Origin of the sequence: Pedobacter sp. ISL-64 (assembly GCF_018613605.1) — a bacterium.
Lineage (GTDB): Bacteria > Bacteroidota > Bacteroidia > Sphingobacteriales > Sphingobacteriaceae > Pedobacter.
Map to the genome: position 1 here is coordinate 57,672 of NZ_JAGGPU010000009.1, position 57,671 is coordinate 115,342.

General features: G+C 38.5%; 48 protein-coding genes and 1 tRNA gene (2 of these 49 cut by a window edge). 18 read left to right on the top strand and 31 right to left on the bottom strand.

Annotation, left to right across the window (positions count from 1 at the left end; all coding sequences use genetic code 11):
* Both J7E57_RS13550 and J7E57_RS13555 read left to right on the top strand, forming a co-directional pair.
* Nucleotides 1-846 carry the 3' portion of a DNA polymerase beta superfamily protein gene (locus J7E57_RS13550; RefSeq protein WP_215124958.1) on the top strand. The gene continues 216 nt to the left of window position 1, outside the view, so only the last 846 of its 1,062 coding nucleotides appear in the window; the start codon falls outside the window, past its left edge; it ends in the stop codon at nt 844-846.
* An 11-nt stretch (nt 847-857) separates the two neighbouring features.
* Nucleotides 858-2,282: an RtcB family protein gene (locus J7E57_RS13555; protein WP_215124957.1), complete on the top strand. Its 1,425-nt coding sequence runs from the start codon at nt 858-860 to the stop codon at nt 2,280-2,282.
* Nucleotides 2,283-2,664: 382 nt separating this feature from the next.
* Here J7E57_RS13555 and J7E57_RS13560 read toward each other — a convergent pair whose 3' ends face one another.
* From J7E57_RS13560 to J7E57_RS13625, 14 genes are all read right to left on the bottom strand, one after another.
* Nucleotides 2,665-3,918, bottom strand: a complete 1,254-nt coding sequence (locus tag J7E57_RS13560; RefSeq protein WP_215124956.1) for a pyridoxal phosphate-dependent aminotransferase — start codon at nt 3,916-3,918, stop codon at nt 2,665-2,667.
* 28 nt (nt 3,919-3,946) lie between these two features.
* Complete coding sequence (gene argH, locus J7E57_RS13565) at nt 3,947-5,278, bottom strand: argininosuccinate lyase (protein WP_215124955.1); 1,332 nt, start codon at nt 5,276-5,278, stop codon at nt 3,947-3,949.
* A 238-nt stretch (nt 5,279-5,516) separates the two neighbouring features.
* Complete coding sequence (locus tag J7E57_RS13570) at nt 5,517-5,774, bottom strand: DUF5615 family PIN-like protein (RefSeq protein WP_215124954.1); 258 nt, start codon at nt 5,772-5,774, stop codon at nt 5,517-5,519.
* Entirely contained in the window at nt 5,774-5,995 is a 222-nt protein-coding gene (locus J7E57_RS13575) for a DUF433 domain-containing protein (protein WP_116248819.1), read from the bottom strand. The genes J7E57_RS13570 and J7E57_RS13575 overlap by 1 nt, the downstream gene beginning before the upstream one ends.
* 61 nt (nt 5,996-6,056) lie before the next feature.
* Nucleotides 6,057-7,124 (bottom strand): M20 family metallo-hydrolase, encoded by a 1,068-nt coding sequence (locus J7E57_RS13580; RefSeq protein WP_215124953.1) that lies wholly within the window; start codon nt 7,122-7,124, stop codon nt 6,057-6,059.
* Nucleotides 7,125-7,243: 119 nt separating this feature from the next.
* Nucleotides 7,244-8,056: a pyrroline-5-carboxylate reductase gene (gene proC / locus J7E57_RS13585; protein WP_215124952.1), complete on the bottom strand. Its 813-nt coding sequence runs from the start codon at nt 8,054-8,056 to the stop codon at nt 7,244-7,246.
* 284 nt (nt 8,057-8,340) lie between these two features.
* A complete protein-coding gene (gene argB / locus J7E57_RS13590; protein WP_215124951.1) occupies nt 8,341-9,171 on the bottom strand; it encodes an acetylglutamate kinase in 831 nt (276 codons plus the stop codon).
* A 104-nt stretch (nt 9,172-9,275) separates the two neighbouring features.
* Nucleotides 9,276-10,247, bottom strand: a complete 972-nt coding sequence (locus J7E57_RS13595; RefSeq protein WP_215124950.1) for an acetylornithine carbamoyltransferase — start codon at nt 10,245-10,247, stop codon at nt 9,276-9,278.
* 114 nt (nt 10,248-10,361) lie between these two features.
* Nucleotides 10,362-11,492 carry an aspartate aminotransferase family protein gene (locus J7E57_RS13600; protein ID WP_215124949.1) on the bottom strand — a complete coding sequence of 377 codons (1,131 nt, stop codon included), beginning with the start codon at nt 11,490-11,492 and terminating at the stop codon, nt 10,362-10,364.
* A gap of 31 nt (nt 11,493-11,523) precedes the next feature.
* On the bottom strand, nt 11,524-11,895 hold the full coding sequence (locus tag J7E57_RS13605; RefSeq protein WP_215124948.1) for a four helix bundle protein: 372 nt from the start codon (nt 11,893-11,895) through the stop codon (nt 11,524-11,526).
* Nucleotides 11,896-11,936: 41 nt separating this feature from the next.
* A complete protein-coding gene (gene argC, locus J7E57_RS13610) occupies nt 11,937-12,920 on the bottom strand; it encodes an N-acetyl-gamma-glutamyl-phosphate reductase (protein ID WP_215124947.1) in 984 nt (327 codons plus the stop codon).
* A gap of 2 nt (nt 12,921-12,922) precedes the next feature.
* Nucleotides 12,923-13,393 carry a GNAT family N-acetyltransferase gene (locus J7E57_RS13615; protein WP_317196550.1) on the bottom strand — a complete coding sequence of 157 codons (471 nt, stop codon included), beginning with the start codon at nt 13,391-13,393 and terminating at the stop codon, nt 12,923-12,925.
* A gap of 66 nt (nt 13,394-13,459) precedes the next feature.
* Entirely contained in the window at nt 13,460-14,647 is a 1,188-nt protein-coding gene (gene argG, locus J7E57_RS13620; protein WP_215124946.1) for an argininosuccinate synthase, read from the bottom strand.
* Between the two features lies 1 nt (nt 14,648).
* Nucleotides 14,649-15,347, bottom strand: a complete 699-nt coding sequence (locus tag J7E57_RS13625) for an N-acetyltransferase (RefSeq protein WP_057931816.1) — start codon at nt 15,345-15,347, stop codon at nt 14,649-14,651.
* Between the two features lie 581 nt (nt 15,348-15,928).
* Here J7E57_RS13625 and J7E57_RS13630 point away from each other — a divergent pair.
* Nucleotides 15,929-16,630, top strand: coding sequence for a DUF4397 domain-containing protein (locus tag J7E57_RS13630; RefSeq protein WP_215124945.1), 702 nt, complete (start codon nt 15,929-15,931; stop codon nt 16,628-16,630).
* Nucleotides 16,631-16,748: 118 nt separating this feature from the next.
* Here J7E57_RS13630 and J7E57_RS13635 read toward each other — a convergent pair whose 3' ends face one another.
* Genes J7E57_RS13635 through J7E57_RS13650 form a run of 4 tightly spaced genes read right to left on the bottom strand, consistent with a single transcriptional unit; the run spans nt 16,749 to nt 23,169 of the window.
* Nucleotides 16,749-17,732, bottom strand: a complete 984-nt coding sequence (locus J7E57_RS13635; RefSeq protein ID WP_215124944.1) for a DUF5007 domain-containing protein — start codon at nt 17,730-17,732, stop codon at nt 16,749-16,751.
* Nucleotides 17,733-17,750: 18 nt separating this feature from the next.
* Nucleotides 17,751-18,437, bottom strand: coding sequence for a hypothetical protein (locus J7E57_RS13640; protein WP_215124943.1), 687 nt, complete (start codon nt 18,435-18,437; stop codon nt 17,751-17,753).
* A gap of 27 nt (nt 18,438-18,464) precedes the next feature.
* Nucleotides 18,465-19,979: a RagB/SusD family nutrient uptake outer membrane protein gene (locus J7E57_RS13645; protein WP_215124942.1), complete on the bottom strand. Its 1,515-nt coding sequence runs from the start codon at nt 19,977-19,979 to the stop codon at nt 18,465-18,467.
* 10 nt (nt 19,980-19,989) lie between these two features.
* Nucleotides 19,990-23,169, bottom strand: a complete 3,180-nt coding sequence (locus tag J7E57_RS13650; RefSeq protein WP_215124941.1) for a SusC/RagA family TonB-linked outer membrane protein — start codon at nt 23,167-23,169, stop codon at nt 19,990-19,992.
* A 462-nt stretch (nt 23,170-23,631) separates the two neighbouring features.
* On the opposite strand from J7E57_RS13650, the gene J7E57_RS13655 reads away from it, so the two are divergent.
* The 7 genes from J7E57_RS13655 (at nt 23,632) to J7E57_RS13685 (ending at nt 34,991) form a co-directional block, all read left to right on the top strand.
* On the top strand, nt 23,632-26,070 hold the full coding sequence (locus tag J7E57_RS13655; protein WP_215124940.1) for a TonB-dependent receptor: 2,439 nt from the start codon (nt 23,632-23,634) through the stop codon (nt 26,068-26,070).
* A 66-nt stretch (nt 26,071-26,136) separates the two neighbouring features.
* Nucleotides 26,137-26,847, top strand: coding sequence for a DUF4198 domain-containing protein (locus J7E57_RS13660; RefSeq protein ID WP_215124939.1), 711 nt, complete (start codon nt 26,137-26,139; stop codon nt 26,845-26,847).
* Nucleotides 26,848-26,924: 77 nt separating this feature from the next.
* Nucleotides 26,925-28,130 carry a PepSY-associated TM helix domain-containing protein gene (locus J7E57_RS13665; RefSeq protein WP_215124938.1) on the top strand — a complete coding sequence of 402 codons (1,206 nt, stop codon included), beginning with the start codon at nt 26,925-26,927 and terminating at the stop codon, nt 28,128-28,130.
* Nucleotides 28,131-28,153: 23 nt separating this feature from the next.
* On the top strand, nt 28,154-29,098 hold the full coding sequence (locus tag J7E57_RS13670) for a DUF6607 family protein (RefSeq protein ID WP_215124937.1): 945 nt from the start codon (nt 28,154-28,156) through the stop codon (nt 29,096-29,098).
* Nucleotides 29,099-29,560: 462 nt separating this feature from the next.
* Entirely contained in the window at nt 29,561-30,700 is a 1,140-nt protein-coding gene (locus tag J7E57_RS13675) for a M28 family metallopeptidase (protein WP_215124936.1), read from the top strand.
* 156 nt (nt 30,701-30,856) lie between these two features.
* Nucleotides 30,857-31,933: a DUF5694 domain-containing protein gene (locus tag J7E57_RS13680; RefSeq protein WP_215124935.1), complete on the top strand. Its 1,077-nt coding sequence runs from the start codon at nt 30,857-30,859 to the stop codon at nt 31,931-31,933.
* 283 nt (nt 31,934-32,216) lie between these two features.
* Nucleotides 32,217-34,991 carry an outer membrane beta-barrel protein gene (locus tag J7E57_RS13685; protein ID WP_215124934.1) on the top strand — a complete coding sequence of 925 codons (2,775 nt, stop codon included), beginning with the start codon at nt 32,217-32,219 and terminating at the stop codon, nt 34,989-34,991.
* Between the two features lie 260 nt (nt 34,992-35,251).
* Here the strand turns inward: J7E57_RS13685 and J7E57_RS13690 are convergent, their stop codons facing one another.
* The 4 genes from J7E57_RS13690 to J7E57_RS13705 all read right to left on the bottom strand — a co-directional run bounded on the left by J7E57_RS13690 (nt 35,252) and on the right by J7E57_RS13705 (nt 38,912).
* On the bottom strand, nt 35,252-36,256 hold the full coding sequence (locus J7E57_RS13690; RefSeq protein WP_215124933.1) for an LLM class flavin-dependent oxidoreductase: 1,005 nt from the start codon (nt 36,254-36,256) through the stop codon (nt 35,252-35,254).
* A gap of 70 nt (nt 36,257-36,326) precedes the next feature.
* Nucleotides 36,327-37,013, bottom strand: a complete 687-nt coding sequence (locus tag J7E57_RS13695) for a class I SAM-dependent methyltransferase (protein WP_215124932.1) — start codon at nt 37,011-37,013, stop codon at nt 36,327-36,329.
* 209 nt (nt 37,014-37,222) lie between these two features.
* The gene (locus tag J7E57_RS13700) at nt 37,223-38,623 is read right to left on the bottom strand and encodes an MBL fold metallo-hydrolase RNA specificity domain-containing protein (RefSeq protein ID WP_215124931.1); all 1,401 of its coding nucleotides are present in this window, start codon (nt 38,621-38,623) and stop codon (nt 37,223-37,225) included.
* Nucleotides 38,624-38,684: 61 nt separating this feature from the next.
* Complete coding sequence (locus tag J7E57_RS13705; RefSeq protein ID WP_215124930.1) at nt 38,685-38,912, bottom strand: YtxH domain-containing protein; 228 nt, start codon at nt 38,910-38,912, stop codon at nt 38,685-38,687.
* 76 nt (nt 38,913-38,988) lie between these two features.
* Here J7E57_RS13705 and J7E57_RS13710 point away from each other — a divergent pair, with 76 nt between their 5' ends.
* Nucleotides 38,989-39,612 carry an HAD family hydrolase gene (locus J7E57_RS13710; protein WP_215124929.1) on the top strand — a complete coding sequence of 208 codons (624 nt, stop codon included), beginning with the start codon at nt 38,989-38,991 and terminating at the stop codon, nt 39,610-39,612.
* Nucleotides 39,613-40,364: 752 nt separating this feature from the next.
* Here J7E57_RS13710 and J7E57_RS13715 read toward each other — a convergent pair.
* On the bottom strand, nt 40,365-42,035 hold the full coding sequence (locus J7E57_RS13715; protein WP_215124928.1) for a DUF6600 domain-containing protein: 1,671 nt from the start codon (nt 42,033-42,035) through the stop codon (nt 40,365-40,367).
* A 279-nt stretch (nt 42,036-42,314) separates the two neighbouring features.
* Here J7E57_RS13715 and J7E57_RS13720 point away from each other — a divergent pair, with 279 nt between their 5' ends.
* Nucleotides 42,315-43,016 (top strand): SAM-dependent methyltransferase, encoded by a 702-nt coding sequence (locus J7E57_RS13720; RefSeq protein WP_029274984.1) that lies wholly within the window; start codon nt 42,315-42,317, stop codon nt 43,014-43,016.
* 212 nt (nt 43,017-43,228) lie between these two features.
* Entirely contained in the window at nt 43,229-43,408 is a 180-nt protein-coding gene (locus tag J7E57_RS13725) for a hypothetical protein (RefSeq protein WP_057931837.1), read from the top strand.
* Nucleotides 43,409-43,497: 89 nt separating this feature from the next.
* Here the strand turns inward: J7E57_RS13725 and J7E57_RS13730 are convergent, their stop codons facing one another.
* On the bottom strand, nt 43,498-44,022 hold the full coding sequence (locus J7E57_RS13730; RefSeq protein WP_051691638.1) for a DinB family protein: 525 nt from the start codon (nt 44,020-44,022) through the stop codon (nt 43,498-43,500).
* A gap of 141 nt (nt 44,023-44,163) precedes the next feature.
* Nucleotides 44,164-44,481 carry a hypothetical protein gene (locus tag J7E57_RS13735; protein ID WP_029274987.1) on the bottom strand — a complete coding sequence of 106 codons (318 nt, stop codon included), beginning with the start codon at nt 44,479-44,481 and terminating at the stop codon, nt 44,164-44,166.
* 308 nt (nt 44,482-44,789) lie between these two features.
* Between J7E57_RS13735 and J7E57_RS13740 the strand changes: the two genes are divergently transcribed.
* The gene (locus J7E57_RS13740; protein WP_215124927.1) at nt 44,790-45,548 is read left to right on the top strand and encodes a M57 family metalloprotease; all 759 of its coding nucleotides are present in this window, start codon (nt 44,790-44,792) and stop codon (nt 45,546-45,548) included.
* A gap of 87 nt (nt 45,549-45,635) precedes the next feature.
* Here the strand turns inward: J7E57_RS13740 and J7E57_RS13745 are convergent, their stop codons facing one another.
* The 3 genes from J7E57_RS13745 to ppsA form a co-directional block, all read right to left on the bottom strand.
* Nucleotides 45,636-46,307, bottom strand: a complete 672-nt coding sequence (locus J7E57_RS13745; RefSeq protein WP_215124926.1) for an NAD-dependent epimerase/dehydratase family protein — start codon at nt 46,305-46,307, stop codon at nt 45,636-45,638.
* Nucleotides 46,308-46,409: 102 nt separating this feature from the next.
* Nucleotides 46,410-48,542 (bottom strand): S9 family peptidase, encoded by a 2,133-nt coding sequence (locus tag J7E57_RS13750; RefSeq protein ID WP_251029915.1) that lies wholly within the window; start codon nt 48,540-48,542, stop codon nt 46,410-46,412.
* Between the two features lie 294 nt (nt 48,543-48,836).
* Nucleotides 48,837-51,452, bottom strand: a complete 2,616-nt coding sequence (ppsA, locus tag J7E57_RS13755) for a phosphoenolpyruvate synthase (RefSeq protein WP_215124925.1) — start codon at nt 51,450-51,452, stop codon at nt 48,837-48,839.
* 374 nt (nt 51,453-51,826) lie between these two features.
* Here ppsA and J7E57_RS13760 point away from each other — a divergent pair, with 374 nt between their 5' ends.
* The 3 genes from J7E57_RS13760 to J7E57_RS13770 all read left to right on the top strand — a co-directional run bounded on the left by J7E57_RS13760 (nt 51,827) and on the right by J7E57_RS13770 (nt 55,188).
* Nucleotides 51,827-52,630, top strand: a complete 804-nt coding sequence (locus J7E57_RS13760; RefSeq protein WP_215124924.1) for an SDR family oxidoreductase — start codon at nt 51,827-51,829, stop codon at nt 52,628-52,630.
* A gap of 62 nt (nt 52,631-52,692) precedes the next feature.
* Nucleotides 52,693-53,601, top strand: coding sequence for a helix-turn-helix domain-containing protein (locus tag J7E57_RS13765; protein WP_215124923.1), 909 nt, complete (start codon nt 52,693-52,695; stop codon nt 53,599-53,601).
* 216 nt (nt 53,602-53,817) lie between these two features.
* Entirely contained in the window at nt 53,818-55,188 is a 1,371-nt protein-coding gene (locus J7E57_RS13770) for a helix-turn-helix transcriptional regulator (protein WP_215124922.1), read from the top strand.
* 115 nt (nt 55,189-55,303) lie between these two features.
* Here J7E57_RS13770 and J7E57_RS13775 read toward each other — a convergent pair.
* From J7E57_RS13775 to J7E57_RS13785, 3 genes are all read right to left on the bottom strand, one after another.
* Nucleotides 55,304-55,388: transfer RNA gene (locus J7E57_RS13775), tRNA-Ser, on the bottom strand.
* Between the two features lie 88 nt (nt 55,389-55,476).
* Entirely contained in the window at nt 55,477-56,907 is a 1,431-nt protein-coding gene (pyk, locus tag J7E57_RS13780; protein ID WP_215124921.1) for a pyruvate kinase, read from the bottom strand.
* A gap of 148 nt (nt 56,908-57,055) precedes the next feature.
* A complete protein-coding gene (locus tag J7E57_RS13785; RefSeq protein ID WP_215124920.1) occupies nt 57,056-57,475 on the bottom strand; it encodes an IPExxxVDY family protein in 420 nt (139 codons plus the stop codon).
* A 158-nt stretch (nt 57,476-57,633) separates the two neighbouring features.
* Here J7E57_RS13785 and J7E57_RS13790 point away from each other — a divergent pair, with 158 nt between their 5' ends.
* Nucleotides 57,634-57,671: the start of an acyl carrier protein gene (locus tag J7E57_RS13790; RefSeq protein WP_008508386.1), read on the top strand. The gene runs 199 nt beyond the window's last position; the window shows 38 of its 237 coding nt (coding positions 1-38); it begins with the start codon at nt 57,634-57,636; the stop codon falls past the right edge of the window.

Genomic DNA, 57,671 nt, shown 5'->3' on the forward strand with positions numbered 1-57,671 from the left:
CTGATTAAGAACAACCCCAATATTGTCGAAATTTTAGCTACTCCGGAAGACTGTATCTTATATAAGCACCCAATAATGGACAAGCTTAGAATCGAGATGGTTTTATCAAAGTTATGTAAGGATACTTTTGGTGGCTATGCTTTAACCCAGATTAGAAAAGCAAAGGGATTAAACAAAAAAATATTAAACCCAATGCCTAAAACCCGGAAAACGGTATTAGACTTTTGTTTCATCACAGTAAACTATTCATCTGTAAAAGCGAAAACCTGGCTTACAAAAAATGGCATTTCGAAAGCTGATTGTGGATTGTCCAAAATCCCTAATGCTAAAGATCTGTATGCTTTGTTTCATGATGCAGAGAAGAAATTGAATTATAAAGGGATTGCGAACAAGGAAGCGGCAAATGAGGTTTCGGTCTCGTCAATACCTGCAGGAGAACAAGAAATTGCCTATTTATTTTTTAACAAGGATAGCTATTCATCTTATTGCAAGGAGTATAATGAATATTGGGAATGGGTAGAAAAACGAAATGAAGACAGGTACAGCTTAAATAAAAGCCATGGCAAAGATTACGATGCCAAAAACATGATGCATACCATTAGGCTTTTGCAAGTAGCTCTTGAGATTGTACGCGATGGAGAACTAAATGTAAAAAGACAAAATCGCGATGAGTTGCTTTTAATAAAAAGAGGAGAACTTGATTACGATGAAGTATTAAAAATGGCAGAAAAACTAATGCTACTAATAGAACAAGAAACAACAAAAAGTAAGCTTCAGGATAAACCAGATGCTAAGTTAATTGAGATGTTACTTGTTGAGATGAGAACTGAGCTATATGCCAATTAAAAGATTAAACAATGAACAACAACATAACAGGTAATAACCTTATAGAAATAGGTTATTCCGAAGGAAAAATAGTAGGCTTGGCTTTAGATATCCTGAAAGAAAATTTTGCGGATATTGAAGAAAAAGAATTATTAGCCTTATTTAAAAAAGTAAAAGAATACCCGGAAAGTTTTTTGGATGACAAGGTATTAAATGTATTGGCAACTGCTGTGATCGAGGAAGCCAATCCAAAATCAGATGGGACCATTGAACTAATCAGCAATGCTAAAGATTATTCAATTTTCGGTGCCGATTATATAGAAGAAGGTGCCCGAAACCAAATGGATATCGCCATGAAACTGCCAGTTTCGGTAGCTGGGGCATTAATGCCTGATGCCCACCAAGGGTATGGCTTGCCGATTGGTGGTGTTTTAGCGACAAGAAATGCAATTATTCCTTATGGTGTAGGTGTAGATATCGGTTGCCGAATGGCGTTGAGCATTTTCGATATTCCGGAGAAACATTATTTCGGGAAAGATGCAATGTACAAACGCGAATTAATTGCTTTCACCAAATTTGGCGCAGGTCAGAATTTTAAAGGTAATGAAAGGGCTGATCATGATGTTTTAGAAAACGAGGCTTTCAACGCTACTCCTTTTCTTAAAAATTTACACGGAAAGGCTTGGGCACAACTGGGTACTTCGGGTGGTGGAAATCACTTTGTAGAATGGGGAATTATCGATTTTGCGGAGCGTGATGAAATTTTGAATATCGATAAAGGCCGTTACGTAGCATTATTGACCCATTCCGGTTCCCGTGGTTTTGGCGCAACAATCGCTGGTCATTATACCAAACTGGCTAAAGATATCTGCAAGCTTCCTAAAGAGGCGGCAAACCTGGCTTATTTGGATCTAAATTCTGCCGAAGGACAAGAGTATTGGATTGCCATGAACTTAGCTGGTGATTATGCTTCTGCCTGTCACGAAGTAATTCATAAAAGATTAACCAAGGCAATTGGCGCTAAAGTTTTGGCCAAGGTAGAAAACCACCATAATTTTGCATGGAAAGAAATGCTTGATGGAGAAGAAGTAATTGTCCACCGAAAAGGTGCTACACCAGCAGGGAAAGGTGTGATGGGGATTATTCCAGGAAGCATGACCGCACCAGGATTTTTAGTTAGGGGAAAAGGCGAAATGAATGCAATCAATTCAGCATCTCATGGTGCGGGTAGACAAATGAGCCGAACAAAAGCGATTCAATCGATTACCAAATCGGATATGAAAGCGATTTTGAAAGATCATAACGTTACCTTAATCGGAGCAGGTTTAGATGAGGCGCCAATGGCCTATAAAGACATCAACAAAGTGATGGCAGCACAAACTGAACTGGTTGATGTAGTGGCCAAATTTGAACCAAAGATGGTGAGAATGGCTGATGATGGAAGTCGTGAGGATTAGTTTGGAGGTGGAAGTTATTAGTTTGGAGTCAGAATAGTACCCCATAGAAAAGTCGTCATCTCCTAAAGCCCTACCTGTACCGATTTTTCATTGGTAGCGAAATGGAGAGATCTATGATAGATTTCTCGACTGCGTTACACTCCGCTCGAAATGACGATCAAATTCAGAAAAAACCCTCTTCAAAATTAATTGAAGTGGGTTTTTTATAATACATTTTACAGAAACCGATTAGCACAACCTTAAGTTAAATAAACCTGATTGAAGTGGAAACAAAAAGCTTTTTCAGCTTTTGTTGGAACAAAAAGCAGGACTACAATAACCGATTAGCACAACAATTGCTTTCCAAAAAAAGCTTTTATATTGCGCTGTAAGCTATAAATAATTATTTCAACTTACTCAAAGCCATTTTGATCCTTGGTAACATATCTTTAATATCCTGCAGGGTACAAGCACCAACCGAAGCCCTGAACCAAGGCATACTGTCTTCATTTCCAAAAGCAGAGAACGGAACCAAAGCTGCTCCGGCTTCTTTGATCAGATAGAAATTCACATCTGCACTGTCTTTTAAAAGCTGCCCGTCTTCAGTAGTTTTCCCGATATAATCGATTTTGATTGTTAAATAAATTGCACCCATGGGCTCAACAGCATCAACATTAAAACCCTCAGTTTTTAATTCGTTAAATCCATTGTAAAGTGCGTTTAAGCTATCTTGAATTTGACCTTTAAAACTGGTTAAGAAAGTATCAACCTGTGCTTTATCGTTAAAATAATTAGACATAGCCACTTGCTCTGCTTTTGGCGCCCAGGCACCCATATGACCGACCAAAGCTTTCATTCTATTGATAATATCCTCCGGACCAAAACCCCATCCTACACGTACACCAGTTGCCGCCAAACATTTCGAACTACCATCAACAAAAACCGTAAACGGACGCATTGCAGGGCGCAAAGAAACTGGATTTACATGTTCTTTTCCGAAAGTTAAAAGCGAATAAATCTGATCATACATCATGTATAACGGTTTTTCATCAGCTCCACGAGATGCATTTTCTTCTAAAACAGCATCACAGATTTCAGCTAAGGAATCGGCATCGAACATGGTTCCTGTTGGGTTTAATGGCGAACACAGCGCCAATAAGGTTGCCCCTTTTAAATGTGGTTTTAATTGCGCTGCAGTTGGCATAAAATTATGCGCAGCATCGGTTTCTACCGCAATTGTTTTTGCCGAAGTTAAGTGAGAATAGTGGTTGTTGTTCCAAGATGGCGCAGGAAAAACCACGGTATCTCCTGGATCAATCAACGCCAGATAAGTGGCATAAATTAAAGGACGCGAACCACCAGAAACTAAAATGCTGTTGGTGTTGTATTCTAACCCAAATCTATCCTTTAACAATTCTGAAACCGTTTCGCGTAAAGGTAAAACACCATCAGCTGGCGGGTAGTTGGTTTGGTTGGCGTTGTATGCCTCTACAATTCCGGCCTTTAATTCGGTTGGGATTGGGTAAATGTTTGCGTCAAAATCGCCTATGGTTAAATTAGCGATCGAAGCACCTTTGCGCTTCATTTCGTTAACTTCATTACCGATTTTTATAATTTCTGAGCCGATTAATGAACTGGCCAATACTGAAACTTTCATATACTATTATTTATTATCGCCGTTATATTTAGCGAATTAAATCTTCTATTGCTTTATTCACTTTTCCGAAACCAAATTGAGACAATACCCCTTGCATTGCCGAAGTGATCTGCTCGTTGCACAGGTTGCCGATACTTCCTTCGTGTGTATGATGTATTTGGCCAGAAGGTGCAAAAGTACCATTTTCTATCTGTTCGCCAACAATTTTATAAGCCTCTCTAAATGGGACTCCCTGCAGAGCCAGATCATTCACCACTTCAACGCTAAACAGGTAATCATATTTTTTATCTTTCAAAATATCATCCTTTATCGTGATGTTCTGGAACATAAAAGTAGCGATCTCTAAACATTCGTTTAAAGAAGTAATTGCCGGAAATAGATTTTCTTTCAGCAATTGTAAATCGCGGTGATAGCCTGATGGCAAATTGGTAATCATCATGGCAATTTCATTCGGCAAAGCCTGAATTTTATTGCAACGCGAACGGATCAGCTCAAAAACATCAGGGTTTTTCTTGTGTGGCATAATACTCGAACCTGTGGTGAGCTCTGCCGGGAAACTAATGAATCCGAAATTCTGATTAATGAATAAACACACATCCATAGCCATTTTAGCTAAAGTTGCTGCAACAGCACTCATTGCCTGTGCTAAAATCCTTTCTGTTTTGCCACGTCCCATCTGCGCATAAACCACATTATAGTTTAAACTTTCAAAACCCAACAACTCAGTAGTTAAGGTTCTATTTAACGGGAATGAAGAGCCATAACCTGCGGCAGAGCCTAAAGGATTTTTATTACAGATTTTCCACGCAGCCAGCATTAGCTCCATATCATCTGCCAAACTTTCGGCATAAGCACCAAACCATAGGCCAAAAGACGATGGCATGGCAATCTGCAAATGCGTATAACCTGGCATTAATTTATCTTTGTGTGTATTGCTCAGCTCAATTAGCTCATTAAACAAGGTTGAGGTTTGGCCAACCATATCTTCGATGCAAGCCCTAAAGAACAGTTTCAAATCAACCAGCACCTGATCGTTACGCGATCGGCCACTATGGATTTTTTTACCTGCTTCGCCAATACGCTGTGTGAGCAGCCACTCCACCTGTGAGTGCACATCTTCTACACTGTCTTCGATGGTGAAATTTCCAGCTTCAATTTCAGCATAAATATTTTTCAATTCTTGTTGAACCGTTTTCAGTTCTTCAGCTGTTAGCAAATTAATGGTTTCTAACATTTGGGTATGCGCCAAAGAGCCCAATACATCAAACTTTGCCATTTGCAGATCCAGTTCGCGGTCTTTACCAACCGTAAAACGCTCTACAAACTGATTTACATCTATATTTTTTTGCCAGATTTTCATTATAATCTTATTTTTAAACGCTAATAAAGCTTGCTACGCAAGTTTCATATCTCATCTTCGTCATTGCGAGGCACGAAGCAATCCTTTTTATTTAGTAAATAATGTCACATTCGCGAGTTACAGCAGCATTAAGACCGTTTTCTTGCTTAAAATGCCAATTATGTTATTGTATTTCCAAACAAGAAAATTCATCTTGTTTGATAAACTCATTTATTAGTTCTTTTTTCTCTATTAAAACTTAAGCAATTCCTGATGTTGTATTGTTTCCAAAACGTAACCAGATTATTTTTGGCGGATGGCCATATAGATTTGAAAATTCATAGAAATCTGCATCGAAAGTAACTACAATAAGATTATTTTGTCCTGCAAATGTCCAGATTTCCTTATCCGTTTTGTTTTCTAACTTTAACCTTCGTATTTGGGTACAAGCTGAGAAATCGGCCTCTAAAAGTTTTATGATTCTATGAGAAATATTTTGGTCAAATAGAAGTTTCACTAGGCTACTCTTATTTTATGCTCTCTATCTGCTGAATAAGCAAGACAGGATAAGATCTCTTCTTCAGTAATTTCAGGAAAATCTGTCAATATACTTTGCATAGTCATCCCATTTGCTAGCCATCCCAAAACATCATACACAGCGATTCTGGTTCCTTTTATGCAGGGCTTACCAAAACGTTTGTTAGCGTCAATTTCTATGAAATTAGAATAAGTTTTCATAACGTAAAGATAAACAATATTATAAGAATTTTGATTTGCCCATTTTTGCAGAATTCTATTTTTATCCTTGTATAACCGGTTTCAACATGTTTACATATCCCTCAACTCCTTCGGCTACTTCTCTAACATACAAAAACTCATCAGCCATGTGCGAGCGACCAGAAAAACCCGGACCACATTTTACTGATGGGATATCTAACAATGCCTGATCGGAAGTAGTAGGCGAACCATAAGTAGTTTTTCCAAGGGCAACACCAGCCTGAACAACCGGATGGTTTTTATCAATCGACGATGGTTTTAAGCGGATAGACCGTGGGGTAACATCACAATCAACATTTGCCCTGATAATCTCTAAAACCTCTTCATTAGTGTAAGCATCAGTTACACGAACGTCAACCGTAAAATTACAATTTGCAGGTACAACATTGTGCTGCGAACCTGCGTTGATAATCGTAACCGTCATTTTTAATGGCCCGAAAACCTCCGATACTTTTGGAAACTGATAGTTCCTAAACCATTCGATATCTTTTAATGCTTTGTAAATGGCATTCTCTCCCTCTTCACGAGCAGCATGACCAGCTTTACCATGCGATACACAATCCAACACCAACAAGCCACGTTCAGCAATAGCTAAATTCATTTCTGTAGGCTCTCCTACGATACCAAACTCCAGTTTGCCCAAATCAGGAAGAACCAGTTCTAATCCATTATTACCAGAAATTTCTTCCTCGGCAGTCGCTGCCAAACAGATATTGTATTTTAAATTTTCCTGCTCGTAATAATATAAAAAGGTTCCGATTAGCGACACTAAACAACCACCGGCATCATTACTGCCTAAACCAAACAGTTTATCACCTTCAATTGCAGCATCATAAGGGTCGCGGGTGTAACCTGAATTAGGCTTTACCGTATCATGATGTGAATTCAACAAAAGTGTTGGCTTAGCAGGATCAAAATGTTTGTTGTAAGCCCAAACGTTATTCATTTTACGCTGAGTCTTAACCCCTCTCTCCTCCAAAAACTGCGCAATTAAATTCGCCGTCCGATCTTCTTCTTTACTAAAAGACTGGATGCGGATTAACTGTCGCAATAAATCCAGGCTTTCTTTTTGTATATTTTCTAGTAACATAGTATCAAGTAATTAGTATTGAGTATCAAGACTAAACCCGTCTTTAAACTTTCTACCTTTTATTTTGGCTTTCAGTTTTATGTTTGCAATTAAGACTTTATGTCCTAAACCCTACACCTCTAACCTTCTTTGGTATACAGATTCCCTGCTTTTAAAGCAGAAAGTTTAATACCTTTTATCAATGATGAGCTAAAACCGTTATGTTCCATTTCATTTAAACCTGCTATGGTACAGCCTTTCGGCGAAGTTACCTTATCTATTTCTGATTCTGGGTGTGTTCCATGTAATAAAAGCAAATCGGCCGCTCCTTTAGCCGTTTGAACGGCCATTTTTAAAGCTTCATCAGCATGAAAACCGATTTCTACCCCACCTTGCGATGCAGCCCTGATTGCCCTTAAAAAGAACGCAATTCCGCAGGCACAAAGCGCTGTTGCTGAAGTCATTAAATCTTCATTAATTTTCACAACAGAACCAACCGTTTCGAACATTTTGGTCACACTTGCAATATTTGCTGCTGATGCATTATCGCTGGCCATGCAAGTCATCGATTGACCAATAGCAATCGCCGTATTTGGCATTACCCTGATTACCTCAACATCGTCACCTAATTTTTCCCTAACCGCAGCACAGCTCACGCCAGAAATTACCGAAATAACCAAATGTTTGGCCGGAACAATTGAATTTTGAATTTCATCTAAAACCGTATTTAATTGTTGTGGCAGAACAGCCAAAATCACAACATCAGCATCAACTACAGCCTGTTTATTGTTATTGCTTACATTAAAACCGGCTTCGGCGAATGATTTTAAATGATCAATATTTCTACGGGTAAGCGTAATGTCGCCTGCTTGAGCAAAATCGGCCTTTACCAAACCTTTCGCTAAAGATAAACCGATATTTCCGCTACCAATTATGGCTATTTTTTTTGTCATGTGGTTCGTTTGTTATTCCTTTCGGATTGGTTACATAGATTTATATTTTTGTTGGAAAAGCAGGTTCAGTAATTCTATTGATGTTCAGTCCTGCTATCCACTTCAATCTTTTTTTACTTCAGCCATTCCCTCCATTTATCGTCATTGCGAGGAGGAACGACGTGGCAATCTTTCTCATTTTGAGCACAAAAAGTATTTCCGTTTCTATCAGGTTTAGTAGGCAAAAGCAGGAATTCTTCGGTTTCTCGCCTACCTTTCGCCTTCAACGTTCCTACCCCCCACCTTTACTTCAGCATTTTAGTACCAAAAGTTCCCTCGGCAAGTTCAGCGAGCTCATCGGCTTTGCCGATATAAACTGCAAAAACTCCTTTTTTAATCGCTTCAAAGGCATTGTGCATTTTAGGGATCATTCCACCTTGCACAGTTCCATCGGCTTTTAAACCTTCAAACTCATCAGCTTTGATTTCTCTTACAACAGAAGAATCATCATTAACGTCCCTAAGTACTCCTTTTTTCTCAAAGCAATATACCAAACGGGTTTCATATAAACTTGACATAGCAACAGCAACAGAAGAAGCTATGGTATCAGCATTGGTATTTAGAAGCTGAGTATCACCATCATGTGTAATGGCACATAAAACCGGAACAAAGCCAGCATTTAATAAAGTGCCTAAAGTATTCGCTGAAACAGAGTTTTCATCTAAATCGCCCACAAAGCCATAATCAATAACTGCACCTGCCATAGGGCCGGCCTCTGCACCATAAGTTTTGGTACTAACAGGCCTTTTTTTCGCTTTAATGATATTACCATCTGCGCCGGTTAAACCAATCGCATTACTTCCTTTGGCCTGTAGTTGGGCAACCATATTTTTATTGATCAGTCCGGCGTAAACCATCGTTACAATACGCAGGGTTTCGATATCGGTAATTCTTCTACCCTCAACCATTTTGGCTTCAATGCCCAACGATTCGCCCAGTTCAGTTGCAATTTTACCCCCGCCGTGCACCAGGATCTTATCTCCTGGCAATGCAGTAAAATCCAATAAAAACTGGTGTAAGTTTTCGGAGTTATCGATTACGTTTCCGCCGATTTTTATGATAGTGAGTTGTTTCATAATTTATTCTTACCGTGGTTCGTGTCTCCACGAACCACATTAATAGTTTTGTTTCACCATATTAATAATTTCGGTTCGTGAAGACACGAGCCGAGGCATATGATTTACAATTCCTCCAACATCGCTTTAATTACCGCCTGCGCCGCCCATAAACGGTTTCCGGCCTCGTGAATAACCAATGAATTTGGTCCATCCAAAATCTCTGATGATAATTCCAGATCGCGGCGTACAGGTAAGCAATGCATCACTTTAGCATCGTTTGTGAATGTTAATTTCTCATTATTCATCATCCAGCCATCAGGATAAGTTAACACTTTTCCATACTCTTTATAACTACTCCAGTTCTTCACATATACATAATCAGCACCGGCCAAAGCTTCTTCTAAATTATACTGAATATCGGCATTAGGCGTAAAATCTTCCGAAAGCTCGTAACCCTCTGGTTGCGCAATAGTAAAATCGATCATTCCTTCTGCCTGAGCTTTGCACATCCACTCTGCAAAAGAATTTGGTACTGCCTGGGGCAAAGCCTTTACATGAGGCGCCCAAGCCAAAACTACCTTTGGTTTGCGCCCATCAGGTTTCTTTGTCCAGGTTTCGTGAATGGTAATGATATCGGCAAAGCTTTGTAAAGGGTGACGTGTTGCGCTCTCTAAACTCACTACAGGTACAGCACAATATTTCACAAATTTATTGAAGAAATCTTCGCTATAATCTTCCTCACGGTTATTCAGTTTTGGAAAAGAACGCAAGCCCAAAATATCGCAATATTGGCCCATTACGGCAGCAGCTTCGCGGATATGTTCAACTGTCGAGCCATTCATCACTACACCATCCTGTGTTTCTAAAGCCCAACCTTCTTTATCCAGATTCATCACCATTACATTCATACCTAAGTTTAAGGCCGCTTTTTGGGTACTTAACCGGGTACGTAAACTTGGATTCATAAAAACTAAACCTAAGGTTTTGTTCTTACCTAAATCTTGGTGCGCATAAGGATTCGCCTTTAACGCTAGCGCATCATTTACAAACTGTTTGATGCTTGGAACATCGTGTACGGAAGTGAAAAGTTTCATTTTTAATATAAATTAATTTATCCCGATCCGTCACCCTGAATTTATTTCAGGGTCTTTTCTACAAAATAGATGCTGAAATAAATTCAGCATGACGATCGACCAAATACACAGTATTTATTTTACCAATTGTTTAAACGCCGCCAAAAACTCGTCAGCATGTGCTTTTGTTAAATTTAAGGCTGGCAACAAACGGATCACATTCGGTTTTGCCTCACCAGTAAAAATATGGTGTGTAAACAATAATTCTTTTTTAACATGCGCCAGTTCGGCAGGTAGCTCAATACCGATCATTAATCCACGGCCACGTACTTCTACCACCTGCTCAAATTTTTTCAATTCGGTAATTAAGTAACTTCCTACTTCTTCTGCATTTTTCATCAGGTTTTCCTGTTGCATCACTTCTAAAACAGCTAAAGCCGCGGCACAAGCTAAATGGTTGCCACCGAAAGTTGTACCTAACTCTCCATGCCAAGGTTTAAATTTGGGCGCTATAGAGATTCCCGCTACCGGAAAGCCATTACCCATTCCTTTTGCCATGGTATAAACATCTGCTTCAACCCCAGCGTAATCGTGTGAGTAAAACGATCCTGTACGTCCGTAACCGCATTGTACACTGTCGGCAATATAAACCGCATTATATTCATCGCAAAGTGCACGGATTTTCTGCAAGAAACTTTTCGAGGCTTCTTTAATGCCGCCTACACCTTGAATACCTTCAATAATAACAGCCGAAATTTCATTGCCCTGTACTTTAAAAGTTTCTTCTAAAGCAACCTCATTATTGAAAGGCAAAAAGATTACATTTTCGGTCTGATTAACCGGTGCTACAATTTTAGGATTATCGGTTACGGCAACAGCCAAAGATGTACGTCCGTGGAAAGCACCTGTAAAAGCGATTACCTTTTTTCTTCCGTTGTAAAATGAAGCCAATTTTAAAGCATTTTCATTTGCCTCAGCTCCAGAATTACATAAAAAGAGCTGAAAGTCTTTTTTACCAGAAACGGTTCCCAATAATTCTGCAAGCTGAACCTGCAAAGGAATTTTTACTGAATTTGAATAAAAACCAACTTTATTTAATTGATCGGTTAAGCGGTTTACATAATGTGGGTTGGTATGCCCGATTGAAATTACAGCATGACCGCCATATAAATCTAAATATTGCTGATCATTAGCATCCCAAACATTACTGCCTGCCGCTTTTGTTATTTCTATATCGTTAAGTGGGTAAACGTCGAATAGTTGCATTTTTTGAGGTATAAGGTTTGAGGTGTAGGGTTTAAGGTTTTTTCCCTCCACTTCTCAAAAATTTTAAAAATGAAATTAGCATTGCCCTAACTTCGTTAATTGATTGGTTCACTTTTAGATAATCATCTTCGCTTATATACTTTAATTCAGAAGCACATAAACAACAATAATCTATCTCGTTGGCAGAGCCTAAAGCATTATCAAGAAAATGCGCAGAATCTTTATCTGTAAATCTTCCACATCCTTCAACAATATTCAAGGGTATAGATAAGGAAGCCCGAGTAAGTTGTGAGGTCAATTCAAATCTCTCCTCTTTTGGAAATTGAGTTGCAATATTCTTTTTGATGAACATATTCAATTCATGTGCCTTTTTCCAAACGTCAAGTTTTTTGTAATCTCTCATTATTTTACCTTACGCCTTAAACCCTACACCCTTTACCTTCATTAAAAATTAGCTGCTTTTAACTTAAGTCCTGCTGTTTCATCCAAGCCGAACATTAAATTCATATTCTGAACCGCTTGTCCGCTGGCACCTTTTAACAGGTTATCAATAATACTGATGATAAATAATTTACCACCGTGTTTTTCTATATGTACCAATGCCTTGTTGGTGTTCACAACCTGTTTTAAATCGATGTTTTTCCGGCTTACATGCGTAAAAGGATGAGCACTATAATATGCTTCGTAAATATTTTGCGCCTCTTCTAAACTCAAATCACTTTCCAGGTACATGGCAGCTAAAATACCTCTTGTAAATGCACCACGCTGTGGGATAAAACTTAAAGTTTCAGAAAGTGATGGTTGCAACTGCAACAAACTCTCGCTAATCTCGTTCAAATGCTGGTGTTCAAACGCCTTATATATGGAAAGATTGTTGTTTCTCCAGCTGAAGTGCGAAGTGGCAGCTAAACTCTGTCCTGCACCGGTTGATCCCGTAGTTGCATTAATATGAACTTCATTCTTGATCAAACCTTTCGATGCCAAAGGCAACAAACCTAATTGAATACAAGTTGCAAAACAACCAGGGTTTGCAATATTTTTAGCTGTTTTAATTTTATCGCGGTTTAGCTCGGGTAATCCGTAAACAAAGTCTTTGGTCGAAAAGTTAGCATTTGCATGCAACCTGAAATCCTGCGACAAATCGATAATTTTAATGTTATCGCTAATTGGATTAGCGGCTAAAAACTTCTTCGCATCGCCATGGCCAATACAAAGGAAAAGCACGTCAATATCCTGTGGAATATCGCTCACAAACTTTAGATCTGTATCGCCTATTAAATCAGTGTGTACATCAGAAATTAAGTTTCCGGCATTACTTGTACTGTTTACAAAAGCAATTTCAACATTTGGGTGGTTAACCAAAATGCGTAACATTTCGCCTCCAGTGTAACCCGCACCACCAATTATTCCTGCTTTAATTTTATTCATCTCTATGCGTTTAGTGCTATTTTATAAAGAAAAAATTCTGAATCATTTTCTTGCTTAACAAATCCTATACTTTCGTACAGATGCTGGGCAGTATAGTTATCAACCGCTGTTTCCAGCTGTACAAATGTAGCTCCCTGAGTTTTGGCAAAACCCATGGCTGCTTTAATTAATTTTTCTCCAATGCCCTGCTTACGGTAATTTTCATCAACATATAAATCGTTCAAAATCCAGTTTTTAGTTAATCTTACCGACGAATATTTCGGGTATAGCTGTGTAAAACCTATCGCTTGTTGTGTATTACTATCAGTAGCAACAAAAATGATAGACTCATTATGCTGTAATCTTTCATCTAGAAAAGCCTTAGCCATTCCGATATCAGAAAACTGATTGTAGAATATGCGATACTGATTAAGCAGACCAACTACTAGGTTGGTTTCTGTTAAATCTATCTGTTTGATTCTTATATTACTCACAATTTAAAGATTTAAGGTAGAGGGTTTGAGTGTAAGGTTTGCACTAATCCACCTATGCCTTTTACCTTATGCCTCGTTGTTCACCTTATGCCAGATCATCACCTGGTTACCAAATATTTTAGAGAAACCTTTAACGTCTTCTCCGCTCCAGGCGTTATTCATTTCGCCATAGCTGCCAAATTTATTACTCATTAAATCATGGTTTGATTCAATTCCGATAACCTGGAAACGATACGGTAACAACTCTACAAATACTTTACCGCTCACAAATTTTTGCGTATCGGCTAAAAAAGCCTCAATATTCCGCATAACTGGATCGTGGAACTGACCTTCGTGCAACCAGTTACCATAGAAAGATGATAATTGTTCTTTCCAGCTTAACTGCCATTTCGTTAAGGTGTGTTTTTCTAGCGTATGGTGTGCTTTGATAATGATAATGGGGCCAGCTGCCTCAAAACCTACGCGACCTTTAATACCAATAATGGTATCACCGACGTGGATATCTCTACCGATACCAAAAGGCTGAGCGATTGCCTGTAATTTTTGGATTGCCCTAACAGGTGCTAATTTTTCACCATCAATAGCAACCAGTTCACCTTTTTCGAAGGTTAACTCTACTCTACGCGATTCTGTTTCCGAAACCTGGGTTGGCCAGGCGCTTTCTGGTAAGGTTTCGTGAGAAGTTAACGTTTCCTTTCCTCCTACCGAAGTTCCCCATAAACCTTTATTGATTGAGTATCTTGCTTTTTCTGCACTATATTCTACACCATGTTGTGCTAAATATTCTATTTCCGCCTCGCGGGATAATTTTAAATCTCTAATTGGAGTAATGATTTCAACCTCTGGGATAAGGATATTGAAGATCATATCGAAACGTACCTGATCGTTACCTGCACCGGTACTTCCATGAGCTACATAATCTGCACCAATTTTTTTCACGTAGTTGGCAATAGCTGTTGCCTGACTAACACGCTCTGCACTTACCGATAATGGATAAGTAGCATTTTTTAATACGTTACCAAAAACCAGGTACTTAATGCATCCTTCATAGTAACTTTCAGTTTCATCTACAACAGCATGCGATTTTACGCCTAAAGCATATGCTCTTTTCTCAATTTCCTGTAACTCTTCATCAGAAAAACCACCTGTATTTACAATTACTGAATGAACTTCTAATCCACGATCCTGTGCCAGGTAAATACAACAAAATGAGGTATCTAAGCCTCCGCTAAATGCTAAAACAACTTTTTTCATGCTATTTAAATAAAAAGGTAAATAAAAATAAAAGGGCTTTTAAGCCATTTTTTGGCTTAGGTTTAACAACTAAACGCTGTTTAATGCGCATAAAGCGCTCGTATAATTTGGGTTTCTTTTGCAGTTCTTCGGCAAATTGCTTGGCTACCTCATGTTTCTTCTCGGCCGGATCGTAAAGCATAGCTGTACACATGCAGTTTTTGCGTTCCTTCATTTTTAAAATTTCGAAGTTTACGCAACTTTGGCAGCCTTTCCAAAACTCTTCATCCTGGGTAAGTTCGCTGTAGGTTACAGGTTCGTAGCCTAAATCTGAATTGATTTTCATTACGGCCAAACCTGTTGTTAAACCAAATATTTTTGCCTTTGGGTACAACTTTCTCGATAAACCGAAAATTTCATTTTTGATGGCTTTTGCTAATCCCGCTTTGCGGTATTTAGGACTTACCACTAAGCCACTATTGGCCACAAACTGTCCGTGGCTCCAGGTTTCTATATAGCAAAATCCTGCCCAGGAACCGTCCTTGTGAAAAGCAATAACCGATTTGCCTTCTTGCATTTTATTCGAAATATATTCTGGCGAACGCTTAGCAATCCCTGTTCCACGAGCTTTTGCCGATTCTGCCATTTCGGTTACGATTTCTTCTGCAAATACACGATGTTCAGGAAGTGCAACCTGCACTATAAATTCGTTAATATCCATTCGTTTTCTAACGAAAAATTATAAGTATTCTTGTTAATTGGGTTTTTAGAGAGGATCAATTCCTCGTTACGTTTAGTGTAGGTACTAAATACGTGGAGTGAAATTTTGCCGGCTTGTGGGAAAATAAAATACAGGTTGAAAATGATTAATAAACAGACCCTTCCCAGACACCATTTGTGTTGAGGAAACTGAAAGTTTATGTAAAATTTGTTTAATCATTTCTTGCGTATTAAAACGGCTTTAACTCTATTGAGGTGCAAAGGTTTAAATAAAAATCGAGTTACACAATAATATCGTCATTTTTTTATCTTAAGACATCAATTTTATTGAACTAATCTGACTTAACGGATCTCTATTCGGCTTTATACCTTTCAACAATTTTTCATCCATTAACCAATCTCAGCCATATTGCCAGTACAAATTTTAAAATTGTTAAAAAACGGCAATAAACTTTAACATCTGCTTAACATCATTTAACATCCCGTAATACGGTTTAAACTCAATATTTGTATGTCTGTAGCGAATGCGATCTTGCTATCGTTTTATTGATGTTCCTTAAATATTTAAATCAAATTTACCGTATGAAGAATTTTACACCATTTCATTTCAAATCGATCCCTTTATTTGTTCTAATTGCTTTTACAGCGTTAACTTCATGTAAAAAAACAGAAACTGCCGATCCAACCATATCTTATTTAAGGGTAATCAATGCATCTCCAACTTTGGCAACCTATAATGCTTATTTTAATGGTACCATCGTTAATTCGGCGGCTTTGCCTTTTGGTGGATCTGCTTCTTATAGTGCCTACGCCGCAGGTTCTTACAGTTTAAAATTTACGACGGCCAGTAGCGCAGAGAGCTTGTTAACCAAAACCGTTACTTTAAATGCAAGCACCTATTACTCTTCTTATTTAATTAATAAACCCGCGGCGCTCGATGTTTATACCATTGGTGATGATCTTTCTATACCATCAACAGATAAAGCTTACATCCGCTTTATCAATTTATCGCCTGATGCACCGGCTTTAGACCTGGCCAAAACGAGCGCAACTACCATGCTGGTTACGAATAAAACCTATAAAAGTGCGAGTGGTTTTATCGCTGTAGATGCGGGTACTTATACATTGGATGCAAAAGAAACTTCATCGGGAACAGTTAAAGCCACTTCCGCCAGCACCAGTTTCACAGCAGGTTATCACTATGACATTATTTGTGGTGGTTTGGTAACACCTGCAAATGAAACTGAACGCCCTTTAAGTTTACAGGTTATATTGATCAAATAAAAAAAGGCTTTTTGTGTTTACCCTTCATAAAAAACGGCAATTTTCGATATGAAAATTGCCGTTTTTGGCTTGTATTAAAAAAGAAAGTATCTTCCTGTTAAGGAAATGGCATTCTTTTCTATTTTTTGGTTACATCAGGAAATTTTACCTGTATTACGTAAGTTCCTTCAAGCTTTAATTGCCATGACCACCTTGGATTTACAGAGAATGTACCAAGTGATGCAGGAAAACCATCTACCGTTACAAACTGACTTGGAATTCTATAGTACATCAAAAAGCCCCAGTCTGTAGTTGGTGTAACGTATTTTGTAAGTGGGAAAGGCGCAACTTCAAAATCGCAGATCATGGCGGTATCAGTCTTGATAACGGGGTTAAATTTCGCATAATTTTCAAAAACCGGACGGTCGCCCCTTTGAATGATTTCGCCTGCCTTAGGATTGAAAACCTTTCCGTTTTTATCCACCATTTTTAAAATAGCCCTTGCGCCTTGGTTAGAAATTTTTGTACAGGTAATGATCGGATTTTTCATTGGGGTTGCTACACCCGTAACATCATGAAAAGCATTCGAAACGTTATCGGTAATCACAAATAAATCATCCTTTTCTGGATCTACCACGTTTATAGTAGCCAGTTTTGGAAAAAGTTTAGTATCCGTAACATTATTCATCTCCACATCAAAAACGTATCGGCCTAATGGTAAATTAGCCGATGCCCTGTTAAAGGTTAACTGCCCACTATTTTCATTAAAATACAAAGGCAACCTCTTAACCAGTTCTCTTTTCTTATTCAGCAATTCAACGGTTACATCAGTTTCAGGATCAAAACTTGTTCCTTCCTTAAATACCAGAATTTCATACTCTTTGGAAAATTCCGCGGGTGCTGGAGAACCGTCTTCTTTTCTGAGGTTCAGCATCTTAAAGGTATAGGGAGGCGTAGAGCCATCGGCATTAATCCTGTCAGACTGGAAAAGTATTAGGCCTCTTTTGGCATAGATATCGTTGTCTTTATAGCGAATGCCGTTACTTTGAAAACCTTTCTCAATTTTCGAGCAGGCATAAATACTCAGTAAAAACAGTATGCCTAAAATATATTTAATTTTCATAATTGAAATATTTTATGGTTAATTACCTAGCGATTGTCCATTAAAAAACAACCTGTGATTTCCGTTTAAAACATGGACAATTCCGGTTCTCGTGATAATACCAGAAGTTTGCACGTCTACCGCTTTGTCTTTCTGATCATCCGGTATGGCATTCAAATCCGGTTCTTTATCATCGCGCGTACCAATCACTTTGGTATAGGTAACATAATCTACGTAATTTAAATACTGTGAGTATTCGAAAGAGCGACGGAATTTTATTAGATACTGAACATTTGGAATCGCGCCCAATACACTGTTGTAGAGTTTACCTCCTAAAGTAATCTGATCCCTGTTTATCTTACCTGCAAACAGATAGGTTTTTAATGAATCGCTAAGCTCCTGCGATGGAAGATCTTTAATTCCGAAATCAAAATTTTCATTCCCCGTCTGAAGACTCTTCTGGTATTTTTTGGCTCTTACATAATCGGCAATGCCATAGTTCGTGGTCGCAAACAAAGTGATATCTCCATTTACGGCATCTTTTAAACCAGCCTTATCAATCACTTTAACCAACGAATCAAAATTTCTGTTGGATTTTAAATAATCATAAGTGGTCATATCCACATAGGCATTGCTCGGCCCTCCATCTCGCTTATAGTCGTCTTTTTTACATGCCGATAAGGCTAATAAAAAAATAGCTATGTATATTAGAATATTATTTTTCATATTTTTCAATCTAAGAATCAACTTATTTTACACTTTACCCAACCAATATGTGGTTTGCTTTAACAATGGATTATTCCTGAACAAAGCAGGGTCTACCGGCCAATAATAGCCCTCTTTTCTAAATCGCTCTACCGGGAGCCACTCTACCACATTACTATACTTCCTGGTTCTTAACAGATCGTAAAACAGGTGCCCTTCTAAAAACATTTCTTTCGAACGTTCTGTAATGTATTCGTCCATCACTTCATCTCTAGATAAAACAGCATCTACCAGTACCGGATTAGGGTCATTCCTTTTCCTGAAGGTATTGATAATGTTAATAGCAGTAGGGGTATCTCCTTTATATAGCGCAATTTCAGCTTTTAGTAACATCATATCAGCTAATCTGAAGATGATAATGTTATTGCTCAAATAGGGATTTAACTTTTGACCAGGATTCCTGTAAATTACGTTGCTATATTTTATACACATCGGCTTATCAGGCAAGGTTACATCAAATCCTTTTTTATACCTGATATCGGTATCTGTGTAAAAATTATTGAAATAACTCGGTACTACGTAGTATCTCGGGTTATTACCGTAGCCTTTAACATAAGTTTCATTAAGGAAACTACCACCCACAGAACTATTTGAACCCTCCAAGGTATTTTCACTCACGTTTATCTCAAAAATACCTTCTGTAGAACGGCCTATAAAGGTATTTTTATAATTTGCAGTATCAGTTAATGCATAACCTCCACGACTAATTAAAGTATTAATCGTTGTATCCGCACTATTTACATCAACCAGATTAGGTGCATCTGTAGCCACATTAGACATCGTTGCTCTCCACAAATATAAATGTGCTAAGAGCGCATAGGTTGAGCCCTTGTTTGCGGTTACTTTAGCATCACCACTATTGGCATACGTCCAGCCCAACAAATTAATAGCTTTGTGACAATCATCCTCAATAAGCTTCATCACTTCTGCTTTTGGTGTTCTTGGAAGCTGGGGTGCATTAAGCGGATCTTCGTATGCTTGGGTAACTACCGGTACATCACCCCAAACCCTTACCATCATAAAATAACTCAAAGCCCTTAAAAAATAAGCCTGCCCTAAAGTATTGTTTTTAAATTCGGTTGGGTCATCCTCCGTAGATAACTGAGAATTGGTCATCGCGCCTACCTTAGACAATATTAGATTAGACATCGCTATGCTTTTGTAATAAAGCGTATAATTTGCCAAAGAGTTTAAGTTATACTGAAAGGTAAAATCACCGTTTTGTATTCCTTCAAGCCCATCACCCGTATACTGTATGGTAAAATAATTTTTTGCAATGGCATCACCATACATGTAATACCGGTTGCTTTTATCGGTAATGGCATTGCGGAGTAAGGCATAATTACCTGCCATGGCACTTCTCACGTCTTTAGAATTCCTCCAAAATGTTTGTTCGTACGGTGCATCCTTCGGTTCTTCGTAAAGTAATTTTTTACAGGCACTTGTGGTTACTATAATGAGGATAGTAATTAATATGCTGAGTTTTGTAATTATATTTTTCATGTTAATGCTATTAAAATTGAACTTGAAGACCTAAGGTGTATTTTTTGGGAATCGGATACCCATTTCCATTATACTCTCCATAACCATTTACAGCTTCTGCATCTGGCAGTTTTTTTGATTGTTGGAACATGTGTACATTATCCATCATAGCAAACACTTTAAACTGGCTTAAGCCCCATTTGCTTAAAGTTTTTGCGCCCAAATCGTATCCAAGGGTAATATTTTTTATCCTTAAATAACCACCTTTTTCTAAGAAAAATGTTTGTGCCCCAGTATAATAATAACGATAAGTACCTAAATCGTATTTAGCATATTCCGCATTATCGCCTGGGTTTCTCCAGATATTCAATCTGTCTAGATCAGGAGTAGAGAAGCTTGCAAAATTAGCTACAGCGTTACCATCCTGCGAATTGGCAAAACGATCTGAATCAAATAGATTCAATACATCTCTTTTGAAGGTGAAGTTTGTAAAAATACTAAGTGAGAAATTCTTATAGTTAAAGGTGTTGGTCCAGCCTCCTGTAAAGCGAGGGTTTGGATCGCCGATCGGCATTTTATCTGGGTTAATTCCATCATTAAAAATATCGACAAAATAATCACCATCTAAATCGGCCAGATAGAAATCTCCTTCGTTAAATGTTCCATTACTATTTCTATAACGCTCGCCGGTAAATGGGTTTTGTGGAATATTTCCAGTTCGTGAGAATACACCTTTTGTTTGATACAGATAAAAAGCATTAATAGGGCTACCAACCGATAAAATATGTGTTTTATCAAACCGATCGCCACTTAAAATAATATCCCTGCCACCATTTGGTAAACTCATGATCTGATTTTTGTTGTAAGAAATATTGAATGAAGTATTCCATCTAACCACTTTACTGATCGGAGTTGCATTAAAAGTTAACTCCATACCCGAATTACGTACTGAAAAGGCATTGGTATAGGCAACATCGTAACCAGAGGTAGCAGGTAGATCTACGTTAAATAATTTATCCTTCACTTCTTTGTTATATACATCAAATGTTAAGGCATATTTTCCATTTTGGATTTCGATATCCGTACCAATATTCCATTGGGTAGATTTTTCCCAGCTTAGATCTTTTTGCGCTACCCCATTTCTAAAGTTTGGTGTAATAACCGTAACACCGTTATAGGAAGTAGAACCACCATTGCCAGAAAAACCACCATTATTAACCAGATAATTGTTGTATTGTACGTAAGAATTATTTAAATCTTCATTACCGGTAGCACCATAACTTCCCCTAATTTTAACTAATGTAAAAGGGTTATTGGTGATGTTTTTCATGAAATTTTCTTCAGATAATATCCAGCCCAGTGATATGGATGGAAAAACCCCATACTTATTATTCTCCCCAAAACCTGATGAACCATCGGTTCTGATCGTTCCAGATAACAGATATTTTTCTGCATAATCATAGTTAAACCTTCCATAATAAGCAATTAATCCATGTGCTTTGTACTGAGAGATCGCAAAGATGTTGGCTTGCTGAAATCCCGTTACCACTTGGATGTTATCAGATGCACCACCATAGCCTCCGGCTTGTGTATTTTGATACTGGTTATATTCAATATCCTGGCCCACTACTGCACTGAAATTGTGTTTACCAAGCTTACCATTATAATTTAAGTAGTTAGAAGTTCTCAGGTTCACATTAGTAGAAGAAAAACTAGTCGCACTATTTCCAGAACCGTTGTTTAGCAAGCTACTCAGACTGGCATCCCGACGTGCATTATCAGCCTTATAAGATGATTGAGAATTCAATGTAAAGTTTTTATTAAACTCATAAGATAAATTCAGGTTTATACTAAACTGATTACTGATATTCTTGTCCAGGTTCTCACTACTAGGGTTCACAAAAAAGTCGAGCTTTTCTGGCGATAAGTTGATCAGCGAAGAAGGTAAATTGCCAGACCCTATTTTTGTAGGCTTGGAAGGATCGTTAGGATCCTCGTTGCCCCTTGCACGATCAGCTCTCGAATAAAAAAATTGTGGATTGATCATCAACTTTTTATTTAATGCTCTCGAGGTTAAGTTAAGTCTGCTGCTATAGCGTTTAAAACCAGTTCCTTTTACAACGCCTTCTTCATTATAATAGCCGCCACTAAAACGGTAAGTCATGCCATTGTCTGAGCCACCGCTTAAACTGAGGTTGTTATCGTTAATTCTACCTACCTGATAAAACAGATCCTGCCAATCGGTATTTCCGTTGAAAGCTGGATTTAAACTATCGGTAAGTATATATGGCAGCTGTCTTCTCTGGTCGTAATTAAGCTGACGCTGCAATACTTCCATTTTTTGCCTGCGTTCTGTACTACCAATGGTTGCTTCGCGTAAATTTGGACGCTGTACAAGCCCAAAATAGGTGCTTAGGTTGACCTTGGTCTCACCACTAACGCCTTTTTTGGTGGTAATTAGGATTACCCCGTTTGCTGCACGAGATCCATAAATGGCTGCAGCAGACGCATCTTTTAACACATCAATAGACTCAATGTCATTAGGGTTGATACCCGCTAAATAGTTGGTACCTGTACCTGTACCTGGTGGCACAAAATCGTCAGAAGATTGAGGTACACCATCTACCACATATAATGGCGATCTGATCACGTTAAACTGATCGTAACTGCTACTTGCTGTAGAGTTACCACGTACCGAAACAGTAGGTGCTACTCCTGGCTGACCCGTAAAATTTTGAACATTTACTCCGGCAAGCCTACCCTGCAATAGCTGATCGAAGCTCGCTGCCGGTAAATTAGCCAGCTCTTTACCTGAAATACTGGAAATAGAAGCCGTAGATTTTTTCCTGGTTATTTTCTGATAACCAATAAGCACCACCTCATCCAGCGTTTTATTGTCATCTTGTAGGGAAAAGTTTATGGTACCGCTTGCCGTAATTGTTTTTTCAACGGTAACGAAACCAACTATCCTGGCAACCAGCACAGCTTTATCGCTCTGTACAGCGATTACAAACTTACCTTCGCTGTTGGTGGAAGTACCATTTTTTGTCCCTTTTTCTAAGATAGACACCCCGGGAATGGGTTTGTCATTTTGATCTAAAACAGTTCCTTTAATTGTTTTCTGCGCAAAAGCGAGCCAGGGAATGAGTAAATAAAAGAATGTTGCCATCAAAAATTTCACATAGCAATGTCTTGTAGAAGTTTTTTCCATTGATGATTAGTTAGTTTGGTTTGGTTTGATTACAAACTAAAAGTATCAACATTTTTACTTCGATTTTAATTTTTTTTTAATCAAAAGGAACCATATTTTAACCTAAAAATTGGCTTAAATACCACATTTTGTTTTACAAAAACTGACTTTTGCAATTAACAATACACCAATAGTTGCTCAAAACAGCCTATTTTGCCAAATTACCTCATATTTCTTGATCACATTCGAACTAAATTCGGAAAAAACCTCCCAGAAGTTTAGTTGAAAAAATTTCGATAACCTTAGATTTTAGCACAACTAAAACGTTAAAGCAATTTACTTCACTTCATTCCTAATCTGAATAAAAACTAGGTTTTACAGGCACCAATCACCACTATTTAGAATAATTCAAAATAATTTGGATAATAAGATTTTCTACCGTTATTTTGCAGCAGTTTAGAATTAATCCAAATAAATATTACCATGCTTAAAATCAGACTTTTCTGTATAACGTTTTTTTTAACTTTTACCAGTCTACTCTCCGTTGCCCAACAGTTTTCGACCATAAGCGGCACAGTTACCACTTCTGATGGTAAACCTGCCGCTTACATTTCGGTTGGTTTAAAAGGAAAAGGCCTGGGGAATGTAACCAGCGAAAAGGGTATTTTCGAAATCCAAAGAGTTAAACCAGGCTCTTATATCTTAAGGGTGTCGGCTGTTGGTATTCAAAACATAGAAAAACCAGTGGTTATTACCGCCGGCGAAAACAAAACTGTGGATTTTGTAATCAGCCAAAATTCAAATCAGCTTAACGAAGTAAATATTAATCAAGGGGTAAATAAGTATATCGCTAAGAAAAGTGAATTTGTTTCAAAAATGCCACTTAACAACTTAGAAAACCCACAGGTATATACTACGATTACGAAAGAAACAATGGCCGATCAGCTGGTGTTTTCGGTTGATGATGCTGCCCGCAATGCCACTGGTGTTCAAAAAATGTGGGAATCGACCTCTCGTGGAGGTGATGGTGGTGCTTATTACGCATCAAGAGGCTTTATTGTACAGGCGAAACTGAGAAACGGAATTGCTGGTAACATAACTGGCCGTAACGATGCCGCTAACTTAGAAAATGTAGAGTTTATTAAAGGCCCTTCTGCCACTTTATTCGGTAGTACATTAACCTCATATGGTGGTTTAATTAACCGTATTACCAAAAAACCTTTCGAAGGAATGGGAGGTGCAGTAAGCTTTTCGACAGGCAGCTACGATTTTAACCGGGTGAGTACCGATTTCAATTTTCCTGTTGATAAAGATAACCACATTTATGCCCGGTTAAATACTTCTTACAATTACAAAGGTTCTTTCCAGGAGAATGTTTACGACAAAGGTTTCTTCATTGCGCCTAGCTTGTTGTATAAAGTAAACGATAAATTAGACTTTGTTTTCGATGCCGAAATTGCCAACGGTACAAGCACCCTAAAACCATTCGTTTTCTTCTATTTCCCAATCGCACAACTGGGCTTTGATAGAGCAGACCAAGCTGGAATAGCTTATGACAAATCTTTTACCGGAGATGCAATGAAGCAGAAATACAATAGCTCAAACTTCTTCGGACAGGCTAATTATAAGTTTAACGATAACTGGTCGTCTCATACCAGCTTTTCGAGCAATTATAGTTTCTCAAATGGCCGTGGTACGTATTTGTTCCTAGTCCCAAACAACTATCCTCCACTGGGTAACCCAACGGCTGCACCAGGTGCCGATTTGATATCAAGAGCAGATCAATCAACTGATAACAGTAAGGTTTTTACTTACGAGGTACAACAAAATTTCAATGGCACTTTTAACTTAGGTTCGGTAAAAAACAGAATGGTTTTAGGCCTTGATTATTTACGACAAAACTCCGATCAGTTATTTTATTCGATCGATACTTTTGATCTGACCAATAAAGACGGAAGCGGCGCTAACTACAATAACTTTACTGAACATAATTTAGCGGCATTTTATGCAGCACTTCCTAGTGTTCCTAAATATCCGTATAACTTCAAAACCAATACATACAGTGCTTATGTTTCTGATGTGATTAATTTAACAGATAGGTTAATCGCCTTGGCTGCATTAAGAGTAGACAGGTTCGACAATAAAGGCAATTCCGATCGTGCAGGCTCGGCACCAAAAGGTGTGTACAAACAAACTGTTTTTTCGCCAAAATTTGGCTTGGTGTTTCAGCCGATTAAAGATCAGCTATCATTATTTGCCAATTACCAGAACGGCTTTAACAACTTAAACGGTATAGATTATCAAGGTAATGCTTTTAAACCAGAGCAAGCAAACCAAATTGAAGGTGGAGTTAAAACAAACATATTTAATGGTAAGCTAACAGGCGCTGTATCGTACTATTATATTAAAGTTAAAGATATTGTTAGGGGTTATAACGGAGATCCATCAAATCCAAATGCGCAAATCCAAGATGGCAATAAAATCAGCAAAGGGATAGAAGCCGAAGTTATTGCAAACCCGGTTAACGGTTTAAATATTATTGCAGGTTTCGCTTATAACGATAACCATTTAGAAAATGCATCGCCAGATGTAGAAGGCAGAAGAGATGCTTATTCGGCAGCGCCTTATTCAGCAAATTTATGGATCAGTTATAAATTCGCTACAGGATCACTTAAAGGTTTTGGATTAGGTGCCGGCGGTAATTATGCCAGCGACAATAAAATTGTAAACAGTGTTAGCCAGGGCGTATTTATATTACCTGCTTATGAGGTTTTTAACGCATCAGTATTTTATGATCATCATAGATTCAGGATCGGGGCAAAAGCAGACAACTTTACCAATCAAAAATACTGGACAGGTTACAGCACCATGAACCCTCAGGACCTGAGAACCTTCACTGGAAGTGTTACTTACAAATTTTAATTAAATCAATCGGGAGCAACTGGATCAGATCAATTTCTCCCGGTTTTAAAACCCAACCCAGAAAACATGAAAACTAAAATCTCATTATTATTTTTCTTTCTAACCTTTAGCATTTCGAGCGCATTTGCACATGCTTTATGGATAGAAACGGCCTCAACAGGCAAAAAAGGACAAGCGCAGGAGGTAAAAGTCTTCTTCGGCGAATACGAGAGTAACGAACCAGATTCTGCCGCTAAGTGGTTTAGCAACCTAAAAGAATTTAAGCTGGTTTTAACTGCTCCAAATGGAACAACCAAGGTTTTACCAACTACTGCTGATGTACGTTTCTTCAAAGCCAGTTTCACACCAGATCAAGAAGGTACCTATAAACTTTCTGTAGTACATGAAGTTGCAGCGGTTTATGAAAAAGCTAAAATTGAATATTATGCTTTTGCAGATGTTGCCGTAGGGAACGCAAAAATAAACACCACTTTTCCGGCAGCTGCGGCATTAACTATCAGGCCAGACAAACACGCTTTAACCGTTGGAGAAACTTCAGTTCATCAGGTAATTTACAACACAGCACCTTTTGCAAAACAAAAGTTAACAGTTGTAAACGCTGAAAGAAAAGCACAACCTACTGAAACAGATGCGCAAGGAAAATTCACTTTCAAACCAGAAAAAAAAGGAAATTATTTTCTGGAAGCTTTTACTGAAGATAAAACGCCAGGAAAATTAAATGGAAAAGACTACGATAAAGTTTGGCATTTGGTAACTTATACTACTGAAGTTAAATAGTCGAATTTTTATAAAAATTTAAAGCCAATTAGTCTTAAAAAAGGCTAATTGGTTCTTTTATTAATACAGCTTTGCTAATGGCACTAACAAAAACATCAACCAAATCAAAAAACAAGAAATCGCGTTTAAGGCGGATAAGCGACTGGCTGCACCTATGGCTGGGCATCGCATCTGGTTTAATCGTACTGATGTTGGGCATTACCGGTTGTATTTATGTTTTTCAAAAAGAAATTACCGAACTCGTTCGCCGCAAGGAGATTTTTGTAGAAGTTCCATCAAATCCTAAAACCCTACCATTAAGTGTACTACAGGCCAATGCCGAAAAAGCACTGGGGAATAAAAAGAAAATCACCTTTGTTTCTGCATATAAAGCACCAGGAAGGGCATGGGAACTTGGCGTTTATAAACCTGGCGACCCCAAGGCATTCTGGTATTTCGATTCTATTGATTATTACGATGTTGTGTTGATTAACCCTTATACCGGAAAAGTAACTTTAGTTGCCGATTATAAATATGAGTTTTTTGGTGTAGTTAAAATGATCCATTGGAGTTTGTTGATCAATCATCCCATTGGCCAGCAGATTATTGGATGGTCTACCTTCATTTTTGTATTTCTCCTCATTTCTGGAATGGTGATGTGGTGGCCTAAAAACCTTAAAAAATCAAACTTCGATAAGAGCTTTAAAGTAAAATGGAAGGCCAAGTTTAAACGCATTAATTACGACATGCACAATGTGCTGGGTTTTTATGTAATGCTGATCTGCCTAATGCTGGCCTTAACCGGTCTGGTTTGGGCATTTCAATGGTTCCAAACCACGGTTTACGTAGCAGCCTCGGGAAGTACCACACCGCCAAAAATGGTAGAAGTTAAATCAGATTCGACCAAAACCATTACTGCAATTCCTTTCGATGTTGCTTTTGAGCAAGCCAGAAAAATATTTAAAAATGAAGATCGTATTGCCATGTCGCCTGCCAATGGCGGTTCGGCAACCATTTACGCCACAGGATACCGAGGCAGAGAAACGTTTTGGAATTACGACGTACTTCAGTTCGATCAGTATTCCGGCAAATTGTTACACAGAGCAAACCAGTCTGAGAAAAATGCGGGAGAAACTATAATTGGTATGAACTACGATATCCACGTAGGAGCCATTTTAGGATTAACCGGAAAAATAATGGCTTTTTTTGCCAGCTTAATTGCAGCAAGTTTACCCATAACCGGATTTATTATCTGGTGGGGGAAAGGAAAAAAGAAAAAAAATACCGCAGTGGCGGAAAGCTAAACACACCCTAATTAATAATAAAAATGAAATTTTTAAACCTAATTTTAGTATTAACCGGTTTGATTACCGTTAATACTAATGCACAAACAAAAGTTGACTCTCCGGAAGAAAAACTAGAAAAGGATAGAAAAGCAATAAAATCATTGGCTGGTTTTTATGAAGTGAATTTCAACTACGGCGAAGTTACCGCTCCAGATCCAAACTACAAATTCAGCAAGCCTTACGAAAGCCATGGCAACGAATGGGCAGAGATTATTGTTGATGAACCTAAAAGAATTGTAATTCAACACATGTTGGCCATTAACGATACCACGGTTATTAAACACTGGCGCCAGGATTGGACGTATGAAGACACCAATATTATGCTTTATACCGAAGGTAACGCATGGAAAAAAGGCAATTTAACGCCAGCCGATGTAAAAGGAAAATGGACACAAAAAGTTTATCAGGTTGATGATAGTCCACGTTACCAAGGTTACGGAACATGGAGCCACGTTGGTGGTCACGATTCTTGGTCGAGCGAAACCGATTCTCCATTGCCAAGAAGAGAATCTACTGTGCGTAAAGATTACAATGTATTAAACCGCGGCAGCAGAATTACCATTACTAAAAATGGCTGGATGTTTGAGCAGGACAATAAAAAAATAGTGCGTTCTGCTGATGGCGATAAACTTTTAGCTGTTGAAAAAGGTTATGAGGAGTTTACGAAAATAGACCCTAAAACTTTCGCATATGCGCAAAAATGGTGGGCCAGCCAGCACACCTACTGGGCAGATGTTCGTGGTGTTTGGGCTGACATTATTGGTTCGCAAAACACATTCAAAGTACAAACTATGGCGAATGGCAAATTACTTTACGAAACCCTTTTTAACCTGGGCGATCAATCTATCAAAGAAAAATGGACAGCCACACAAAACAAAGAAAAAATTAAAACTGCTTTACTGCCTTACCTGGTAGTAAAACAATAGTTTTTATAATTAATGGTTGATGGCAATGCGATTAATCATCAACCATTTTTTTTGCATAAACCTCACAGGTTTGTGTCTAGCAACTTTATAAATGACAATGGGTTAAAATGTTTATCTACTTGGTTTGGAAAGCAATTGCAGCAGCCTTTGGGTTAATACAGTCCCGCCTCCGCTTCTGCCGATGAAACCTGTGAAACAAGAAAGCACACAATAAAAAACAAAACAGACAGTGCTTAAATCGGCATCTCGCTACAGTCGGGTTTAGGCGGGCAACCTCCGTGCTACTATCTATTGTAACTAAACCCGATTGAAGTGAACATCCCGACATTTCAGTCGGGATAAAACGGAAAGCGGTGCTGAAAACCAGATGGAAAGCTGAACGCTCATTTCCAAAAAAAATTCCGCTCTAAACCGGGATTACAAATTCCGACCAACAACTACTTTATTTTATTAAATTTCAGGATGAAAAAATTTGGCATACTCATCTTTTTATTTTGCGCTATTAAAAGTTTTGCACAAAATTCTACCTACACCCGAAATGTGGTAAACACACTCTCTTCAAAACAATTTTGGGGCAGGGGCTACACCAAAGACGGAATGAAAAAGGCTGCAGATTACCTCGCGGCAGCCTACCAAAAAATTGGTTTGTTACCAATGGGTCAATCTTATAAGCAGACATTTAATTTCCCTGTAAATACATTCCCAGGAAAAATGATGGTGGCAATAAACGGTCAAAAGCTTATCCCCGGTAAAGATTTCATTGTAAACAATGAGAGCCCCAGCATTAAACAAAAGGCGAATTTAACCGAGGTGGATAGTCTTAATTATCAAGCTTCTCCATTATTAAAGATTTTATTAAAAGATAAATTAACCTGGTCTGTAGCTACAGAAGTTGGAGATATAGCAACGATCCAGCTCAACAAAAAGAACCTTACAGCAATTCCAAAAGAAATTAATGTTGATATTGAAAACAAATTTATTCCAAACTTTGAGGCAGCTAACATTTGCGGTTTAGTTAAGGGTACTAAATTCCCTGATTCCATTTTAATCATTACAGCACATTATGATCATTTGGGTGGAATGGGTGCTGACACTTATTTCCCCGGCGCAAATGACAATGCCGCTGGCGTAGCTACTTTATTAAGTTTAGCCAAATATTATGCCGCCAATCCCCAGCCCTACTCCATTGGTTTTATCTGTTTCGCAGGCGAAGAAGCTGGATTATTGGGATCTAGATATTTTGTGGAAAACCCTTTAATTCCTTTAAGCAGGATTAAATTCCTAATCAACTTAGATTTGGTTGGAACCGGTGAAGCCGGCATGACTGTAGTTAATGCATCCGTTTATCCTAAAGCATTTGCGCTGCTAAACGCAATCAATAACCAAAATCATTACATCTCGAAGATAAACTCCAGAGGTAAAGCAGCCAACAGCGATCACTATTTCTTTACCGAAAAAGGTGTTCCGGCATTCTTTATCTATACCCAGGGTGGTTCGTCTGCCTACCACGATATATTCGATAAACCTGAAATATTGCCGCTTACCGAGTATAAAGATCTGTTTAAACTGATCGTTGGATTTAACCAGAAACTGATGGAATAACTTTATTTTATGACGAAACCCTTAAATCAAGATACAAACCGTTAATTCTCGATTTCTCCGATTGGGATAATATAATAAGCCATTGGGATAATTAAATATAGCAGCCAAGTGTGTATGCTCATCTTTGAATCAACAAAAGCGAAAACAAGATTCATTATGACAACTATACAAAAACTCAGCTTAGCATTTTTATTGTTAATCGCAGTTGCGGTTAAATCGAATGCACAGAACCAAATCGAAATTGTTATAGTAGGCTCCACCCACGACAATTCTAAATCGACACAAAACTTTCAGGCGATAATTGATAAGCTTAAAAACTTTAAACCCGATATGGTTTTTGGCGAATACCTGCCTCAGGGCGATTACGCTAAACTGGAAGAAAACAACTGGGCAAAAAAATCATTTAGAAAAGGACATGATTATTTAGAAAAATTAAATCCGGCATCTCCCAAAAAAATTGATACACAAATTAAAAATGACCAGAAAGCACTCGCTAAATTTGCATACTACCATAAAACCAGAATGGATTTAGCCGTTAATTATGCTAAAAACTGGGACAGGGGTAATGCCGATTATCAAATCTTTGTACTCGAAAATTACATGAAACAAAGCTTCGGCAAAGAAGAGCAGGTTGAATATGCAAAAATGTTCGGAAATACCGATTCACTAAAGAAAAAGGGATTCTTTAGACCTGGAAGTGAGTATAGCAAAATCTATTTCCCCCTTATTTACCAATTAAAACAAGATCGAATTTACAACATGGATTGCCAAACTTATGATAAACCATGGAGTGAAGCCTGGCGCAAAACAGATTCTTTACACAAAATTTTAATCAACAAGGCGAAAGCCGATAGCACCTCCCAGGAAGCAGCTACCGTTAAAGCCATAGAAAAATATTGGGCTTATAATGAAGATGAAGCGAAGGTTTTCAATGCCGATCCTTATGCTGGCATGAACACCTTAAAATATGGTGTTTTAGATGAAGCCTGGAACTTTTATGGTGGTCGTCATTTTTATGGTTATGCAGGTTTCCCTACCGAAACGGTGAAAGAGATGATTGTGCAATGGACTTTAAGAAACGAAGGCATGTGCAAAAACATCATCGATCAGGCAAAGGCAAAAAAAGCAAAAAGGGTGGTAGTAGGTGTTGGTGCCTCGCATCGCAAATGGATGGAAGAAATTTTAGCCAAAAACCTGGAAGTTAAAATCATCAATTATAACGATTTGCACTAAACTAATAATATGCGCTTTCTCAGCCCCATTGCATTAGCTTGGGGCTTTTTCTTTTTAGCGTTATGTAATTTTTTCGTTTAGTATTTGCAAAAACACCTTAAGGCGAGTACTTTTACCTAAAAGATTAGTTGTTTTTAATTGGATGCAACGTTTAGTCAGCCTGTACGCCTTATAACGAACCAAGCCGGATTTTTAGTCTATCACATTTTTTATATCGTTCATCACATTTATCTGTACCATAAAAACATAGCGCCTAATTTTAGCTTGCTTATTTAAAATATACATGAAGAAACTCTTACTTTCAATCGCCCTTACCTTAGCTATTTTTAATTTATTTGCACAAAAAAACGGAAGCATTACCGGAATTTTAGCCGATAGCGCCAATCACAAAACCACCTTAAATTATTCAACAATTTCTGTATATAAAGTTGGCGATAGTATATTGAGCACTTATAAATTATCAGACGACAAAGGCGTTTTTAAAATCAATGGCTTAACCATAGGCGTAAAATACCGTTTAGTGGTAACCGCATGGCAGTATGGAACATACCGGAAAGAGGTTGAACTAACTGCAGCCAATCCCGCATTAAATTTGGGTATCCTCTATCTTTCCGTTAAGGCAAATGACCTAAACGAGGTTGTAATTTCGGGAGAAAGGCCACCAGTAATTGTACGTAAAGACACTATTGAATTTAATGCAGAATCCTTTAAAACCCTGCCATCAGCGGTGGTAGAAGATCTGTTAAAAAAGCTTCCAGGCGTTGCTATTGCAGCCGATGGCTCTATACAGGTTAACGGTAAAACAGTTAGTAAAATTTTAGTAGACGGAAAAGAGTTTTTTGGTGGCGACCAGCAGATTGCGACCAAAAATTTACCCGCTAATATCATAGATAAGGTACAGGTGGTTGATGATAAACAGGCCAAAAGACGCGATCCGGATTTAACTGCAGCAGAAATCCCGCAGATTATCGATTTAAAGTTAAAAAAAGCGATTAAAAAAGGAGCTTTCGGCAAATTGTATGCTGGTGGAGGCCTAAAAGACCTTTACCAGGCCGGTGGATTAATGAATTTCTTTAGAGATACTACACAGGTAAGTATATTGGCTTATGGCAACAATATCAATCAGCCAGGCTTTAACCCCAATGATGTGCAACGGATAGGTGGATTTAACAGAAGCGGTGTAAACTCCATGATGATGACCTCAGGAGGTTATTTCGAGTTCAACGGTATTAATTTTGGCGGAAGTTATAATGGTGTTCAGGCTTCATCTGGTGGTGGTTTTAATTTTAACACTTTAACCAAAAAAGGGATCAAAATTAATACACAATATTTCTTCGGCCGATCAGATAATCTTCTGGAGAAACTCACCAATACCAACCAAACATTAGGTACTGACAGATTAATTACCAACGCCAGCGAAAATACCAATTCTCTTGTTCTAAAACACAATATTGGTGGAAAATTAGATTGGCAAATCGACTCTTTAACACAACTGACCATTGAGCCGGCAATTGTGCTCAGCTCCAACAATTCGGTGAGTAAGGTTTCTTCAAGCAACAATAATGCGAATAATCAGCTCATTAATACCCTCGAAAATTTGAATGACTTGAATACTTCCAGCAACAAATATCAGTTAAGAGCCGATTTTAGTAAGGATTTTAAAAAGGCTGGAAGATCTTTCAATATCGGAGCCGATATTTCTGCAACCCCCAACCCAATTATCAATTACAACAGGAGCAGCAGTATTTTTTACCTCACTCCTTCTACTTCGGAGATTGATCAGTTGAGAAATAATTCTATTGACAACTTCAGGTCGTACCTTTATGCCAACTACACCGAACCGATCAGCAAAAAGCTGAATTTTAAGGCCGATGTAAGTGGAAACATCATTAATAACGAAAATGCATTAAGCACTTTTTACCGCAATCCGGCTAACCAGCTGTACGATATTGTAATACCCAATTTATCTCAAACCGTTAAACAGGCCGGCTTCAAAACCAACACAAACATCAGCCTGGGATACAAAGTAACCAAAGATCTCTATCTTCAACCAGGATTGGTACACAACTACATTTCGTTAAACAACCGCTTTACCAATAGCGCAGATATCGATCAGCGTTATAACTTCATATGGCCTACATTTCAGTTGAAATATAAAATATTCCGTTTTAACTATTCTGCCCGATTTGCAGAGCCGAACGTAAGTTATCTTCAGCCTGTTGCAGATAATACCAATGCATTTTATATCAGAAATGGAAACCCAAATTTATTACCTGCCCGTACGCAGAATTTAAGTATGAATATGTATAAATACGACCCTAAGAGCATGATCAACTATAATTTATATGGCTATGGAAACATTACAAAAAATGGTATCGTAAATGCTATAACCATAAACAATGGGGTACAAACAGTTAATCCGATTAACAAAAGCGGCATTTACAATTTTAGCGGCGGGGCCAATATTTCTAAAGATTTCAAAAAAAATAAAACCAGTTTAAAAGTGGGTTTAGGTTTCTGGGCTAATTTTGATCATACTCCAGTTATTGTGAACAACATTGAGAGCGATGCGAATGTATTTTATGTTGGGCCAAATGGAAACGTGAGGTTAAACCTGAACGATAAGGTTGAGATTAACCAGTCGTATTCAGTTAACCTGAACAGGAGTAAATACGATGATAGTTTTTACACCAATATCAGTTACAATACCCATCAAAGTACTTCCGAACTGATTATCCGTTATCCCAAAAAACTGGTTTTCGAAACCAGTTATTCTTTAACCATCAATGATCAAAAAATCGCCGGATATAACAATAACATCAAATTCTGGAATGCCGCTCTTACTTACCTATTTATGAAAAACGACAGGGCACAATTAAAATTCTCGGTGAATGATATTTTACAGAGCAATGTGCGTAGGAACATCCAGATTACGGGCAACAGCGTTATCGATACGCAGAGTAATAACCTGGGTAGATATGGCATGCTTACCCTTACTTATAATATCCAGAACTTTGGACAAAAAGTTGGCGGCCGACAAACGTTTTTTAGTTTTTAGGTTGATTACCTCTTGTTGATCGTCACTGCGAGGCCGGATAAGCGCGAGCCTAAGCAATCTTTTTTGTCAATTCATCAAATAGCTTCACTCCTTAGCAAATCCCTTTCTTCAGTTCGCAATGACGATTCATCACTACAAAAACATCTCTAATTCCGAGGTCTGTGTCTCCACAGACCTCCACGGAAATTTCTTGTTTCATGCCCTGAGATTAAGTTTTCTTAATGGTCTGTGGAGATACAGACCATGGATATCAGAGTTCTTTATTGAAAAATATCCGCAAGCAACTCATACGATTTTATCCGGTCTTCAAAATGCTCGGTAATGGTAACCGCCATCAGTTCATCTACATCATAATCGGCAGCCAGTTTTGTAAGTCGCTTTTTAATTACGGCTGGTGTACCATAAATCATCCTTGGTTTATTGGCGTTAATCCTTTCTTGTTCTGCGGCACTATAACTAATATCTTTAATATCGTTCCAACCTACCGAAGTTAATCCTCCACCCTTTTCTAGCTGGAGAAAACGATAACCCATTAAAGCCTCCTGCTGCTTTACCTTTTCCTCATCTTCTGAGCAGAAAACAAAAAGTGCCACATTTTCAACTGGTTTTGCTAAATCAACCGAGGGCTTAAAATGTTCCCGGTAGTATTGAACAGCCTGCGGCCCTCCATGCGGATTAATAAAATGTGCAAAAGAAAAGCCCATTCCAAAGTGAGCCGAAAATAAAGCACTTTGTCCGCTGCTGCTCAAAAGCCATTGCTGTGGAACGGTTTCAGCAATGGGAATGGCTTTTATTTTGGCCTGGATACCACCATCAGAGGTATCATGCAAGTAATGTTGCAGCTCACGCAGTTGTTCTACAAAATCCTGCTCGCTCCAATTGTTTGATGGGTTAAGCATCGAAGCCGTAATGCGGTCGGTACCCGGTGCACGGCCCATTCCCAGATCGATCCGGTTAGGGTGCATCACTTCCAGCAAGCGAAAACTTTCTGCAACCTTTAACGCACTATGGTTAGGCAGCATAATACCGCCAGAACCTATCCTTAAGGTTTTGGTATGATTGGCCAGATGGGCAATTAAGATTTCGGGCGTTGAACCCGCTAAACTGGTGGTATTGTGATGTTCTGAAACCCAGAAACGGTGATATCCCAATCTTTCGGTTTCTTGTGCTAGTATAGTGGTTTCTTCAATGGCGCGACGAGCTGTAACACCCTTGCGAACCGGCGATTGATCTAACACACTTAGTTTAATTTTCTTATTGCTCATATTCGTATCTAACAAATTTATGAGCCTGCTTATTTAAAACATGAGTTCGAAAAGCTTTATGACTTTTAGATTATTGCACCAAAGTCAATTTGACCAAATACTGATCTTCGCCATCGTCAAAAATCAATTCAGCATTCCATCCTGTTTCTTTAGCAATCTGTTTAATGGTTTCTTCATCTATATAAATCCAATTAAACCAACTGCCTTTTTCGCCTTTATATTCATACTGATAAGATACCTCACCATAATATTGGTTTTGCGGTTTCGGCATATCTTCGTATAAATAAGCAATATCAGAAGAATCGAAAATAACCTGTCCATTGGGATTGATGAGGTCTTTTAGCTTGATCAGGAAATCCTTAAAACCGGGCAAAGTTCCGGTTAAACCGATGCCGTTCATGAGCATGATAATGGTATCGAATTTCTCCTGATAGGTAAAAACATCCTGTATGAATGCTTTTTTTACACCACGCGCTTTCATAATATCAACAGCTGCTTCGGAAATATCAATAGCCGTTACATCGATATTAAAAGCCTGTAAAAGTAAAGCATGACTGCCAACACCGGCACCAATATCCAATACCTTTCCACTGCACATGTACAAAGCCTGAAGCTCTAAAACGGGCATGTCTTCATCATCACGGAAGAAGAATTCTAAAGGCATTTCTTCTGGCTCGCCATACGAATTGTGCAACCAAAGCGTATCAGCCTCGCCGGTTCTATAAATATCTGTTAACGCTTTACCAAAAACATCCATGTGGGCAAAGATAGGGAAATTGGAAGATGGAGGATGTATAAGGGAAGATCGAAAATTATAATGACCTCAAGGTATCGTCAAATTGCGGAGTACGAAGCAATTTTCAACGATCGCTAGATAAATCCAAAGCCTTAGGATTGCTTCGTACCTCGCAATGACGAATTTGGTCTATGTTGATCCGGATTATAAATCCGGATCAACATTTTATCTTATTCAATCTCAAATACCTGATGATATTCGGGGATAGCCACATGTTTAAAGCCTTTATCTTTTAACCTGCTTGCGAAATGTTGCTGCACTTCATACTCTCCATGCACCAAAAACAGCTGTTTTACTTTCGCTGGGTCTTGACCAGATAAAAATTGCAATAAATCTTCATAATCGCCATGTGCGCTCATCGATTTTATCGATTTTACTTCGGCTTTAACTTCATATTCGTCGCGGAAAATCTCTACAACTTTTTGTCCGGCAATTAATCTACCGCCCAAAGATTTAGGTTCGCAATAGCCCACCATTAAAATGGTATTTTTCTGGTTACTGATATTATTCCTAATGTGGTGTTTTACCCTGCCAGCCTCTGCCATACCCGATGCCGAAATAATTACACACGGTCTTGGATCGGCATTTAAAGCTTTCGATTCTTCTACACTTTCGATAAAACGCAAGCCTTTAAAACCAAATATATCATGATCTACCTTTAAAGTTTCTTTAACGCCATTATTGTATACTTCAGGGTGGTTTTTAAGAATTTCTGTTGCCTTTGAAGATAAAGGGCTATCCACATAATAAGGTACATCAGGTAATTTACCTTTTAATTCTAAACCATTTAAGGCATAAAGCAGCTCCTGAGTACGGCCCACAGCAAAAGCTGGAATAATTACTTTCCCCTTTTTCACTTTGCAGGTATTATTAATGATCTCTAAAAGCATATTTTCGATCGGATCAAGGTCTTTATGTAAGGAATCTCCGTAGGTAGATTCCATTAAGATATAATCGGCCTGATCAAACTGTTGCGGGCTTTTTAAAAGTAGATCGCCATATCGGCCAACATCGCCAGAAAAGGTAATCCGTGTAGGTTTTCCATCTTCTGTAATGGTAAGGTGAACCGCAGCACTACCTAAAATATGCCCTGCATCAGTAAACTTTAACCGAATTCCCGCCTCAATCTCGAAATCTTCTTCATACTCCACAATTTTCATCAGACTAAGCGTTTTGGTAACGTCTTCTTCAGTATAAAGTGGTTCTTCCATTTCCTCGCCCTTGTGTAGGTGGCGGTTCGAAAACTCAGCATCCTGCATTTGGATTTTGGCAGAATCCATCATTAAAATGCGGGCCAGATCCATCGTTGCCGAAGTACAGAAAATTTTGCCTTCAAAACCCTCTGCTACCAATTTTGGCAATAAACCACAATGGTCTATATGTGCGTGTGATAAAACGAGATAAGTAACCTTTTTGGCATCGAAACCAAAATAGTCGTTTAATTTATCGGTAACATGGCCCATCCCCTGGAATAAGCCACAATCTAATAGTATTTGAGTGCCGTTTTTTAAGGTAATAAGGTGCTTACTCCCCGTAACGGTACGGGCGGCACCATGAAAAGCAATGTTCATTTAAATGCTGGTTAGAATATATAGAATAAAAATGCCGGATATTTCCGGCACTTCCAATTCTTTATGCATTTATTTCTGCTATTTTATCTTTCACCTTATCAGCAGCAACCGTTGCTTTATCGGCTAAACCTGCTAATTTATCTTTTGAAGCGTCTAACAGATCAGCAAAAAAATCTGATATTTTACCTTTTAAATCGCTGCTAGAATCTGAAGATAATGCCAACGCGATTGTTGCACCAAGTGCTGCTCCAGCTAATACGCCTACTATAATTTTTGTTTCCTTTGTCATAACTTTATTCTTTAATAATTAAACATTAATTAGCACTTGTTGTTTTGGTTATTACAACATAAATCATTCCATTTAAATGAAGCATATTTTTTTTATCGATCTAGACAATACCATCTATTTTACCAAGCCTAACGAAGAACAGTTGATGGGTGAACTTTATCGTTACTTAGAAAGTCTGGATTTAGGAATCAGCGATGAAAAATTTCAGTTGGCCAAAGGGGAAATGTTGAGAACGCCTTTTGTGAAAGTGGCTAAAAAATATGGTTTTAAGGAAGAGATAATGCCTGAAGTGATTTCATATCTGCACAGTAGAGAGGTAACCAAACCCTTAAAGCCAAGCGATGATTATCATTACATTAAAAGCCTTAACGGCCGGAAATTTATTGTAACGGCAGGTTTCCCAAAACAGCAAACCTCAAAAGTAAAAATGTTGGGCATTGCTGATGATTTTGAAGCCGTACATGTTGTAGATGTTTCGACCACCAATAAAAAGGAAGCTTTTAAATTGTTGATTGATAAATACGCTTTAAACACGGATGATATTTTAATTATAGGTGATGATGCAGAATCGGAAATTAAATTTGGTCTGGAACTGGGGATCGCTACTTTTTTACTCGATCCCGAAAACCTGCACCCAAATGCAGAAAGTACTTTTAGGGGAACTGATTTAAGCAAGCTTCATGCAGCGGCGGGACAATAATCTAAACCATATTTTCTTGTTGTGTCACCCTGAGCGAGCTTGCACTGAGCGCAGTCGAAGTGAAGGGCAAACCGATGAGATTAAGTGGATACTAGGACTGCTGCCTCCGAATCAATACTGGTAAAGATTATAAACCATTAGGAGAGCAGGTTTCTGTAACTATTTAGGTTTCTTCCCGTTTTCCGTTTTATCCCGATGAAACCTGTGAAACAAGCAAGCACACCATAAAAGAAAAAACAGTGCTTAAATCGGGATGCTCACTCCAATCGGGTCTAAGTGGCTTGTTAAGTGGTGCTATTTTTGGCTGGGTGCTACCTGCACAACCCTTTGTTCTTAAACCCGGTAGTAGCGGCAGCCTCCTCCCGATTTCACATCGGGATTTATCGGAGCTATAGCGGATAACGGGACTGCTGTTTCCGAAGCAGTACTGAAGGTTCATTTTCAAATCTAAAGATTATAAAAAATGATTAGGAGAGCAGTTTTATGCAACTATTTCAGTTTCTTCCCGCTTTTCGTTTTACTTTGCCTGCGGCTTCGTGTCCACTTCAATCGGGTCTAGGTGGCTGGTTAGCTGGTGCTATTTCTGGCTGGGTGCTACCTGCATAACCCTTTGTTTATAAACCAGATGTTTCCGAATCAGTGCTGAATGTTCATTTCCAAGACTAAAGACTTAACGAAGTTCCACCACCTTGCTATTAAAGTTATAGGTCTTTAAAATAAAAAAGTCCCGATTTTCATCGGGACTTATCAATCTATCCTCTACCACCTCTTGATGGTCTTCCTCCTTCAGAGCCACTTCTTTCACCACCTCTTTGTTGCTGTTGTTGTGGTGCTTCTGTTCTTCTTTGTTCTTGTCTTTGTTGCTGCTGCTGTGCTCTTTGTTGTTGAACCTGGGCATCACGCTGTGCACGTTCCTGTTGTTGTTGTTGTGCTTGTTGAGTACGTTGCTGCTGTGCCTGAGCATCGCGTTGTGCTCTTTCTTGTTGCTGAGCCTGGGCCTGTTGCGCACGTTGTTGTTGCATCTGCTCATTTCTTTGCTGTTGCATCTGTGCATCTCGTTGTGTACGCTGTTGTTGAGATTGGGCTTGTTGCGCACGTTGCTGTTGCATCTGCTCATTACGTTGTTGCTGTACCTGAGCATCACGTTGTGTACGCTGTTGTTGCATCTGCTCGTTACGCTGTGCTCTTTGTTGCTCCATTTGGCCCGCACGCTGTTGCTGATCTATCTGACCACGCTGCTGTGTTTGCACATCGCGCTGTGTACGTTGCTGATCTTGGCTCATACGGTCTTGCTGTGTACGCTGTTGCCTCATCTGCTCCAAACGTTGCTGATCCTGACCGCGGTTTACATTTTCCTGTCCGTTTCTTCCGTCTACACCATTAGTATTGCCACGGCTAACACGTCCATTAGCATCTCTATTATAAACTTCGCCTCTATTATTAGGCTGATTATTATTATCTCTGCCTATAGTGCCGTTGTTCCTATCGGATTGCCCGGTACGGTTATCTCCTCTCGTTCCAAAACGGTTATCGTTATTATTGCTATTACCGCCTCTTTGATCGCGATTGGTATAACCTTCATTCCTTCCACCCCTGCTAATGCCAGCATTACCTTGCTCAAATTTTCTTGGTGCTGCACTACGATTATCAGCATTACGCTCTGGTCTAGGTCTGTAAATAGATACTTCCCTGCTATTAATCCTGCTTGCACCTGGCCTAGAACCTTGCGCATATCTATAAACGGTTACATCTCTATTGGTTGCACGTCTTATATCTTCTACCCTTGGGCCACCATAATAGGTTCTTCTGTTATAAACATAAGTATTATTGATAATGGTGGTATTGCGGATATATACATTATTGCGTCCGTAATCATATCTTGGGAACACATTGATATAGATATTGCGTTGTGGAATAAAGTTCCAGCAGAATTCTGGCACTGAATAACGACGGCCAAAGCTCAGATTTATACTAATACTTGGCGCCATTGGAGCCCATCCGTAATAACCATCACCGCTTCTCCAATCTACCCAGGCTGGTCCCCAATTGGTATCAGGTAACCAGATCCATTGTCTGTAACTGTTAATTACCCAACGACCGTAGTGGAAAGGTGCCCAACCCCAATCGTAATTGGAAACCCAGGTATTGCCGTATTCGGTCATCGCCCAACGTCCGTTTGTATAATATGGCCGAAATTCGCTTTGATCTACATCAGGGCGCCAAACATATCCATATTGAGGATCTTGTATCCAGGTACCATAAGGCGAAAGTTCATCGTAAAAAGTCTGTAAAGAAACATTGCCAGTGCTGTAACCATCGTCCTGGTAATCGTTTTGATAGTCTTGTGCCCTGACAAGGGTTGTGGTTCCGGCAAGGAGCGCAAAAAGCCCCAGCACAAGTGCCGTAGATTTAAGTGTTTTCATTTGTGTGTTTTATTTTAATAACCTAATGTGTGTGTATCAATTAGAGAACCAAAAATGCAGAAGGTTTAATATGCATGCATAGTTTCTGTATTTTCCTTCAAATATTGCCTTACGAGGCATATTTAACTAATATTTAACGTTTTAAGCACATTTTAATTGTGCAGAAAATAAGTCAGTTAGAAATAAAATTTGCTACACCTTTGTTCACAAAAGAGATTATATTGCCAGTACTGTAAACTTTAGAACTTAAATTCTATTTATTGTGAGTATTTTTGTAGCATGCAAAAAGGCACTTTATACCTTATTCCCGTACCATTGGCTGAAGAGGTAGCACATAAAACTTTTACCCCTTATTTGGTTGATACCATTAACCAGATTGATACTTACATTGTAGAAAACAGTAAGACAGCCCGTCGGTTTTTGAAAGAGGCTGGTTTAAAAACACCACAAAAAGATTTGATCGTACACGATTATGGCAAACATAACCGGACAGATTTAGGTCAGTTTTTTGTTGAGCTTGCTGCCGGAAAAGATGTAGGCTTAATGAGCGAAGCTGGTTGTCCTGGCATTGCCGATCCTGGAGCTGATATTGTTGCCGAAGCACATAAACGCGGCATTAAAGTGGTACCATTGGTGGGGCCAAGTTCGATTTTGCTGGCTTTAATGGCCTCAGGTTTTAACGGACAGAGTTTCGCCTTTTGGGGTTATTTACCGATTGATAAAGAGCAACGTACCAAACGGATTAAAGATTTAGATTTATCGGCAAGCCGTTATAAACAAACACAGATATTCATCGAAACACCTTTCCGCAACAACCAGCTTTTTGAAGAAGTGCTGAAAAGCTGCAAACCCAATACACAGGTTTGTGTAGCCAGCAATCTTACTGCAGAAGATGAATTTATTAAAACTCAAAGTGTTTATAATTGGCGCAAAGAGGAGATAGATCTTCATAAACAGCCTACCATATTTTTGTTGTACTAAGATAAAATCGTCATCTCGATCCGATAGCTATCGGATGAAGCGTAGTCCCGACATTAAGTCGGGAGGGAGATCTTTAGACTATGTTAAAAGATTTCTCGACTCCGTTGCACTCTGCTCGAAATGACGAGCAAATTCAAAAAATCAAAACATATCTAGCACTACATTGGTTGTTATTACAGCGCGCTGCAATTTATTCACTAAATCTTTGAGTTATGAAAAATACGAGCACACCAAAAAACAATCCAACGGTCCAGGGCAGTTCAATAGCTGACCGAGCTAACCACGATGTTAAAACAGATAAAAAAATCCAGGGAATAACCAATGGAGGCGGTCAACGGTCAGATCAAACTTCCAACAAGGACAATCAAAGAAAATACGATAACAAAAAGTAACTAAAGGCAACTTAATATACCAAAAAGCTTGTCGGAAGATCCTTATTGAATGAGATTTTCCGACAAGTCATTATTTAACGAATAGTATTTTATTTCGCCATTACATTATAGAAATTATAATCCGTCATAGGGGCACCCGTTATTCCTAAATTATGGCAAATGGTAATGATCTGGCCACGATGGTAGGTACTGTGGTTGAACACATGTAACACATATTCAAAATTCTGAAAGTCGGAAGTAAACCAAGGGCTTTGAATTTCTGTTTTCTCATTAAATCTATCTTCACTGATTGCAGTAATATAAACGGCTAAGTTTTCTGACTGTTTCAACAGCGCATTAAAAATATCATTCAAACTTCCATATTCGCGAAATTCGAATTCGGTTTTAGTGAGAATTGAATACCAATACTCCTGTGCCTGTAAAATATGGGCAAGCGTTAACTTCACACTTTTAAAACTCGATAATACTTCCTGCTCCAATAACTCTTCCGGATGATTTTTTAACCAATTTACCAAGGTTAAATTTGCCCAGAAATTATAGTTTGCATAATTTTTCATTAAATACACAAGGGAAGTTTCTTCCATTGTTTCTGCGAATAATTGTTCCTGTACCATGTCTTTTTTTGTTTTAGTTACACAAAGAAAATACAGGTGACTGACAACCCTATGGCAGTGTAAAAATCAACATAAAAATATTTTTAAAATAAAGTGTTTTCTTCATTTCAGTTTACATTTCCCATCATGCATTTTCCCCTCTTACCTGATCATCCTGTCAGGAGAAAAAGCAATAAAATATTCTGATCCGGTTTGGATACTAACATTAAGATCTGGCACATTAATTTTAGGTTGTTCCTTAAGCTGCGATAATACGCTTGCTGCAAAATCATGTATCTTTTTTGGGTCTACCTGAACAGAAACCGTAGGGAAGAAATCGTGCTCTATTTCTGCCTTTCCCTGCTCACTTACCTGGCTGAACTTCCACGATTCTTTGGTCCGAAAACCATTTTCGTTGTTGGCATTGTTTAAATGATATAAAAACACTTTCGCCTGTAAGGCTATACTCTCATTTTGCATATTAAAAAATTTGGGCTTTTTTGGCCATAATTTGGCAAGGTAAGAAGAATTAACCGGTAGTATGTTTTTTTTGGTTGGTAAGCGACATGGAATTAATCTTGTTTTTCTTTGACAACTCTTATTTAACTAAAATATTATCGATAAAACAGATTGTTTATGTAAATTTTAAAATACAAACATAACTTTAAAACATTACAAAGCATATTGATTAAGTTTTCGTGTAAAATTATCCTACAGCCAAAATTAATGTAACAAGTTCTGTTACATTTGTTTATCAGCTCCGAAAGGACTTAACTAACTTAAACTTAATGAAAAATAATCTAAAAAAGATTGCCATCGTTGCCATGGTGGCAGTGGTAATTGCAGCCTGTAAAAAAAATCAGGAATCGATCACTGAATCTCAAGAAACGGTAAAAAATTCGGACAAAGTTTTGCAGTACATTAAAGACCTGGGCTTCCCTGCAGCAAGTATTGTTGATAATGGAAATGAATTTATCGTAGAAGAAGATATTACATTCCCCAAAAACATGGAAATCCCTGCTAATGGCGCTGGCGCTAAAACTGAGCAGTATTATACCGGAAGCATTGTAAACAGCACTAAAAAGCTAAACATTAGAATTTTTGTAGATCCATCTATGACTTCTATGGGCAGCGAGATCAATAGTGCTATTGCACAATGGAATGGTGTTCCAAATTCGACCTTACGTTTTAGCGTTGTAACTACAGCACCTTATGACATCCTGATCAAAGATGAAAATTTAGGAAATGGTGTTTGCGGCCAAGGGCAATTCCCTTCAGGCGGAAGTGCAGGTGCTTTGGTTAAAATCAATAAAAATTACATTGCTGGTAATTCATTTGCACAGCGCGCAAGAACAATATGCCATGAGTTTGGACATTGTATTTCTTTCAGACATACCAACTGGTCAGCTCAGGGCGAATCTACTGCTACAAATGTTCCTGGTGTTACCGGAACAGATGCCTTATCTCTTATGAATGGTGGCCAATGCGGATCAGGTGCCACTGTATTATCAACAAAAGATAAAAATGCTGTTGCAGCATTATATTAAATTTGCTAAAAACAACTAAACAAACCTAAACTGGTCTATAAGGAGCTGATAATTAATAAGCCCGGGAGTTCATTGTAGCACCCGGGCTTATTCTTTTGATAAGGCAATAATATCTTTTCCTTCTAAAATCCTCCGCTCGCCATTATGGCTTAAAGTATTGATCATGGCATTGCCCAGTTCGGCCATAGTGCAAAACCCACTTGGATAAACGGCCCTTCCAATAGGAAATAGCCAGTTGATATATTTATAGAATTTATGGGCATATTTTTGTCCCGGCAGCGGCTTAATAAAACCCGGGCGAAAATTAAATACCTGCCCGAAAGGCAATTTCATTAAATCATGCTCTGTTTTACCCTTTACCTGTGCCCATTTCAACCGTCCATTTTCATTGGTTCCTCCACCGGAAACATAACAAAAAGTCATCCCCTCATTTAGCTTACTTAATGTTTCTGCAACATGCATGGTTAGCGTATAAGTCATTTTGTAATAGATATCGTTATTAACACCTACCGAAGTAATCCCTAAACAAAAAAAACATGCATTGTAACCCGCAAGCTGATTTTCAATCTGCGAAAAATCAAAAAAATCGGGATGGATGATCTCTTTAAGCTTTGGATGGTTATAACCACATGGCTTGCGGTTAATCACTAAAACAGTATCAATTTCAGGGCTGTTTAGGCACTGCATTAATACCCCTTCGCCAACCATCCCAGTAGCACCCGTTATGATTACATTATTCTGATCTCTGGTTTTTCCCATAATACGATTTGCTTAATAAACAAAAGCTAAAAAAGAGGTACTTTGTTTCATTGCTAAGGTAATATAAACAAAAAGAGCAACTGATTAGGTTGCTCTTTAAAGTTATTTTGTATTGGCTTTCATTTGATAATCTTTAGGTGGTTCTGCTCCTAAAAGATGCTGTACGAAGTAATCCCAACGGCGACGCGTCATATAAGGCGAGTATTCACCATAACCATGTGCACTATTTGGAAAAATAACCAGATCGAAAGATTTATTTGCTTTTTCTAATGCCTCTACAACTAATAATGTGTTGTAAGGCGGTACATTATCATCCATCATACCATGTACCAACATCAGTTTCCCTTTTAGGTTTTTAGCATAGTTCTGGTTGGCCTGTGCTTCATAATCGGCGTTTTCTACCAAACCATTGTAACGTTCGCCCCAATCGTCCTCATAGTTTCTATTGTCATGATTACCTGATTCGGAAATTCCTACTTTAAAGAAATCCGGGTAACGGAACATGGCCGCAGCAGTGGCAAAACCTCCGCCCGAGTGTCCCCAGATACCGACTTTTGTCGTATCAATAGGATATTTAACAGAGAGCTGCCTGATAGCCGCAATCTGATCAGGCAAAGTATTCTCAGCCATATTGCCATAGCTCATATCATGAAAACTTTTAGAGCGGTCTGGGTTACTGGTCCCTTCTATTACCACTACAATAAAGCCTAGCTCGGCCAAAGCCTGATTATCGCCACGTGAGGCAGCAAACGACCAACTGCCTACGCTACCACCCTGAGGACCTGGATAAATATAATCGATAACCGGATATTTCTGCCCTGCATCCATTTTTGTTGGTGTGAAAACCAGCCCGTAGATATCAGTTTTACCATCTTTGGCTTTAACAGAAACAGGGATAGGAGCTTTCCAGCCTGTAGCAGTTAACCTGGATACATCTGTTTTCTCTAAGGTGTTGATCAGTTTTCCGGTGATACTTCTTAAAACCGTAACGGCCGGTATATCTGGTTGTGAATAAGTATCTACAAAATATTCGAACGATGGAGAAAATACCACCTGATGATTACCTTCTTCGGGGGTTAACAATGCTAAATTTTTTCCGTCGAAACCGATTTTGTATAAATGGCTGAAATAAGGATTTCCTTTTTCGCGGCCATTGGCCATGAAGTAAAGCGTGCGTGTTTTTCCGTCTACTTTAACTAAACGGGTAACTACGAAATCGCCTTTCGTAATCTGGTTCTTCAATTTTCCATTGGTAGCATCATATAAGTATAAATGACCCCAGTTATCTCTTTCCGAATACCAAATAATCTCTTTAGACGCAGGAAGGTAACGCCAGTTGATGGCTCCCTGACCAGATTCGTATTGTGTTTTGACCGTTTCTTCGAAAACTTCGCGAACGGCCCCTGTTGTGGTATTGGCAATACGGAATTTTTCATTTTTATGATCGCGGGAGGTGGACAGAAATGCTACTTCAGTGCCATCGGCTTTCCAATCGATATCATCAAAAGTACCACTGCTCGAAATATCATCACTTAAGGTAGCACGGTGTTGATCTGCAGGGATGTTTAGCGAAACCATCTTCGCGTTTTCTACATCAATCACCACTCTTCTAATGGTTGCAATCTGTTTATCGCCAGGTAAAGGATATTTCCAGGCTTTTAATACTGGCGCGCCCACATTTGTGGTTACTAGGTACATGTCTTTTGAGTTTCTTTGGTCTTGTTGAAAAGTGGCTATCTTTTTCGAATCAGGCGACCAGCGCAAAATTGGTGCATCGCTATGCTTCCATCCCGCATTATCGGTAGCATAACCATAATCTTTAATTCCATCAGTAGTCAATTGTATTAATTTTCCAGTGGCTACATCTTTAACAAAGAGGTTATAATCTTTAATTAAAATGGCTTTCTTCCCATCGGGAGATAGAACTTCATTCCGGCTGGCCCCAGGTCGTGATGGTGTTGCACTGCCTTTATAATCGGTAGTTAAAGTTTTCGTTTTCTTTACCGGATCTACCAAAAAAGCCTGCTCAGTACCATTCGTTTTAGTAGTATACCAGAATTTATCGCCCTCCAGCCAGTTAGGTTGCACGCTGGCATGGTCAATATACTTTGCGGTATTATAGCTCATAAAACTTTCCGCCCTTTCGTAATCTTTAACGGTTAGGGCCTTCTGCTGAGCATTTGCGGTAATGGCCAAAGTACAAGCCGTTACGGTAAGCCAATATTTATTCATCATGTTAGTTAATCTTGCGCTAAAAATAAGACTGTTTTAGGAAATGATTAGTATTAATCATGATACAAATTTAGGTGGTATATCGTTTTTAACCACAAAGAACACGGAGAGAGGCGTGAAGGGTACAGCGCTGGGAGCATAGCTTTCCACAATATTTTTTTATCATACAATTTATTTGCACCATGTTAACCCTTTGGTTACCCTGGGCGTTTACCTGAAAGATATTTTTGATAATAGAAATGTGTAAACAAGGTTATTCTTGTGAGCAGTTGGTCGCCAGAAAGAGCAGCAAGGAGGTTATAAGATCTCTATATAACCATCTGTTCCGTTAACTCGAATACGCTGCCTGTCTTTGATCAGTTTGGTGGCATTTTCTACGCCAACGACCGCTGGCAGGCCATATTCTCTTGCAATTACAGCGCCATGCGTCATTAATCCACCAACTTCGGTAACCAAGCCTTTTATTGAGACGAACAACGGGGTCCAACTGGGATCTGTAAATGGGGTAACCAGTATATCTCCATCTTCCAGATCAGCATCTTCCATGTTTAGGATTACGCGTGCCCGTCCTTCAATCAATCCTGAAGAAACCGCTAAACCTACAATGGCCTCTGCCGGAAGGTTCTCGCAATTATATTTACCCATAATAACTTCGCCATCAGAGGTAATTACCCGTGGCGGCATAAGTTTCTTGTATTTGCTGTACTTTTCTTTTCGTTCAACAATAAGCTGGTAATCAATTTGATGCGTGCGTACCACTTCACAAAGTTCTTCAAAAGTGAGGTAATAGCCATCTTCCTTTTCATGAAAAACATGAGCATCCACGAGTTTTTCGACTTCTTTTAGTAAAGCCTCCTTATAAACAAAAAAGCGGTTAACAATACCGTATTTTGGATATTCACGATAACCCGCAAAATTCCGGAACAGACTGATCATTTGCTTTGTTTCCAGGGCTTTCTGTTCACCATCTGGTAAATGAGCCAATCTACTCAATAATTCATTTTCCTTTTTTAAAGCTTCCTGTTTCCCCTGCTCAAATTTTCGTTTACCAGCATTGGGCTCAAAGTTTTTGATATTGCTAAGGATTAAGGGAATTAATATCGATGGTTTTTCGCTCCAGCGTGTGTTCGTAATATCAATTTCTCCCGCACACCGCATTCCGTATTTATCTAGATAAGTACAGATAGCGTCGCGGGTTTCCTTTCCACCATCAAATTGAATCAGGCCATCTAAAAAATTATCCTCCTTTCCCTCTTGTAAATAATTAATGATCTCTGGATAAGGACGGATTACATCTGCAACATCCAATAATGCCAAACCCATTTCTGAAGTAATATTGTTGGGTGCCGACTGAGACAATGTATCTGCCGGATTTTTTTCACCCAACCATTCTTCCATCTTTTCATTGAGCCAGGATGAAGCATTCATCGCGGCTATGATCACCCCCATATGTTGCGAATCAAATATCATCTTCTTTGATTGCTCGATGTCTTCCAGGATAAAATCAAAAAGGCCTGGTCCTGATTTCGATTGGATATTTTGTTTTAGTGTTTCTACTGACGCCTCATTAGTTTTGATCAGACCAGCAACGATAGCAGGGTCATTTCCTATCTGCGCTAAAATATCGGCGGCCAACAAGCCCTTAGTACTCTTGACCAGCACTGGTACTTTTCCAGCATCTGGTAGTTGTTTTATGAAGTCGCCTCTTTCTGTGATGGTGATCAATGCATCTTTTATGAGCGGATCATGTTGCCCCATCGCATCTAATAAATTCGTCCTCCCAGCTGCGGTGGCCAGACTATCCGTTACATCTACAAACAACCTTCCGCCAGCACTAAACATTGGCCTGGCTGCCCTTAACTGCCATAACGATAGCCCTAATGGCTTCATGGCATCAGTCATCATTTGCTGATGTCCGACAGATATGTAAACATGGTTTCCCTGATCGTTCCCTTCGGGGATTGGGTATAATGTAGTGATTGGCCTACTCTGAACAATATAAAACCTACCATCAACCAAACACCATTCGATGTCTTGGGGATGGCCGAAGTGCTCCTCAATCTTTCTACCCAGCTGCTCAAGCTGTAAAATCTGTTCATCTGTAAGCACTTGACTATTTTGCTCTCCAGCTGAAAGCCCTTGAGATTTTGTACCACCGTCTTTTAAGGCATAAATAGCCAGTTTCTTAGTTGATATTTTTTTATTGATAATTCTGCCACTGCACACCTGATAATTATCGGCATTTACCAGGCCCGAAACCAGTGCTTCACCCAGCCCAAAACTGGCATCAATAGATAACATTTTCCGATTTCCCGAAACCGGATCTGCCGTAAATAAAATTCCTGCTGCCTGCGGGAAAACCATTTTCTGAACAACGACAGATAATTGCACTTTCCGATGGTCAAAACCGTTCTGAAGGCGATAAATTACCGCCCTATCGGTAAATAATGATGCCCAGCACTTGCTGATATGTTTTAAGATGGCTGTTTTTCCGATAATGTTCAGGTAGGTATCCTGCTGACCTGCAAAAGATGCTGATGGAAGGTCTTCGGCGGTAGCACTAGATCGGATAGCAAAGGCTTCATGCTCGTCAAAATTGTTAAGATAACTTCCAATTTTTTCGGATATATCATAGTGAATAGGTAAATTTTCGATTAGTGTCCGGATTTTTTCGCCAATTTTACTGATTGTTGAATGCTCTTCTACTTTAAGGTTTTCTAATTCTTTCAACAAGCTATTTAGCTCTTGATTGTTTTCGGTTATCCTCTTATACGATTCGGTGGTTACGCAAAAGCCATCGGGCACTTGTATCCCTTCAATTTTTGATAATTCGCCTAGATTGGCGCCCTTGCCCCCAACTTCTAAAACATCAGACCTGTCGATTTCCTGAAAACCAATTACATATTTGCTCATTCTATTTCGTTTTTTTATCTGGTAGATATTTGGTTCTTCCTTAGTGGTTCGAAAACAATTCGGCTTTGTTTATCAACATCTTAAACTCAGTTTCAAAGGAAGTGAAAAGCCAAAAATATAAGCTATAAAGTACCGAAACAACGTTTTTTGACTATATTTTTCCAAACGCAATAATGGTAGAAGTATTGGCGTTATCCTTACAACAAAGCGGCAATAATTAAGGTAAAATTATCCGAGATTTCCTCCCAACAAGGCGCTTTAGTTTCCTCCTTAAAAAAAACAGCCGTCATTTAGACTACAAGCAAACTCAATTTGGCTACATCAGCATCTACACATTGCTGCAACTTTGTATTGTTAATTTAAAACAATAGAAAATGCAAAAGACAATTTTTATTACAGGAGCTTCTACAGGTTTGGGAAATGCTACTGCCAAATTATTTCAGCGCAAAGGTTGGAATGTAATTGCCACCATGCGTAACCCTGAAAAAGATACAGAATTAAGTGCATTAAGCAACGTTACCGTACTTCCTTTGGATGTGACCGACCTTGCTCAGATTCAATCGACTGCAAAAAAAGCAATTGAACAAGGTGTAGATGTAGTTTTTAACAATGCTGGTTATGGCTTAATTGGACCATTAGAAGCACTCAGCGACGAACAGATCGTAAAACAACTTAACACAAATCTGTTGGGTGTAATCCGTGTTACGCGGGCATTCATTCCTTATTTCAGAGCAAAAAAAGAAGGTTTGTTTATCTCTACAACTTCTATCGGCGGATTAATCGCTTTCCCACTAGGCTCAACCTATCATGCTACCAAATGGGCATTAGAAGGATGGAGCGAAAGCATGGCCTTTGAGCTGAACACCTTTGGGGTAAACATTAAAACGATATCTCCGGGCGGAATCGCAACAGATTTCATAGGTCGATCTTTAGAATTGGCGAGCAGTGAGGATTATGATTCGTTGGTACAATCAATGATGGCAGGATTTGGCTCAATGATGGAAACGGCTTCTTCTCCTGAGCAAATTGCTGAGGTGGTTTATGAGGCTGCCACAGATGGCAAAACCAAACTGCGTTATGTTGCCGGCGAAGATGCAAAGGCCTTGTATGCGCAACGACTGGCCCAGGGCGACGAAACTTTCAGAACAGAATTAGCCAAAGTTTTTTTAGGTAAGTAATGATTAAAAGGGCAATGCAGACCCAATGATTTGTGTTGCCCTAATATTTGTACTTTTATATTATGGAAAAGAAAGCCCCTTTACGCATTTCAACAATCTCTGAAATACATGCGTTGCTGCAAGTCCCCAAACCCGTCCATCCGTTGATCAGCTTGGTCGATAATTCGCTGATGGCCACCAATACAGAAATGTTAGACCGTCCGTTTTTTTTCAACTTTTATAAGATTTCCTATAAATATTCAACAACAGGCCGAATGGGCTATGGACAGGGTTATTACGACTTTAATGAGGGCGGTATGATGTTTACTTCACCAAATCAGTTGATTTTTGCAGATAATGAAGCTAAATATTACGGGGCTACACTTCTGTTCCACCCCGACCTCATCCGGAGCTATCCGCTAGGGTCGACCATAAAGAAATATGGTTTTTTCTCGTACGAAACCAATGAAGCGTTATTTCTGTCAGAAAAGGAGAAGAAAATAATTTTAGGGCTTTTCGATAATATTAATGAAGAACTAAACACTTCAATTGATGAAATTAGTCAGGATGTGTTGGTTTCTTACATCGAAGTGTTGCTCAATTATAGTAACCGGTTTTACAAACGTCAATTTATTACCCGAAAGGTGGTTAATAATGATATATTGGCCAAAATAGAACACTTATTAGAGGATTATTTTACTGATGAAAAATCTTTGGTTAACGGATTGCCAACAGTTGAATATCTAGCCGCAGAAGCAAACCTTTCGCCACGTTATTTAAGCGATATGCTCAGGGCTTTAACTGGACAAAATACCCAGCAACTTATTCACGAAAAGTTAGTTGAAAAAGCAAAAGAAAAACTTTCGACAACTGAATTGTCAATAAGTGAAATTGCCTACCAGCTGGGTTTTGAGCATCCACAATCATTCAGTAAGCTCTTTAAAACAAAAACACATTTATCGCCTTTGGAGTTTAGGCATTCTTTTAATTAGAGATCGGATAAAAATAGCTTTATCAGAAATATTAAGCTGATGATCGGCCACACACAAAACGCAAAATATTAACAATTAATAAGTTAACACAAAAACAATAAACATCCCAGGTTTTTTATGATCTTTGGACAAGAATGATATGCGTAGATACGAGTAGAAATTAAGGCTGGAATTTCGGCTTCAAATCCGTCATTTTGTATCCGAATGAAAACCAGAATGAGATTTACATACACCAGGGCAATTGCTAAAAAAATTCTTCTTGCATTTCTTGCATGCACTATTGTTGCGGTGTTGGCGGCTCTTGTTGCCCTCAATACGATTACAGATAAGCTTGGAAGCATCTCTAAATTAGCAACCAATATTGAACAAAACCAATCAAAACCAGAACAGATATTATTATTAATTCACCGCGCTGAAGATGACTTTCAGGAGTCGTTGCTTACCACGGGCAATAACAAATATGCAGACTACAATACAAAGATTGTAATCGTTTTTAGCATGATCGATTCATTATTGAAAGAAAATGCTGATACCTCTAAACTAACGGCTTCACAAAGTAAAAAAGTAAAGTACTGGTACCATGAAAAAATGAAATTATCGGATAGGTTATTTGTGCTCAAACGCAGTTTCGATTCCTTGCTCACGATATATTCAGATTTTAATAGGGAGAATACAAAAGGAGATGTGGCCAGTTTTCATACAGAAACCCCGGCTATCCGGAAAATCAAAACAGATACGGTATTAAAAGTTACGCCCAGGGAAAAAAAAGGTTTTTTTAAAAGAATAAAGGATGCCATCGCCAACAAAAATGAGAAGTCTGTTGTTGAGATAAACCATTATAAAAATGTGGTGGTTAGTCCTCCTGATAAACAAAAGACTAATGATGGAGATAAAAAACTGTACGCCAGAAAGCTGGAATTGCTACGTCAAAAGAATCAAAAACTCCTTACGATACAGAGTGAGCTGATTATCCTGAATTCACATATCAGTAATGAGCTGGAATTCATTATCAATAATATAAAAGACATCAATTACAAGTTAATTGATGAGTTTAAAGTAGTGGCTTTAAAAAATTACGAGCAAACCACCTCTGTATTGGTCCGGTTTTATATATCGGCATTGTTCCTGGTGCTTTTATTTGCTGTTCTGTTGATCGTCTTTATCATCCAGCTGAACAAAGCTGAAGTTTTGCTAAGAAACGAAAGCGAACAATCTGCGATGGAGGCTCAGCAAAGAATCGATGACCTGATGAAAAAAATTGAATTGAACGAGCGCAGTCATTCACCTTCAAAGCTAGAGGCACTGAAGGAGATCGTTCAGCTTGCGGTTAACAATAATCCTGCATTTCTAATAAAGTTTAATGAGTTTGACCCAGATTTCAGTCAGAAGCTGTTAAAAATAGCTCCGCATCTGGTTGCAAGCGAAATTGAACTCTGCATACTGCTGAGGCTAAATTTTGAAACCAAAGAGATTGCACGCCATACAAAAGCTTCTGTTCGCGCAATTGAGAGCAAAAAATACAGAGTCAGAAAAAAACTGAATATACCATCAGATAAAGATATCAATATTTGGATGGCCCATATCTAATAAATATCTCCAGTATGCCTGATATGAAACAATATGCTCATTTTAGGTGCCTCCTGTAGGTTACACAAAAAAATATAACATAAAAAGAGCCCTGTTTACCAGGGCTCTTTTTATGCGGAGAGAGCGGGATTCGAACCCGCGGTACCTTGCAGTACACACGCTTTCCAAGCGTGCTCGATCGACCACTCTGACACCTCTCCGTGCTGGATTGCAAAAGTATATTTTTTATTGATAAAAAAAATGCTCCCGATTAAAATCAGGAGCATTTTATAAATATGATATTAGAAATTAATCTATAACCGTAATTTTTAACATATTGGTTTTACCTTTTGCTTCCATTGGGATAGCAGCAGTATTGATAATGATATCGCCTTGTTTAACCAATTTTTTGCTTTTTAAGAATTCGTTAACCTCGATAATGGTGTTATCGGTACTTTCCCACTTATCATAGTAGAAGCCTCTTACACCCCAAAGTAAACTTACTGCGTTTAATAAAGCCCTGTTACTGGTAAAAATAAAGGTTAAAGCTTCCGGACGGTGGCTTGAGATTTCGAAAGCAGTGTAACCGCTTAAAGTCATCGATACAATACCTACCGCGTTAGTTTGTTTCGCTAAGAAACAAGCTGAATCGCAAATCGCATCACTTAAGAAAGAGGGTGATTTTGGTTTTAAAAACTTATCAGGATTGAAAGGATAATTATTCTGCTCAATGTTCTGGATAATTTTTTGCATGGTTTCGATCACGATCAGCGGAAATTCACCAACTGAAGTTTCTCCACTTAACATCACTGCATCAGCACCGTCTAAAACAGAGTTTGCCACATCATTCACCTCAGCACGCGTTGGGCGAGGTGTAGTAATCATGCTTTCTAACATCTGGGTGGCCACAATTACAGGTTTAGAAGCTGCTCTACATTTAGCAACGATCATTTTTTGCAACAATGGAACTTCTTCCATCGGACATTCAACACCTAAATCGCCACGGGCAACCATAATACCATCGGATACTGCAATGATCTCATCGATATTGGCAATAGCCTCTGGCTTTTCAATTTTAGCAATAACACGGGCAGTTTTGCCACGCTCTGCAATAATTTTTTTAAGTTCGATAATGTCATCAGCCTTACGCACAAAAGATAAACCGATCCATTCTACATCGTTTTCCAGTACAAATTCTAAATTTTCGCGGTCTTCTGGTGTTAAAGAAGGGATAGAAACTTTAGTATTTGGCAGGTTTACACCTTTTCTTGAAGTTAAAATACCACCATGAACAATCTCGCAAACTACTTCATCCTTTAAGTTGGTAGAAATTACTTTCATTTGAAGCTTTCCATCATCCAAAAGGATAATTTCGCCAGCCTGAACATCCTGAGGGAAGCTTTGGTAAGTGATGTAAATCCGTTCCTCATTACCTATACATTCGGTAGTGGTAATTACGGTAGTTTTACCATTGATCAGGTTAATACCACCTTCTTTTACTAAACCGATACGGATTTTAGGACCTTGTAAATCGGCAAGAATACCTACATTATAATCGTATTTTTTGTTTAAATCGCGGATGGTATCCAAAACCGCTTGGTGATCTGCTTGTGATCCGTGCGAAAAGTTTAAGCGGCAAACATCTAAACCTGCGTTAAACATACTATATAATACATCTGGTTTTGCTGATGCAGGCCCAAGCGTGGCAACAATTTTAGTTCTCGAATGAAAAGGTTTCATTTAATTAATTGATTTTAGCAATGCAGTTTAAGAAAGCAAATTATTATCTAAAATAATCAAACTGCATCAAATTTTATATATTTTGTTCTTTTGTTCTTTGTTTGTAACCGTCAAATATAGTGTATTTAATACACCAAGTATATAATTTTTATATTACCAAATTCTCACGGCTCTTTAACTTGACCGGATCTATCTTTGCAGCCACCTGTATATCAGGCAGTTTATTTAAACCGTTGATTAAATAATCCAAATCTTCCTTATCAATAAATTCTTTAATAATAATAAAAAAATCTACTTTGTTCATCTCGGGAATTAGAAAACCATCGCTGCTTTTATTGCAAATTAAGTAGTATTCTACCTCACCTTGCTCTACAAAAAAGTAATATTTCGAGAAACACCAGGCTGGTTCGTCAATATTAAAAAATATTTCATGGTCTTCTATTTTTTCGAATTGAGTATTCAACCGGGTATTAATTTTGTGGCAAAGCACATAGTCTTTTAAGGGTGCTGTGATCGCAATTAGTATAAAATCAAGGTCTAAGGTAAGTTTTAGGTAAGTCTTATTCAAAGCGAAATAAATTATTTACAGAACGAAATTAAAAAACTAATTCTATATTCGCTGTGTTATTGAGATACCAAAATTACGTATCGAAATAAAAACATTTGAAAATTGTAAGAATTTATTTTTCTTTGCACAGAATTATTTAACCATTAAATTATAAAATTATGTCTGATATTGCTTCAAGAGTTAAGGCTATTATCGT

What these genes read in the sequence shown, in the direction of transcription:
- J7E57_RS13700 (WP_215124931.1), bottom strand. Translation starts at nt 38,623, where the DNA reads ATGAACATTGCTTTTCATGGTGCCGCCCGTACCGTTACGGGGAGTAAG.
- ppsA (WP_215124925.1), bottom strand. Translation starts at nt 51,452, where the DNA reads ATGAGCAAATATGTAATTGGTTTTCAGGAAATCGACAGGTCTGATGTT.
- J7E57_RS13690 (WP_215124933.1), bottom strand. Translation starts at nt 36,256, where the DNA reads ATGAGCAATAAGAAAATTAAACTAAGTGTGTTAGATCAATCGCCGGTT.
- J7E57_RS13740 (WP_215124927.1), top strand. Translation starts at nt 44,790, where the DNA reads ATGAAAAATAATCTAAAAAAGATTGCCATCGTTGCCATGGTGGCAGTG.
- J7E57_RS13595 (WP_215124950.1), bottom strand. Translation starts at nt 10,247, where the DNA reads ATGAAACTTTTCACTTCCGTACACGATGTTCCAAGCATCAAACAGTTT.
- argC (WP_215124947.1), bottom strand. Translation starts at nt 12,920, where the DNA reads ATGAATAAAATTAAAGCAGGAATAATTGGTGGTGCGGGTTACACTGGA.
- J7E57_RS13710 (WP_215124929.1), top strand. Translation starts at nt 38,989, where the DNA reads ATGAAGCATATTTTTTTTATCGATCTAGACAATACCATCTATTTTACC.
- J7E57_RS13750 (WP_251029915.1), bottom strand. Translation starts at nt 48,542, where the DNA reads ATGATGAATAAATATTGGCTTACCGTAACGGCTTGTACTTTGGCCATT.
- J7E57_RS13670 (WP_215124937.1), top strand. Translation starts at nt 28,154, where the DNA reads ATGAAATTTTTAAACCTAATTTTAGTATTAACCGGTTTGATTACCGTT.
- J7E57_RS13760 (WP_215124924.1), top strand. Translation starts at nt 51,827, where the DNA reads ATGCAAAAGACAATTTTTATTACAGGAGCTTCTACAGGTTTGGGAAAT.
- J7E57_RS13730 (WP_051691638.1), bottom strand. Translation starts at nt 44,022, where the DNA reads ATGGTACAGGAACAATTATTCGCAGAAACAATGGAAGAAACTTCCCTT.
- J7E57_RS13720 (WP_029274984.1), top strand. Translation starts at nt 42,315, where the DNA reads ATGCAAAAAGGCACTTTATACCTTATTCCCGTACCATTGGCTGAAGAG.
- J7E57_RS13630 (WP_215124945.1), top strand. Translation starts at nt 15,929, where the DNA reads ATGAAGAATTTTACACCATTTCATTTCAAATCGATCCCTTTATTTGTT.
- J7E57_RS13765 (WP_215124923.1), top strand. Translation starts at nt 52,693, where the DNA reads ATGGAAAAGAAAGCCCCTTTACGCATTTCAACAATCTCTGAAATACAT.
- J7E57_RS13650 (WP_215124941.1), bottom strand. Translation starts at nt 23,169, where the DNA reads ATGGAAAAAACTTCTACAAGACATTGCTATGTGAAATTTTTGATGGCA.
- J7E57_RS13605 (WP_215124948.1), bottom strand. Translation starts at nt 11,895, where the DNA reads ATGAGAGATTACAAAAAACTTGACGTTTGGAAAAAGGCACATGAATTG.
- J7E57_RS13560 (WP_215124956.1), bottom strand. Translation starts at nt 3,918, where the DNA reads ATGAAAGTTTCAGTATTGGCCAGTTCATTAATCGGCTCAGAAATTATA.
- pyk (WP_215124921.1), bottom strand. Translation starts at nt 56,907, where the DNA reads ATGAAACCTTTTCATTCGAGAACTAAAATTGTTGCCACGCTTGGGCCT.
- J7E57_RS13715 (WP_215124928.1), bottom strand. Translation starts at nt 42,035, where the DNA reads ATGAAAACACTTAAATCTACGGCACTTGTGCTGGGGCTTTTTGCGCTC.
- argH (WP_215124955.1), bottom strand. Translation starts at nt 5,278, where the DNA reads ATGAAAATCTGGCAAAAAAATATAGATGTAAATCAGTTTGTAGAGCGT.
- J7E57_RS13705 (WP_215124930.1), bottom strand. Translation starts at nt 38,912, where the DNA reads ATGACAAAGGAAACAAAAATTATAGTAGGCGTATTAGCTGGAGCAGCA.
- J7E57_RS13695 (WP_215124932.1), bottom strand. Translation starts at nt 37,013, where the DNA reads ATGGATGTTTTTGGTAAAGCGTTAACAGATATTTATAGAACCGGCGAG.
- J7E57_RS13625 (WP_057931816.1), bottom strand. Translation starts at nt 15,347, where the DNA reads ATGGATATTAACGAATTTATAGTGCAGGTTGCACTTCCTGAACATCGT.
- J7E57_RS13665 (WP_215124938.1), top strand. Translation starts at nt 26,925, where the DNA reads ATGGCACTAACAAAAACATCAACCAAATCAAAAAACAAGAAATCGCGT.
- J7E57_RS13635 (WP_215124944.1), bottom strand. Translation starts at nt 17,732, where the DNA reads ATGAAAATTAAATATATTTTAGGCATACTGTTTTTACTGAGTATTTAT.
- J7E57_RS13770 (WP_215124922.1), top strand. Translation starts at nt 53,818, where the DNA reads ATGAGATTTACATACACCAGGGCAATTGCTAAAAAAATTCTTCTTGCA.
- J7E57_RS13655 (WP_215124940.1), top strand. Translation starts at nt 23,632, where the DNA reads ATGCTTAAAATCAGACTTTTCTGTATAACGTTTTTTTTAACTTTTACC.
- J7E57_RS13745 (WP_215124926.1), bottom strand. Translation starts at nt 46,307, where the DNA reads ATGGGAAAAACCAGAGATCAGAATAATGTAATCATAACGGGTGCTACT.
- J7E57_RS13555 (WP_215124957.1), top strand. Translation starts at nt 858, where the DNA reads ATGAACAACAACATAACAGGTAATAACCTTATAGAAATAGGTTATTCC.
- J7E57_RS13580 (WP_215124953.1), bottom strand. Translation starts at nt 7,124, where the DNA reads ATGTTACTAGAAAATATACAAAAAGAAAGCCTGGATTTATTGCGACAG.
- argG (WP_215124946.1), bottom strand. Translation starts at nt 14,647, where the DNA reads ATGAAAAAAGTTGTTTTAGCATTTAGCGGAGGCTTAGATACCTCATTT.
- J7E57_RS13645 (WP_215124942.1), bottom strand. Translation starts at nt 19,979, where the DNA reads ATGAAAAATATAATTACAAAACTCAGCATATTAATTACTATCCTCATT.
- J7E57_RS13640 (WP_215124943.1), bottom strand. Translation starts at nt 18,437, where the DNA reads ATGAAAAATAATATTCTAATATACATAGCTATTTTTTTATTAGCCTTA.
- J7E57_RS13575 (WP_116248819.1), bottom strand. Translation starts at nt 5,995, where the DNA reads ATGAAAACTTATTCTAATTTCATAGAAATTGACGCTAACAAACGTTTT.
- J7E57_RS13735 (WP_029274987.1), bottom strand. Translation starts at nt 44,481, where the DNA reads ATGCAAAATGAGAGTATAGCCTTACAGGCGAAAGTGTTTTTATATCAT.
- J7E57_RS13680 (WP_215124935.1), top strand. Translation starts at nt 30,857, where the DNA reads ATGACAACTATACAAAAACTCAGCTTAGCATTTTTATTGTTAATCGCA.
- argB (WP_215124951.1), bottom strand. Translation starts at nt 9,171, where the DNA reads ATGAAACAACTCACTATCATAAAAATCGGCGGAAACGTAATCGATAAC.
- J7E57_RS13675 (WP_215124936.1), top strand. Translation starts at nt 29,561, where the DNA reads ATGAAAAAATTTGGCATACTCATCTTTTTATTTTGCGCTATTAAAAGT.
- J7E57_RS13660 (WP_215124939.1), top strand. Translation starts at nt 26,137, where the DNA reads ATGAAAACTAAAATCTCATTATTATTTTTCTTTCTAACCTTTAGCATT.
- J7E57_RS13725 (WP_057931837.1), top strand. Translation starts at nt 43,229, where the DNA reads ATGAAAAATACGAGCACACCAAAAAACAATCCAACGGTCCAGGGCAGT.
- proC (WP_215124952.1), bottom strand. Translation starts at nt 8,056, where the DNA reads ATGACAAAAAAAATAGCCATAATTGGTAGCGGAAATATCGGTTTATCT.
- J7E57_RS13600 (WP_215124949.1), bottom strand. Translation starts at nt 11,492, where the DNA reads ATGCAACTATTCGACGTTTACCCACTTAACGATATAGAAATAACAAAA.
- J7E57_RS13685 (WP_215124934.1), top strand. Translation starts at nt 32,217, where the DNA reads ATGAAGAAACTCTTACTTTCAATCGCCCTTACCTTAGCTATTTTTAAT.